The sequence below is a fragment of the Microbulbifer mixtoriginis (SeqCode) genome, assembly GCF_052467705.1.
In genome coordinates this window covers 4,742,914-4,800,584 of record NZ_CP174322.1, presented here as the reverse complement: position 1 = coordinate 4,800,584, position 57,671 = coordinate 4,742,914, and the positions used below count along the sequence as shown (strand labels likewise).

At 47.9% G+C, this 57,671-nt stretch carries 49 protein-coding genes and 1 pseudogene (2 of these 50 only partly in view); 18 read left to right on the top strand and 32 right to left on the bottom strand.

Annotated features, from left to right (window positions below):
- Together ACJJIB_RS20795 and ACJJIB_RS20790 are read right to left on the bottom strand one after the other, a co-directional pair.
- A protein-coding gene (locus ACJJIB_RS20795; protein WP_444887437.1) for a transglutaminase domain-containing protein crosses the window boundary here: on the bottom strand, positions 1 to 311 show its 5' portion. The gene continues 514 nt to the left of window position 1, outside the view; the window shows 311 of its 825 coding nt (coding positions 1-311); it begins with the start codon at positions 309 to 311; the stop codon falls past the left edge of the window.
- 4 nt (positions 312 to 315) lie between these two features.
- Positions 316 to 546 carry a DUF350 domain-containing protein gene (locus ACJJIB_RS20790; RefSeq protein WP_252083660.1) on the bottom strand — a complete coding sequence of 77 codons (231 nt, stop codon included), beginning with the start codon at positions 544 to 546 and terminating at the stop codon, positions 316 to 318.
- A 124-nt stretch (positions 547 to 670) separates the two neighbouring features.
- Between ACJJIB_RS20790 and ACJJIB_RS20785 the strand changes: the two genes are divergently transcribed.
- Positions 671 to 1,558, top strand: a complete 888-nt coding sequence (locus ACJJIB_RS20785) for an SPFH domain-containing protein (protein WP_252083659.1) — start codon at positions 671 to 673, stop codon at positions 1,556 to 1,558.
- A gap of 272 nt (positions 1,559 to 1,830) precedes the next feature.
- Here ACJJIB_RS20785 and ACJJIB_RS20780 read toward each other — a convergent pair whose 3' ends face one another.
- The 3 genes from ACJJIB_RS20780 to ACJJIB_RS20770 form a co-directional block, all read right to left on the bottom strand.
- Positions 1,831 to 3,333, bottom strand: a complete 1,503-nt coding sequence (locus tag ACJJIB_RS20780; RefSeq protein WP_444887436.1) for a S8 family serine peptidase — start codon at positions 3,331 to 3,333, stop codon at positions 1,831 to 1,833.
- A 320-nt stretch (positions 3,334 to 3,653) separates the two neighbouring features.
- Positions 3,654 to 6,473, bottom strand: a complete 2,820-nt coding sequence (locus ACJJIB_RS20775; protein ID WP_444887435.1) for a M16 family metallopeptidase — start codon at positions 6,471 to 6,473, stop codon at positions 3,654 to 3,656.
- Positions 6,474 to 6,805: 332 nt separating this feature from the next.
- A complete protein-coding gene (locus ACJJIB_RS20770; RefSeq protein ID WP_444887434.1) occupies positions 6,806 to 7,204 on the bottom strand; it encodes a globin domain-containing protein in 399 nt (132 codons plus the stop codon).
- Between the two features lie 464 nt (positions 7,205 to 7,668).
- Between ACJJIB_RS20770 and ACJJIB_RS20765 the strand changes: the two genes are divergently transcribed.
- From ACJJIB_RS20765 to ACJJIB_RS20755, 3 genes are all read left to right on the top strand, one after another.
- On the top strand, positions 7,669 to 8,832 hold the full coding sequence (locus ACJJIB_RS20765) for a phosphoglycerate kinase (RefSeq protein ID WP_444883037.1): 1,164 nt from the start codon (positions 7,669 to 7,671) through the stop codon (positions 8,830 to 8,832).
- Between the two features lie 88 nt (positions 8,833 to 8,920).
- Positions 8,921 to 9,985 (top strand): class II fructose-bisphosphate aldolase, encoded by a 1,065-nt coding sequence (gene fba, locus ACJJIB_RS20760; RefSeq protein WP_252083654.1) that lies wholly within the window; start codon positions 8,921 to 8,923, stop codon positions 9,983 to 9,985.
- 119 nt (positions 9,986 to 10,104) lie between these two features.
- The gene (locus ACJJIB_RS20755) at positions 10,105 to 11,085 is read left to right on the top strand and encodes an alpha/beta hydrolase (protein ID WP_444887433.1); all 981 of its coding nucleotides are present in this window, start codon (positions 10,105 to 10,107) and stop codon (positions 11,083 to 11,085) included.
- A 722-nt stretch (positions 11,086 to 11,807) separates the two neighbouring features.
- Here the strand turns inward: ACJJIB_RS20755 and ACJJIB_RS20750 are convergent.
- Positions 11,808 to 12,248, bottom strand: a complete 441-nt coding sequence (locus ACJJIB_RS20750; RefSeq protein WP_444887432.1) for a DUF6326 family protein — start codon at positions 12,246 to 12,248, stop codon at positions 11,808 to 11,810.
- A gap of 545 nt (positions 12,249 to 12,793) precedes the next feature.
- Between ACJJIB_RS20750 and ACJJIB_RS20745 the strand changes: the two genes are divergently transcribed.
- Positions 12,794 to 13,174 carry a VOC family protein gene (locus tag ACJJIB_RS20745; RefSeq protein WP_252083651.1) on the top strand — a complete coding sequence of 127 codons (381 nt, stop codon included), beginning with the start codon at positions 12,794 to 12,796 and terminating at the stop codon, positions 13,172 to 13,174.
- A gap of 108 nt (positions 13,175 to 13,282) precedes the next feature.
- Here the strand turns inward: ACJJIB_RS20745 and ACJJIB_RS20740 are convergent, their stop codons facing one another.
- The 6 genes from ACJJIB_RS20740 to serA all read right to left on the bottom strand — a co-directional run bounded on the left by ACJJIB_RS20740 (position 13,283) and on the right by serA (position 19,331).
- Positions 13,283 to 13,732: a cupin domain-containing protein gene (locus tag ACJJIB_RS20740; RefSeq protein ID WP_252083650.1), complete on the bottom strand. Its 450-nt coding sequence runs from the start codon at positions 13,730 to 13,732 to the stop codon at positions 13,283 to 13,285.
- A gap of 25 nt (positions 13,733 to 13,757) precedes the next feature.
- Positions 13,758 to 14,909: an MBL fold metallo-hydrolase gene (locus ACJJIB_RS20735; RefSeq protein WP_444887431.1), complete on the bottom strand. Its 1,152-nt coding sequence runs from the start codon at positions 14,907 to 14,909 to the stop codon at positions 13,758 to 13,760.
- A gap of 143 nt (positions 14,910 to 15,052) precedes the next feature.
- Positions 15,053 to 15,835 (bottom strand): LytR/AlgR family response regulator transcription factor, encoded by a 783-nt coding sequence (locus ACJJIB_RS20730; protein WP_444887430.1) that lies wholly within the window; start codon positions 15,833 to 15,835, stop codon positions 15,053 to 15,055.
- The gene (locus ACJJIB_RS20725; protein WP_444887429.1) at positions 15,832 to 16,908 is read right to left on the bottom strand and encodes a sensor histidine kinase; all 1,077 of its coding nucleotides are present in this window, start codon (positions 16,906 to 16,908) and stop codon (positions 15,832 to 15,834) included. The genes ACJJIB_RS20730 and ACJJIB_RS20725 overlap by 4 nt, the downstream gene beginning before the upstream one ends.
- A gap of 62 nt (positions 16,909 to 16,970) precedes the next feature.
- Positions 16,971 to 17,879 (bottom strand): EamA family transporter RarD, encoded by a 909-nt coding sequence (rarD, locus tag ACJJIB_RS20720; protein ID WP_444883034.1) that lies wholly within the window; start codon positions 17,877 to 17,879, stop codon positions 16,971 to 16,973.
- Between the two features lie 204 nt (positions 17,880 to 18,083).
- Positions 18,084 to 19,331: a phosphoglycerate dehydrogenase gene (gene serA / locus ACJJIB_RS20715; protein ID WP_444887428.1), complete on the bottom strand. Its 1,248-nt coding sequence runs from the start codon at positions 19,329 to 19,331 to the stop codon at positions 18,084 to 18,086.
- A gap of 150 nt (positions 19,332 to 19,481) precedes the next feature.
- On the opposite strand from serA, the gene ACJJIB_RS20710 reads away from it, so the two are divergent.
- From ACJJIB_RS20710 to ACJJIB_RS20685, 6 genes are all read left to right on the top strand, one after another.
- The gene (locus ACJJIB_RS20710) at positions 19,482 to 20,144 is read left to right on the top strand and encodes a fumarylacetoacetate hydrolase family protein (protein ID WP_444887427.1); all 663 of its coding nucleotides are present in this window, start codon (positions 19,482 to 19,484) and stop codon (positions 20,142 to 20,144) included.
- 140 nt (positions 20,145 to 20,284) lie between these two features.
- The gene (locus ACJJIB_RS20705; protein ID WP_252083643.1) at positions 20,285 to 21,793 is read left to right on the top strand and encodes an aldehyde dehydrogenase; all 1,509 of its coding nucleotides are present in this window, start codon (positions 20,285 to 20,287) and stop codon (positions 21,791 to 21,793) included.
- 239 nt (positions 21,794 to 22,032) lie between these two features.
- On the top strand, positions 22,033 to 22,431 hold the full coding sequence (locus ACJJIB_RS20700) for a biotin/lipoyl attachment domain-containing protein (protein WP_252083642.1): 399 nt from the start codon (positions 22,033 to 22,035) through the stop codon (positions 22,429 to 22,431).
- Positions 22,432 to 22,500: 69 nt separating this feature from the next.
- Positions 22,501 to 22,815 (top strand): putative signal transducing protein, encoded by a 315-nt coding sequence (locus ACJJIB_RS20695; protein WP_252083641.1) that lies wholly within the window; start codon positions 22,501 to 22,503, stop codon positions 22,813 to 22,815.
- Positions 22,816 to 22,979: 164 nt separating this feature from the next.
- Positions 22,980 to 23,366: a SpoIIAA family protein gene (locus ACJJIB_RS20690; protein ID WP_444883031.1), complete on the top strand. Its 387-nt coding sequence runs from the start codon at positions 22,980 to 22,982 to the stop codon at positions 23,364 to 23,366.
- 163 nt (positions 23,367 to 23,529) lie between these two features.
- Positions 23,530 to 24,291 (top strand): TerC family protein, encoded by a 762-nt coding sequence (locus tag ACJJIB_RS20685; RefSeq protein ID WP_444887426.1) that lies wholly within the window; start codon positions 23,530 to 23,532, stop codon positions 24,289 to 24,291.
- 78 nt (positions 24,292 to 24,369) lie between these two features.
- Here ACJJIB_RS20685 and ACJJIB_RS20680 read toward each other — a convergent pair whose 3' ends face one another.
- Positions 24,370 to 24,825, bottom strand: a complete 456-nt coding sequence (locus ACJJIB_RS20680) for a phosphate-starvation-inducible PsiE family protein (RefSeq protein ID WP_444887425.1) — start codon at positions 24,823 to 24,825, stop codon at positions 24,370 to 24,372.
- A gap of 76 nt (positions 24,826 to 24,901) precedes the next feature.
- Complete coding sequence (locus ACJJIB_RS20675) at positions 24,902 to 25,498, bottom strand: esterase/lipase family protein (RefSeq protein ID WP_252083637.1); 597 nt, start codon at positions 25,496 to 25,498, stop codon at positions 24,902 to 24,904.
- A gap of 268 nt (positions 25,499 to 25,766) precedes the next feature.
- On the opposite strand from ACJJIB_RS20675, the pseudogene ACJJIB_RS20670 reads away from it, so the two are divergent.
- Positions 25,767 to 26,714: pseudogene (locus ACJJIB_RS20670) on the top strand (DUF5996 family protein).
- 251 nt (positions 26,715 to 26,965) lie between these two features.
- Here the strand turns inward: ACJJIB_RS20670 and ACJJIB_RS20665 are convergent.
- The 6 genes from ACJJIB_RS20665 to ACJJIB_RS20640 all read right to left on the bottom strand — a co-directional run bounded on the left by ACJJIB_RS20665 (position 26,966) and on the right by ACJJIB_RS20640 (position 31,390).
- On the bottom strand, positions 26,966 to 27,793 hold the full coding sequence (locus tag ACJJIB_RS20665; protein ID WP_444887424.1) for a DUF5694 domain-containing protein: 828 nt from the start codon (positions 27,791 to 27,793) through the stop codon (positions 26,966 to 26,968).
- A 204-nt stretch (positions 27,794 to 27,997) separates the two neighbouring features.
- Positions 27,998 to 28,459, bottom strand: coding sequence for a YccF domain-containing protein (locus ACJJIB_RS20660; protein ID WP_252083634.1), 462 nt, complete (start codon positions 28,457 to 28,459; stop codon positions 27,998 to 28,000).
- Positions 28,460 to 28,747: 288 nt separating this feature from the next.
- On the bottom strand, positions 28,748 to 29,266 hold the full coding sequence (locus ACJJIB_RS20655; RefSeq protein ID WP_444887423.1) for a nuclear transport factor 2 family protein: 519 nt from the start codon (positions 29,264 to 29,266) through the stop codon (positions 28,748 to 28,750).
- Between the two features lie 333 nt (positions 29,267 to 29,599).
- The gene (locus ACJJIB_RS20650) at positions 29,600 to 29,830 is read right to left on the bottom strand and encodes a hexameric tyrosine-coordinated heme protein (protein WP_152455425.1); all 231 of its coding nucleotides are present in this window, start codon (positions 29,828 to 29,830) and stop codon (positions 29,600 to 29,602) included.
- Positions 29,831 to 29,926: 96 nt separating this feature from the next.
- Entirely contained in the window at positions 29,927 to 30,304 is a 378-nt protein-coding gene (locus ACJJIB_RS20645) for a PH domain-containing protein (protein ID WP_252083632.1), read from the bottom strand.
- Between the two features lie 165 nt (positions 30,305 to 30,469).
- Entirely contained in the window at positions 30,470 to 31,390 is a 921-nt protein-coding gene (locus ACJJIB_RS20640; protein WP_444887422.1) for a LysR family transcriptional regulator, read from the bottom strand.
- Between the two features lie 206 nt (positions 31,391 to 31,596).
- On the opposite strand from ACJJIB_RS20640, the gene ACJJIB_RS20635 reads away from it, so the two are divergent.
- The 3 genes from ACJJIB_RS20635 (at position 31,597) to ACJJIB_RS20625 (ending at position 35,407) form a co-directional block, all read left to right on the top strand.
- The gene (locus ACJJIB_RS20635) at positions 31,597 to 33,042 is read left to right on the top strand and encodes an NAD-dependent succinate-semialdehyde dehydrogenase (RefSeq protein WP_444887421.1); all 1,446 of its coding nucleotides are present in this window, start codon (positions 31,597 to 31,599) and stop codon (positions 33,040 to 33,042) included.
- A 130-nt stretch (positions 33,043 to 33,172) separates the two neighbouring features.
- On the top strand, positions 33,173 to 34,486 hold the full coding sequence (gene aptA / locus ACJJIB_RS20630; protein ID WP_444887420.1) for an omega-aminotransferase AptA: 1,314 nt from the start codon (positions 33,173 to 33,175) through the stop codon (positions 34,484 to 34,486).
- Positions 34,487 to 34,825: 339 nt separating this feature from the next.
- Positions 34,826 to 35,407, top strand: a complete 582-nt coding sequence (locus tag ACJJIB_RS20625; RefSeq protein ID WP_444887419.1) for an HdeD family acid-resistance protein — start codon at positions 34,826 to 34,828, stop codon at positions 35,405 to 35,407.
- Between the two features lie 129 nt (positions 35,408 to 35,536).
- Here ACJJIB_RS20625 and ACJJIB_RS20620 read toward each other — a convergent pair whose 3' ends face one another.
- Together ACJJIB_RS20620 and ACJJIB_RS20615 are read right to left on the bottom strand one after the other, a co-directional pair.
- Positions 35,537 to 38,272, bottom strand: a complete 2,736-nt coding sequence (locus tag ACJJIB_RS20620; protein WP_444887418.1) for a M1 family metallopeptidase — start codon at positions 38,270 to 38,272, stop codon at positions 35,537 to 35,539.
- 143 nt (positions 38,273 to 38,415) lie between these two features.
- Complete coding sequence (locus ACJJIB_RS20615) at positions 38,416 to 39,966, bottom strand: CocE/NonD family hydrolase (RefSeq protein WP_252083618.1); 1,551 nt, start codon at positions 39,964 to 39,966, stop codon at positions 38,416 to 38,418.
- 327 nt (positions 39,967 to 40,293) lie between these two features.
- Between ACJJIB_RS20615 and ACJJIB_RS20610 the strand changes: the two genes are divergently transcribed.
- Both ACJJIB_RS20610 and ACJJIB_RS20605 read left to right on the top strand, forming a co-directional pair.
- Positions 40,294 to 41,796, top strand: a complete 1,503-nt coding sequence (locus ACJJIB_RS20610; RefSeq protein ID WP_444883016.1) for a hypothetical protein — start codon at positions 40,294 to 40,296, stop codon at positions 41,794 to 41,796.
- Positions 41,797 to 42,190: 394 nt separating this feature from the next.
- Positions 42,191 to 44,356 (top strand): MltF family protein, encoded by a 2,166-nt coding sequence (locus ACJJIB_RS20605; protein ID WP_444887417.1) that lies wholly within the window; start codon positions 42,191 to 42,193, stop codon positions 44,354 to 44,356.
- Between the two features lie 17 nt (positions 44,357 to 44,373).
- Here the strand turns inward: ACJJIB_RS20605 and ACJJIB_RS20600 are convergent, their stop codons facing one another.
- From ACJJIB_RS20600 to ACJJIB_RS20565, 8 genes are all read right to left on the bottom strand, one after another.
- Positions 44,374 to 44,748 carry a RidA family protein gene (locus ACJJIB_RS20600; protein ID WP_444887416.1) on the bottom strand — a complete coding sequence of 125 codons (375 nt, stop codon included), beginning with the start codon at positions 44,746 to 44,748 and terminating at the stop codon, positions 44,374 to 44,376.
- Between the two features lie 40 nt (positions 44,749 to 44,788).
- Complete coding sequence (locus ACJJIB_RS20595) at positions 44,789 to 45,841, bottom strand: Kelch repeat-containing protein (RefSeq protein WP_444887415.1); 1,053 nt, start codon at positions 45,839 to 45,841, stop codon at positions 44,789 to 44,791.
- 39 nt (positions 45,842 to 45,880) lie between these two features.
- Positions 45,881 to 46,348, bottom strand: coding sequence for a GNAT family N-acetyltransferase (locus ACJJIB_RS20590; RefSeq protein WP_252083613.1), 468 nt, complete (start codon positions 46,346 to 46,348; stop codon positions 45,881 to 45,883).
- A 222-nt stretch (positions 46,349 to 46,570) separates the two neighbouring features.
- The gene (gene pepN / locus ACJJIB_RS20585) at positions 46,571 to 49,264 is read right to left on the bottom strand and encodes an aminopeptidase N (RefSeq protein WP_444887414.1); all 2,694 of its coding nucleotides are present in this window, start codon (positions 49,262 to 49,264) and stop codon (positions 46,571 to 46,573) included.
- A 264-nt stretch (positions 49,265 to 49,528) separates the two neighbouring features.
- Positions 49,529 to 50,869 carry an omega-aminotransferase AptA gene (gene aptA, locus ACJJIB_RS20580; RefSeq protein WP_444887413.1) on the bottom strand — a complete coding sequence of 447 codons (1,341 nt, stop codon included), beginning with the start codon at positions 50,867 to 50,869 and terminating at the stop codon, positions 49,529 to 49,531.
- 335 nt (positions 50,870 to 51,204) lie between these two features.
- Positions 51,205 to 51,768, bottom strand: coding sequence for a phosphoribosyltransferase (locus tag ACJJIB_RS20575; protein WP_252083610.1), 564 nt, complete (start codon positions 51,766 to 51,768; stop codon positions 51,205 to 51,207).
- Between the two features lie 11 nt (positions 51,769 to 51,779).
- The gene (locus tag ACJJIB_RS20570; RefSeq protein ID WP_252083609.1) at positions 51,780 to 53,141 is read right to left on the bottom strand and encodes an NCS2 family permease; all 1,362 of its coding nucleotides are present in this window, start codon (positions 53,139 to 53,141) and stop codon (positions 51,780 to 51,782) included.
- A 1-nt stretch (position 53,142) separates the two neighbouring features.
- Entirely contained in the window at positions 53,143 to 53,928 is a 786-nt protein-coding gene (locus ACJJIB_RS20565; protein ID WP_444887412.1) for an outer membrane protein OmpK, read from the bottom strand.
- Positions 53,929 to 54,865: 937 nt separating this feature from the next.
- On the opposite strand from ACJJIB_RS20565, the gene ACJJIB_RS20560 reads away from it, so the two are divergent.
- Complete coding sequence (locus tag ACJJIB_RS20560) at positions 54,866 to 55,282, top strand: VOC family protein (RefSeq protein WP_444887411.1); 417 nt, start codon at positions 54,866 to 54,868, stop codon at positions 55,280 to 55,282.
- A gap of 242 nt (positions 55,283 to 55,524) precedes the next feature.
- Here ACJJIB_RS20560 and ACJJIB_RS20555 read toward each other — a convergent pair whose 3' ends face one another.
- Together ACJJIB_RS20555 and ACJJIB_RS20550 are read right to left on the bottom strand one after the other, a co-directional pair.
- Positions 55,525 to 57,060, bottom strand: coding sequence for a cryptochrome/photolyase family protein (locus ACJJIB_RS20555; RefSeq protein WP_444887410.1), 1,536 nt, complete (start codon positions 57,058 to 57,060; stop codon positions 55,525 to 55,527).
- Positions 57,061 to 57,525: 465 nt separating this feature from the next.
- On the bottom strand, positions 57,526 to 57,671 hold the end of the coding sequence (locus tag ACJJIB_RS20550) for a CaiB/BaiF CoA transferase family protein (RefSeq protein WP_444887409.1). It continues 1,048 nt past the right edge of the window; the window shows 146 of its 1,194 coding nt (coding positions 1,049-1,194); the start codon falls outside the window, past its right edge; its stop codon occupies positions 57,526 to 57,528.

Below are 57,671 nucleotides of genomic sequence, written 5' to 3'. Positions count from 1 at the left end.
GCAGTAGCTGTGACTGCCTCCAGCCCTTGCCAGTTCCAGATGGCAACCTGTGCGCTCTCCTCAAGAGAACGCTTGGCCACTACCTGTTGGATTGTTTCTTCCGATAGTGGATAGCTGGTACCCACTACTCTTACCACCCCATTTTGGCGATCTATGGTGTCAGCGTTAGTAGAACCATAGGCCCTACTTGCTGAATTGAGGGGCTGCTTCGACGAAGGTTTTAATTCAGGCTCTTGAATTGTATTGCGTAGAATTTCTGGCAGTATTAACAGCACAGAGAAAATAAGCAAGGGGACAATCCATTTATACACGTTTTTACCCTTTCAATCCGAAAGAAATAATGATGGCAACAAAAATCAGAATTGTGGACGCAAAGATAGAAACTGCGATATTGCCATTTTTCAATTCACCTTCGATGTCTACTGTACGTAGCAGTTTTTTGTCGATTGTTATTAAGGCGATTATTCCAATAAAAAGAGCCAAAACTGTGTAGATTAGGTTGATGCCGAGATTAAATAGTGTTGCGGTTATAAATTCTAATTGCATATTTTTTATTTCGATAAATCAGATTTAAATTTTTATCGATTGTAACATCTTTCACTTAATTTCTCTGTCTTGCTGTATGTGAGTAAATGCAATATCTTATTTTTTTTATTGATTGGTGTTGAAAATGCGTTTTGTTTCAGTTGCGGGCCTGGCGGCTTCCCTTTTTATGTTGTCCGCTTGTGGTGAGCGGGTAGAAGTGCCGCCTGCACATGTTGGCAAGGTGTTAACGGAGAGTGGCTACAAGCCCGAAGTGGTACCGCCTTCCAAATTTCGCTTGGATATGTGTATGTTTTATTGTGACAAGTTGGTCACAATGACAATTGCAGACTTTGGTCATTTGGAAAAATTTAAAGTCTTTATGCCCAAAGATCAGCTTAATATGAGCTTTGATGTACGTATGACCGGTGCCATCAGTAGAGAGGCTATCGATAGTGTTTTCGATCGTATTCCGCCTGACAATGACAATATTTCGGTAAATCGCGTTTATGGTACTTATGCACAGCCGGTAATTAGAGATGTGGTACGCCGTGTTGTAGCCAAGTACTCCATCAATGAGATTGCTTCAAGCCGAGAGTCTCTGAGCCACGAGCTGTTTAATGAGGTATCCAAAGCCCTAAAAGGCACACCCATAGAGATTAAGCGTTTGGGACTGGCGGATATACAATTTCCTAAGGTCATTACTCAGGCTAAAGAGCGTGCGGCCGAACGCCGTGAACTCATAGAGCAGGAAAAAGCTCAATTTCAGATTCAGAAGATACAGATGGAGCGCGATTTGGAGAGGGAAAAAATGAATCGTGCCATTGCCCGTGAAAAAGCGATTGGACAGAAAGAGGTCAATGATCTGCTTGCCAAATCGGTGACGGATAAATATCTGGCTTATAGAACCTTGGAAGTCCTAGATAAAATGGCTGAGTCAAACAACAAGGTATTTTTGCCTGTAGAGGCATTGGGGACCATCGGCATGCAACACGCGGTTCTTAATGATCAAGTAAAGCAGGTGGCTGGTAAATAGTGTTTGTAGATAAAGGCTAGAAGCAACTTCTGGCCTTTTATAACCTGGCGAGCAGATTTTTGTTGGGGAAATTGGATACTTATAAAATATTAAACATTATGTAAGTATTTAGAGCTTCTATTTCTGGAAAGCTATAGCTCAGAGCACACTTGGCTGTTCCTGCAATAACAGGCCATATTATTTCAGCTGCTGACTGCTAATTCTAATCAGAGGATGAATCCTTCCCAAAGGAGGAGCAATAAGCTCCCCCATCTGAGAAGGTTTGATCAGAATTACATGGAGCCGGTGCAACCATTGGCCGCCAGGTAATCAAATGCGGCTTTGGCCTGAACCAAGCCATAACCATAGGCATTGTCACGGCCAGCATCACCCAGGTCCTCTGCGGTAACATGCAGGGCTGTGCGAATTTCGCTATTGCTACAGTTCGGGTAGTGGCTCCAAACTAGAGCAGCTACACCAGCGACATGTGGGGTCGCCATGGAGGTGCCATTAAAGTAGGCGTAATCCTGTGCTTCGGTCTCGATAGTGGCACTGGCACCCAGCTGGGTTAATAAAGCGCTGCCATCCGCATCGGAAATACCTACGGAAGGAATATGAGTCTCCACGCCACCATGGGTACCGTAAAGCATTCCGGGTACGTTGTTGTAGATGATCGCTCCAACACCACCACCGGCTTCACAGTTCAGAACTTTATCAGCAAAGCTGATATTGCCACGTTGAATTAAACAGATTTTACCTGCTGCGCTTACGCAGGCAGATTCAGCGGTACCACAATCTTCCAAGGCTCCGGTAATCGTCCCAATGGGAGTACCAGTCATAGCTGCGGCTTCGACTTCAGCCCCTGCTACTTCCAGGGTGGCTGCTTGGCCGCTGCCAGTGGGGATGGAGGACAATACCTGCACGCCAGGCCCGGCGAGTTCAACCTGGTTGGTTTGCTGGGAGAAACCTGCGATGTTTTTGCCGCTGTCAATCGCTGCTACGGAGACAACGGAGTTGTAAGAGGCCGGGTAACTATGGCGGGTATTGCCATCATTACCAGCGGCGGCAATTGAGAGAATGCCGCGTTTATTGAGATTATCGAAACCGCGTCTCTCAAAGAAGCTAGCTCTGTCACCACCGAGGCTCATATTAATTACATTTGCACCATTCGCTGCACAATCTTCTGCAGCGGCAATCAGGGATGAAGAGTAAGCCCAGCCATCAGCACCAAATACTTTGACGATGTGCAGATTGATATTGCTGTTAGGCATTACCCCCACAACGCCAGCGTTATTATTCATGGCGGCAATAGTGCCGGCTACATGGGTACCATGGCCATTTTGATCTTCATACCAGTTGCCAGTACCCTCTGGATCGTTGCTACCAGTAACGGCATTGCCTGACAGGTCTTCGTGGGCCAGGTCGTAACCGGAATCAATGATACATACGGTACGGTTGCCAGCTTGTAAATCGTTGAGTTGGTCTGCCTGTACCATAGGGATACCGTAAGGTACTTCCTGAGACAGTGGATAACGTTTCAGATCCTCTTCAATAAAGGCGACATTGGGGTTCCTGCGTAGTGCCATTAATGCTTTTGCCGGCAGGTGTGCAGCCATAGCATTATGGTTGCGAACGTCAAGCGCTTTACGGCCGCCGTTTTGCTGAACCAGAGACCTGACGGACTCCCCCTTGCCTTCTTTGAATGTAACGATATAGCGCTTGTCTTCGGCAGTGGCAGATGTCGCTAGGCTTAATGCCAGGGCGCCGCTGGCAAATATCGAAAGGGCCTTTTTCATGAGTTACTCCTTAACAGATATTATTTTATTTTTGGGGAAAGGAAATCCTTACGGGAAGCAAATCCCGCCTTTCCCCGTCATGAAAAATAACAACCTTTTAGTTTTTGAGGAATCAAAAACGTGTTTTTTATTTAAAAAAATATATTTTTAATAGCTGGTTAAAAATTGGCGGTTTTTTCATTGAAAGGTTTTCATTTGAAAACGTTTCTTTACGGCGGGTATAAAAATAAAAAATAATACTTAAGTATTTAAATTTAGTTTTAAAGGTGTGTGAATTAGAAGCCAGGCACACTTTTGTGTGCCTGGTCAGTATTAGGGGGCTAGTTCAGGGTTGTTTTTTCTATCGGATTGCCATTGGTGTCGAGTTCAATAATCTGACCAATGTTAAGTTCAAGAATACCGTTTTCTATTTTGCTTTTATCACCAACAATCACCCAGATAAACTGATCTGGCTTGATAGTGTCCTGGGCCAATTTGTGTATTGCCTGAAGGTTTACATTGCGGATTTTTTCTGCATAGCTATCCATATAATCCAGAGGTCGGTCATAAGTGATTATGCTCGAAACTGCACTGGAAACAGCTTTAATGGTTTCAAAGCTACCTGGTAACTCATTGACACTTTTATTTTTTACTTTTTGCAACTCCTTTTCCTGAGCTGGTTTGTTGCTGATATAACTGCGCAACTCAGTCTGCAGTTCTAGCAGGGATTCTCTGGTTTTATCTGTTTGTACTGGTGCATAGATCATTAATGGCTGCTGGCCTTTCGCTCCCGTTAAAAAGGAATAAGCCCCATAAGCCCAATGCTTATCTTCGCGCAGGTTCATATTTAGGCGAGCGGTGAATGTGCCGCCAAAAATATCATTCATCATATGCATCGCATCGCGCTCAGCAATCTTTTCGGAGGGCGCCAGCAAGCCGCCAATAATAATACTTTGTTCTGCGTCAGGCTTGTTAATTAGATAGACACTGGCTTTTTGAGGATGTGCTACTCGTGTAAGGTTTTTCTGGGGCAGGGGACTTTCTGGTGCGCTCCAATCGGCAAAATGCTGTTCCAATTTTTGTGTTAATACCTCGAGGGTGATATCACCAACAGCAACTAGGGTGGCATTGTCTGGACGCAGCCAAGTTTTATGGTAGTCCACCAAGTCATCACGATTTAATGACTCTATAGAAGTCTCTGTACCGGAACCGGTAAATGGTACGCCGTAGGCATGGCCCTCTCCATAAAGTAATGGCGGTAAGCTGCGTAACGCCATTTGTACTGGACGAGTTTTTTCTTGTTGAATAGCAGCGATCCAGCGCGACCGTTTACGTTCAATTTCCTCTTCTGAGAAAGCCGGGTGCATAACAATGTCGGCGAATAGAGCTAGGGAGTCATCTAAGTTGGTTTTCAAGGCATTGAGGCGCACGGTAGAAGTGTCGATGTCGGCTCCTGCGCCAATATGAGCACCCAGTATTTCCTCTCTCGCACTGATCTGCAGTGCATCCAGTTTGCTGGTGCCCTCTTTCAGCATGGACATCGCATAGCTGGATGTGCCCAATTTGTTGCCTTGATCTGCGGCATATCCGGCATCAAACTGCAGGCGTAGATCCACGACAGGTACAGAGTTTCGTTCAGCCAGGACTACTTTAAGTCCGTTAGAAAGCTCGGCTGTTTGTAACTTGGGGAAGGGTACACTGGGGAAATTGCCCGTCTCAGGTAGTTTGCTGCGGTCAGCCCCGCTTTTGGTTGCTTTGTATTCGGGGAAGGGCAGAACCTCAAGATTGTAATCACCACTGGACAGCCATTTCTGTGCAGCTTCACGAACCTTTTGTGGGGTGATTTTTTGTTTCTCACTCAGTGCATCCAGATAGGCATTGGGGCTGTTTTTATAGAGCTCGCCACGGGCAAGGAGTACCCCTTTACCGCTCCAGCCTCCGACTTGCTCGAGGCTGCGCACCATTGAGGCGTATTCGCTCATATTTACCCTGGCCAGCTCCTCCTCGGTTGGTCCTTCGGCAAGGAATTTCTCCAGCTCTTCCTCAATGGCGGCCTCCACCTTAGCAGGCGCTACACCGGGCTTGACGTCTGCGGTAATAGGGAAGATGGAGGAGAGTTCGAATTCATGCAGGCCCACGCTGATATTGGTGGCGATTTGGTCCTTGTAAACCAGACGCTTATACAGGCGTGAATTCTTGCCGTCACCGAGCACTGCTGCGGCCAGAGCAATAGCATTGGCGTCTTCGTGGGTGAGGTTGGGGGTATTCCAGACTTTATACAGGCGGGGCTGGGCTACGCGGTCGAACATTTGCTCGCGGCTGGATTGATCCCGTTTTGCAATCCAGGCCTTTTTCTTTATTAGGGGAGGGCCGGCGGGGATATCGCCAAAGTAGTGGCTCACTTTAGCCTTGGCCGTTTCCACGTCGATATCGCCAGCTAGGACCAATACGGTATTAGCTGCACCATAGTATTGTTTGAACCATTCATGCACATCCTCAAGGGTTGCGGCATTGAGGTCTTCCATCGAGCCGATGGTGGTCCAGGAATAGGGATGATTGGCGGGAAAGATCGCTTTTTGCATACGCTCCCAAACTTTGCCGTAGGGTTGGTTTTGCCCTTGGCGCTTTTCATTCTGTACCACCCCGCGTTGCTCATCGAGCTTTTCCTGGGTAATCACTCCCAGTAAGTGGCCCATTCGATCGGATTCCATCCAAAGGGCCATGTCCAGTGCGTTGGTCGGTACAGTTTCAAAGTAATTGGTACGGTCTAGCCATGTAGTGCCGTTCATTCCTGTGGCACCGGCCTGCTCAAAAGGTTTGAAATACTCGTCGTTGTAATTTTCTGAGCCGCTGAACATCAAGTGCTCAAATAAATGGGCAAAACCTGTGCGTCCAGGTTTTTCATCCTTGGAACCAACGTGATACCAGACTCCCACGGAAACAATGGGAGCTTTGCGATCTTCATGAACGATAACGCGCAGGCCATTCGGCAGGGTAAATTTCTCGAAATTGATGGAAAGCGGAGCTGTGGCACTTGCTGTGGAGGTTAATGCTGAGCTGAGAGAGTTTTGTTCGTGATTATTATTTTCTGGTGCTTTTCCGCAGGCAGATATAGCCAGAATCAGTGTCAGGGGTACACTGTACTTTCGTACAATTTTCATAGTATTTCCTTGTCGAATAATCCTAATAATCGGTATTGGGGGCGCTTTTGAGTAGCAGGCAATTAACGCTGAGTCTCTTATGAGTTTCTTATTATAAAATTTTTTCTGAAAACAAATTGGCTAATAGTTTGCTGCTTTCTCCATAAATACGACACTCGTTCATGGAGCAGTTACCTGTGCAATACGATCTAAAGAGTTAGTGGGTCTGCTGTAGACCTATATTGATGCACGATGAATTGAGCTTTATTACTGAGTTCTTATAGCGGGCGAGGGAGCACCTGGCAAATACGCTGCTTTACGCGTAGGTGGCTCCCAATAAAAAGCCTAATGACTTAGTAGGCTTGGCGAATGATATCGATTCCTGGTGTGATGGCACGGTTCCATGCCGCTTCGATCTCAGGGGAGAACGCCTTGTCATGTTGGCGTAGGGTGGCTATCAGGGCATCAAGCCATAGGCGGTACCATTCTGGGCGAATATTATAGCCAGTGCGGTCGTGGCTTTTACCTAGGGCGCGCAGTTTGGTATCAGACATACCACGGGAGTAAAGCACTAATTGCATAATGCCGTTACGCAACAAATGCCGCTGGGCTTTCATATCTGTATTGGCAAACAGGTTACGAATGTCCGCGGAGCTGCCCATAAAGCGATCGTAAAAGTCCTTAAAGAATTCCTCATTGTTGCAGCAGCGTCCGTAACTTTGAAAGACTATATCGCTGTCGGATTGTTCCATAGGTAAGAAATCTCCATATGTGCCCCGCCGCTACCGTGGTATACGCCGGGTCTTGTGTAGTAGTGCTTATTCGATGGGGTCGGCGATTCTAGCGGTGTGGCTTTTCAGCGAAAAGAACTTTTGCATCAATGGGTTACAGAGCAGAGAGGCAAGAGAACGCGAGTCGTAAGGGTGAGGCTGAATCTCTCAAGCCATAGATTCTAGTTGAGTCTTTCGTGCAGCTTCTCTGCCAAATACCTAGCTCGCGTATGGAGTTAGGAGTTTATATGAGCGCGGCTATAAGTTTGGCATTAGGTGCCTACAGGTGCTTCTGCCAAACAGGCTTAGAGTGAATTTCGATCTTTTCTGGCTCTGACATTAAAACTGCCATGTTTTTCCTTGTTTAACTGTCGGCAGTGGTGCGGCGCAGTTGATATACTCCGCGCCCACATTTTCAGTTAATCGAAGTAAAAGAGGATTGGCGAATGGCGGTCAAATTGATGACAGATCTGGAGCTTGCGGGTAAGCGCCTACTAATTCGCGAGGACTTGAATGTACCGGTGAAAGATGGTCGGGTAACTTCTGACGCCCGTATTCGCGCGGCGCTTCCCACTATCCAGGCCGCCATTGATGCTGGTGCCAAAGTACTGCTGATGTCCCACTTGGGCCGTCCTACAGAGGGGGAGTATGCGGATGAATTCTCCCTGGCTCCGGTAGCTGCGCATTTAAGTGAACTACTCGGTCGCGAAGTGGCCCTGATCAAAGAGTGGCGCGATGGCGTCGAGCTGGCTGAGGGCGATGTGGCGTTGCTGGAGAACGTGCGTTTCAATGCCGGCGAGAAAAAAGACAGCGAAGAGCTGGCTAAAGCTTACGCGTCACTCTGCGATATTTTTGTAATGGATGCCTTTGGCACTGCGCACCGCGCTCAGGCTTCCACACACGGTGTGGCCAAGTTTGCTCCAGTCGCTTGCGCCGGTCCATTACTGGCAGCCGAACTTGATGCTCTGGAGAAGGCACTGGCCGAGCCAGCCCGCCCATTGGTAGCGATAGTGGGTGGTTCTAAAGTGTCTACCAAGCTCACCGTATTGGAGAGTCTGGCGGATAAAGTAGACCAGCTGATTGTGGGTGGTGGTATCGCCAATACTTTCCTTGCCGCTAGCGGCAAGCCGGTGGGCAAGTCTCTCTGTGAGCACGACTTGGTGGATACCGCCAAGAGTTTGATGCAGAAGTGCGATATTCCTGTGCCCGTTGATGTTGTGACCGGTAAGGAATTCAGCGAAGCAGCTGTAGCGGAAACCAAGGCCGCCGATGCCGTGGCTGAAGACGATATGATTTTTGATATTGGTCCACAATCTTCTGCAATGCTGGCGGAGATTCTTAAGGGCGCGAAAACCATTATCTGGAATGGTCCTGTAGGCGTATTCGAATTCGATCAGTTTGGCGCTGGCACTGAACATCTGTCTAAGGCCATTGCCGATAGTGATGCCTTTTCTATTGCCGGCGGCGGCGACACCCTTGCGGCTGTGGATAAATATGGTATTGCCGATAAGGTATCTTATATTTCCACGGGCGGTGGTGCCTTCTTGGAATATGTTGAAGGCAAGAAGCTGCCCGCGGTAGCCATCCTGGAGTCCCGCGGCGAAGGCTGAGTACCCAATAATGCCCTCCTCTTAAATGTGGAAGGCAATAAAAGCAAAAAATTACAAATACGACGAGTAGACGAGAAAGGAATTTAATATGGCTCTTATCAGCCTACGCCAATTGCTGGACCACGCTGCCGAGCATGGTTACGGCGTACCGGCCTTCAACGTAAACAATTTGGAACAGATGCGCGCGATTATGGAGGCGGCAAAGGAAACCGACTCTCCAGTAATCGTGCAGGCCTCCGCCGGTGCGCGTAAATACGCCGGTGCGCCCTTCCTGCGTCATCTGATCCTGGCCGCCATTGAGGAATTCCCGGAAATTCCAGTGGTAATGCACCAGGACCACGGCACCAGTCCGGCAGTGTGCCAGCGTTCTATCCAACTGGGTTTCAGCTCCGTGATGATGGATGGCTCCCTGCGTGAGGACGGCAAAACCCCGGCTTCCTACGAATACAACGTTGATGTTACTCAGCGCGCAGTAGATATGGCACACGCCTGTGGTGTTTCTGTTGAGGGTGAACTGGGTTGCCTGGGTTCCCTGGAAACCGGTATGGCCGGTGAAGAGGACGGTGTTGGTGCTGAGGGCAAGCTATCCCATGATCAGCTGCTGACTGACCCGGAAGAGGCTGCGGACTTTGTACAAAAAACTAAGGTGGATGCCCTGGCAATCGCCTGTGGTACCAGCCACGGCGCCTATAAATTTACCCGCCCGCCTACTGGTGACATCCTTGCTATTGACCGTATCAAGGAAATCCACGCGCGTATCCCAGGCACCCACTTGGTGATGCACGGTTCTTCCTCTGTGCCTCAGGAGTGGCTGGCGGTAATCAATGAGTTCGGTGGTGAAATCCCCGAAACTTACGGTGTGCCGGTAGAGCAGATTTGCGAGGGCATCAAGCACGGTGTGCGTAAGGTCAATATTGATACTGACCTGCGTCTCGCCTCCACCGGCGCCACCCGTCGTTTCCTGGCCGAGAACCCGTCAGAATTTGATCCACGCAAATTCTACAAGGCTGCTATGCAAGCTATGAAGGAAATTTGTGTTGCGCGTTACGAAGCCTTCGGTACTGCCGGTCAGGCCAGCAAGATTCGTCCGCTCAGCCTCGATGCCATGAGTGAGCGTTATGCCGCTGGCGATTTGGAACCGCAAATCAAGTAAGCGCTTACTTATTTTGCAGTGAAGAAAGGCGGACATTGTGTCCGCCTTTTTCATATTTAAGTCACTATTCACTCAGCCTGTCTCTTCCCACCCAGTGAAAATGCAGTACCATTGGTTCAATGGAAACCTTGCAAGACATCAACACCTACGAAAGTAGCCCGGTAATTCAGCGCCCGGACTACTCGGCTTTGCGGCAAAAGCTGCCGCAGCTGGACTTTGCCAATGATACGGCACCGTTGCTGACTGAGATGCAAGATTACCGAAATTTTTACGACTTACATTTTCCTCTCTCCTATAAAACCGGTGTCGGCACTTTTACTGCGGCGGGCTTTGAGCTGGTGTCCCAATATTGGCTGGTTGAAAAACCACGCGGTACCTTGTTTATCTGCCATGGTTATTTCGATCATACCGGTATTTATGGACCAGCGATTCGTTTTGGCCTCGAGCGCAATCTCAATGTGGTGATTTTCGATTTTCCTGGTCACGGACTCTCCAGCGGCGAGCGGGTGGCTATTCAGACTTTCCTGCAATACCGCCAGGTATTTGATCGTCTTTTATCGGTTGCCGAAGGGAAACTACCCAAGCCTTGGCACGCCCTGGGGCAAAGTACTGGTGGTGCTGCCTTATTAGCGCACTTGCAATACAGTCGTAGACAGCCACTAGATAAGGTTTTTCTGTTGGCTCCTCTGGTGCGCCCGGCCAATTGGCTTCTGGTGAAATGGAAGTACTATCTTGGACGCTTGTTTATTAGTGAACCCAGTCGAGAGTTCACGATTAATACCCACGATGCCGAATTCTCCCGGCGCCAGGCCCTGCGCGACCCCCTGCAATCCAGGGTAATTTCCATGTGTTGGCTCGGCGCCATGGTGGATTGGATCAAGACTTTCCCCAAAAGCGCACGCAATCCACGCAAGATCTTGGTGGTACAGGGCACCGGTGATGGCACGGTGGATTGGCGCTATGATATGCGCGCAATTCGCGATCGTTTTCCGCATTGCCACCGAGTATTAATTCGCGGTGCCCGCCACCAAATGATCAATGAAACCCAGCCCTATAGGCATCAGATACTGGCTGCTATGGATGACTGGTTAAATAGATAGGCTAAAAGGCCTCTCATTCCCCAATTTTATCTATGCTAATTTTCCTCTGATCTTCTCATATTATTAATTTGAGAGGCTTTATTGGGCTCGGTAATTCTATTGATTGAGCCTTTCATTACATGACTTATCTTTTTTCAAAGAGAGATGGAGGTTCTTATCAAAGGATTTCTCCGGTAATTGGGGAGGTGAACAGGGGTAAGAAAATAATTGAGGGGGAGTGCCGAGAGAGATGATTTGCCTTCCCTTTCCAAGTATTATGTACTTCATTTCGGCACCCAAGGAAAGATCATAAGTATTTACAATCCTGTGCGGTGTCTGCAGTCTACTGACACTATTCCATGGCTGAAAAATTATGATGGATTGTTGTTGGGAACTTATGGCTTAAACAAAAAGGCCCGTTGTAGGTGTATTTTAATTCTGAAAAAATTGAATGGGTTGTCAATTTTCAAAAAGTAAGTTTTTTGGAGTTACACTGAAAATTTTGTAAACCCTAAAATATCTGAAGTGAAATATAAGGTTGAAGAGATTTCCTTTTTTGAGAAAAAACAACTATGTTAGTGATAGTTAAAGTGCTTGTTGATGGTGGTTGTATGAAGGTTCTGCCTGCTTGACCTGGATCGATATTTTTGGTCCAGGTCAAGCATGTTGAAATCAAGGTATGAAAAGTTTGAGGTGGAATTATATTTTCTATCTTGCGTTCTTATTGATTATTCTGCTTATTATCATGTTTCTTCTTTAGGCCACTGCCAAGCCAGCCAAATAATTACTAACTTAAGAGTGAATTCAATAAAGCCTAGATAAAAATAGAAGTACCATGATGACATGAACATTGTGGCACCCAAGAATATAATAAATATTGTGGCAACAATTATATTAAGCCATTGGCAAATCTTCGGCTTTAGCATTAAGGTTAGTGCAACCATAATGCATGGTATTGATACTATTATCGCCACTGAAAGCAGTGAACCTTGAGTAACTGCACCGAATGGGCCAAATCCCTCTATAATTCTCTCAATTTTTCCTATCTTGAACAGTCCAAAGAAATCTCCATATATATAACAAAATACTATTGAGGCCCACAAAGCAGATATTTTAATTTTCACATTTACATAAGGTTCAGATAAACTGACTGTGGTTTTTCGTGTTTCTTTTTTGTTACTCATGATGTCCTCTAGACTTTATGTACGGCTGCTTCTTTACTTGAGTTGGTTTCAATTCTTGGCATACTTTCTTTGAGTCATTTTGTTTTCCTAAAAAACGTTATTTGAGTCCTATACATAGAGCATTATCATGCAATAAGGAAATTATTAGATGGTGCCATTAACATTGTGTTTTCAGATTAGCCCACATATTCTTCGTCTTCGCTTGCTCTATATGATTTCATTTTGCCTATAACAGCTGATATCGACTTTTCCCCTCTTGCATTTAATCTAAACTTCATCTTCTGATAGTTGATTAATATTTATCCTCTATGCCTCCTTTTGTTCGAGAGTTTATGTTTAGGCTATTAGTGTTGCTATCTGGAGATTGACGGAATGCTGAATGAGAGCGTTGAATGGCAGTATGCAGCGATAAAGTGTTGACCAATTTTTAGTCGGGGTAGATGATAGTCATACTGGAGAAGACGTGGAGTAAGAGGAACTCAGTTATTACTACCTAGATAACCTTACAGGTTGTCTTGTCATTTACTATTGAACAGGAGGGTGTAATGTTTAGTCATATCATGGTTGGTGCTAATGATGTTCAGCGGTCTAAAGCATTTTATGATGCTGTCTTAGGTGCTCTGGGGTATGAGCCAGGTGTTATTGATGAAAAAGGTCGCTGCTTTTACTTCACTAAAACCGGTGTCTTTGCTATTTCCAAGCCTATTGATGGGGAAGTAGCTTCTCATGCCAATGGCGGTACTATAGGTTTTAGTGCAAAGAGTACTGAAGAAGCTGATGCTTGGCATCAAGCAGGTCTTGCTAATGGCGGGGTTGCTTGTGAAGATCCTCCTGGAATACGTGAGGGTGTAGCTGGCAAATTGTATATTGCCTATTTGCGTGATCCTGCAGGAAATAAAATTTGTGCCTTACATCGGGTGGGGTAAAGTTTCTGATTTGATAGAATCGCCAGCCTTAAGTGTGCTGGCGATTCTTGGTGCGCTAACGAGACAGGCTAATGTGAGTAGCCATTAAATTTTATTTTTTATGTTGCCTTAATTTATTTTTTCTTCTGGATTTTTGAAAATGGTTGTTGGTTCCCCTTCAGGGCCAGAGTAGAAAAGAATGATAGTTACTGGTTCACTACCATCGTTGCGACCATAATGCCATTTATTGGTGACCTCAATAAAAGCTTTTCCCTCTCCGAGAGTTAGTGTTTCTTTTTGTCCAGGAAGAACAATAGTCAACGTGCCTTTCTCAATATACACACCGTTTAAAACAGGATGTTTGTGTACTGGCATTTGCTTTCCTGGGGGGATTTTTACGCGAACAATAGTTAGCTCTTGTTGACCCGGTTTCATTTCAGGGAGTTTATGCCCCTCCCAGTCTTTGCTTGAAGCCACTAATTTTTCGAACGTTACACCACCAATATCTGCCTCTCCCTTAGCACTTAAGGGAAGTGTTAGGCAAGCAGATACAAGAATCATAGTTTGAAGAGACTTCATAAGGAGTTTCCATATGATTTTCAGGTTAGAGTTGAGAGCCGCTATTTTCTGTTGATTGCTTATGTTGTATGTCTTGCTTATTTGTGGGTTTTTTACTTGCTTTATTGTTCTTGCTGTCTGATGGATACTCCACCCTACATTGTCCGCGTCCACTATCTGCAAGTGTTATTTTATCTAAGTCATCCATTACTCTGATAGGGCCCGTGTAATAGTTGCTCATGCCGGCAATAAATTCCTTTTTATCGGCTTCCGTTACCGGGGGTGGAATAAGATGAGTCAAAGCTACAGATTTTACTCCAGCTTTAGTTGCCATTTTGGCAATATCCAGGGTGTTAGAGTGATAATGAATGATTTGATCCGCTTTTTCATAGCGAAGTCGTGCCCTGCGATTGTTCCCAGTTTGCTTGAGTTTACTAATGTATTGAGCATAGCTGAGGGCTTCAGAAATTAATAAATCCGCGTCACGTTCAATATTTTCCAGGCCATCGAATACATGGGTATCTCCGGTGATAATGACTTTACAAGGACCGAAACGTATCTCATAGCCAAATGCTGGAAATACGGGTTCATGATGTACGGCAAAGACAGAAACCGTAGTGTTTCCATGGTGCCAGACTTCCTGAATAACTTCCGATTGATCTCCGGCAATATTTATTAGGTGTGGAGTGGCAACAGCTAAAACGGGATCGAGTATCCCTTGTCTATTTGCTGATCTAAAGAGAATATCGGGTCCAAAACTCTTCCTGATCCCCTCCATAATGTTGAAAATACCATAGGGCCCATAAACGTTGATCGGTTTGCTGGCGCCTACAAACCAGGATTCATTAATCACCATTGCCAGCCCCCCAAAATGATCGGAGTGCCAGTGAGTAATAAATATAGGGTCCACTTGAGCCAAGTTAAGATCCAGCTGGCCGATACGCGCTGTCGTACCTTCACCCGCATCAACTAGGAATAATTTTCCACTACTGCGTATTGCTACACAGGCAGGATGGCGCAGCCATTGATAGGCCGGGTCCGGGGTTCCGGTGCCACAGAAGTAAATATGCATCTTGCCATCGTCTTCCACATAGGGAGGATAGTGACGAAGGGATTCAGGTTGTTTGGCTGTCGAATGAGAAGACAGAATTGAGAAGAGTAGAATGGCCAGGAAAAGTTTGGCGAAAACTTTCAGCATTTTTTTGCCAATCGTTGATCTTGGAGATAAACCAAGAGTAAGCCCGGATCTATAAAACTTCCATTTTGTTCATCCCTAGACTTCAGATCTTATCTTTTTAAGTTCTTTTAATTACCGAGGTATAAAACCAGTCTTTGCTTTGGTTACATTTGCTTAAATAAGTGCATAAAGCGTCTGCTGACAGGCAAAACTTCCTGGCAATATTTTAAATGTATTTGAGCTGTATCTCCGTCTCGGATGACATGTTGAATGGCTTTAAAGTTAACGACTACTGAGCGATGTACTTGTACGAAATGTTGTGGGTCCAGCTGGGCAGAAAGGTCTTTTAGAGGTGTTTTAATCAGTGCTTCAGATGTCTTCCCATGTGATTCACTCCAGGCTATTAGCGTATATTTTTCATCGGAACGTAAATAGTGGATATCCTCTACCGCGATTAAACGCAGGGTGTTTCCAATAGAGGCTTTAATCCAGCGCAAATAATTGCTTGGTTGCGTCTTTTGAAACTGCTCGGTAATTTGTTCCAACGACTGAAGGCTGTTTCTTACTGAGCTTGTCATTTGCAGGCGTTCTTGCAGACGAGACACGGTGTTGGCTAGTCGGTCGTTTTCCACAGGCTTAACCAGATAATCCAGGGCTTCTTGCTGGAAGGCCTTCACGGCATATTGATCGTAGGCGGTAATAAAGACCAAATGGGCGCGGCGGCCAATTTCCTGTGCTGCCTCAACGCCGGAAATACCCGGCATTTGGATATCGAGAAAGCAAATATCCGGCTGGTGGAGTTCAAATAACTCTATGGCTTCTCGGCCATTGCGCGCCTCCGCCACAACTTCCAATTCGGGCCATTGGGCGGCAAGTTTGCGAATAAGGGCTTGACGCAGTAGGGGCTCATCATCGGCGACCAGGGCGGTAGCAGTGCACAGTGTCATAGGTGTTGTTTCCTGGCGATAGGGTAGTGGATTTCTGCGAGCATTCCCCGAGGTTGTAGGGCCGATAATTCCAGCGAAGCCGTTTCCCCAAAAGTAAGGCGTAAACGTTCTCGCAATGTTGAAAGTCCTGTCCCCATTCCGCTGGTTTTACCTTGCATGCCCACCCCGGTATCTTGAACTTTTACCCTGCACATACCTTTATGTCGGAGTACACGTATTTTTATTTCACCGCCGCTTTCGCTGGGATCTATGCCATGGCGAACGGCATTTTCAACAAGGGTCAATAAGGCCAAAGAAGGGCAGGGTAGTGAGTGAACCTCTTCATCGGCATTGATAGAAAAATGCAGGCGATCGGGCATGCGCATTTTCATCAGGGACAGGTAAGCTTTGACCAGGGACAGTTCTTGGCCAAGAGTGCTCTGGCTTGAATCCAACTGTGGAATGGTTGCACGCAGATAGGTGACCAGGCTGTCCAGTAGTGCTGGTGCCTGTGGAGAGGCGGAATCCACCAACTCGCGCACATTGGCGAGCGTATTAAAAAGGAAGTGTGGCGTTACCTGGGACTGTAACAATCGTAAGCGACTATCCAGTGCCTGCCGCTCCAGTGCGCCCCGCGCACGTTCAAATTGTCTGGCCTGCTCGCGTACTATTTCATCTCGCTGGCGCAATAGGGCGGACATGGCGATCCAGGGGGCAAACAATACACCGGTTACCATAATGGCAAGAAAGCCCAGGTGCTGGTCGTGGTTTTGCCAAAATGAGGGTCCACCTTCTTCTGCTGTGCCCATGTAGACGGTCAGTAAGGCCAAGGGTATGGATAGAGCTACCCCAACAACTTGAAGGGCCCAGCGCGGTAATGATTGCGGTAACTTTTGGGGCCAATGTTCCAACAGTCTGTAAGACAGCAGCGCGGCCAGTGCGGAACTGCTGGTGCGCACCAGCAGTTCTGGATAAGTACCTTTCCAGTAAAGTCCTAGGAGCAGGGTCCAAGCCAGTATGGCGATTAGCACCGTAAGTAACTGCTGCCGGCCAAGCGGCAACTTATCGATTGAAAGTCGAGGGGGTTGGTGCATGGCGGTACTTAATCCTTATCCGTAGCCGCCATTTTCACACACTGGGCTGGCGAAGCTTATCCTTAAAGTGAGGCCTTGCCCTGCAAATGGAGTTTGCGTCTTTGCGCCAGGGCATCCATTGAGTAGAGCGCTAGACCCATCCATACAAACATAAAGGTAGTGAGTTTGCCCTCGCTAAATGGCTCACCAAGCATTTGGGTGGCGACCACCAGCATTAGTGAGGGCCCGATGTACTGCAGGAATCCCACCGTGGATAAGTTCAGCCTGCGCGCAGCAATAGTGAATAACAGCAGTGGCACTAGGGTGACGGGGCCGGCCAGTACCAACAGACTGTTTAGTTCCCAGCCGTTGTTCAATAAGTTACTGGTGGGGCTGGCGCTCCAAAGCAGGTAGATCAAGGCTACCGGCAACATATACAGAGTCTCTATGGCCAGCCCGGTAAGGCTTTCCACCGGCGCACGTTTGCGCGCAAGCCCATAGAGGGCGAAAGACCCAGCCAGGAATAGGGCGATGACCGGCACACGGCCGAACTGCCAGAGTTCGTGGACAATACCCATGGCGGCAAGCGCCACCGCCAACCATTGTAGGCGCCGCAATTTTTCCCCTAGGAATAAAACCCCCAGGACAATATTGATTAATGGGTTGATGTAGTAGCCGAGACTACTTTCCAGCAGGTGGCCATTGTTAATAGCCCAAATAAATACCAGCCAGTTACCGCCAATCAGTGCGGTAGTAAGGGCCAACACCCGCATTTTCTTGTGGTCGCGCAGAGTGCGGATAAGATCGGGCAATTTCCCCAGCAGTAACATAATCAGCAGCGCCAGCGCGAAGGACCAGATACTGCGGTGGGCGAGGATCTCAGCTGCGGGAATGCCTTGTAGCTGATTAAAGTAAATTGGGGCCAGCCCCCAAATAAGGAAGGCGGCAACGCCGGCGAGAAAGCCGGTAGTGGCGGTATCGTTGTTGCGCAAGGGAACACCTGCTATGGAAAATGCGATGTTGGCTTGGGCCCGGTCACGCGAGAGGGTGCGTGTGGGACTGAACCAACAGAATAGGAGCTGCTATTGTAGAAGTGAGCGCCATGGTGGATCAATCCTTTTATCGATCAGCTGAGGGCGCAGAAAGACGGGTGGCAGAGGAGTCGCACACCCGTCCATAGAGGGCTTTCTAGGGAGCTAGAACAACACGCGGCAGCGCAGGGTGCCGGGGATATTCTTCAGTTTTTCCAGCGCTAGGTCCGAGTAAGCCGCATCCACATCAATCACCACATAACCCACTGTCTCGTTAGTCTGCAGGTACTGGGCAGAGATGTTGATGGCATTATCTGAGAACACCTGGTTAATGGCACTCAATACACCGGGGACATTTTTGTGGATATGCAGCAGGCGATGGGTACCGGCGTGTCCTGGCAGTGCCACCTCGGGGAAATTCACAGAGCTGGTGGTGGTACCGTTATCGGAGTAGTGCGCCAGTTTTTCCGCCACCTCGGTGCCGATATTTTCCTGGGCTTCCATGGTGGAGCCGCCCACGTGGGGAGTCAACAGGGCGTTGTCGATGCCGCGCAGTGGGGAGAGAAATTCATCGTCATTGCCGCGTGGCTCTACCGGGAATACATCGATAGCGGCACCGGCCAGGTGCTTACTATTGAGGGCTTCTGCCAGGGCTTCAATATTCACCACGGTGCCACGGGAGGCGTTTAGCAGTATGGCGCCGGGCTTCATTTGTGCGATTTCTTCGGCACCCATCATCATTTTGGTAGAGGGCAGCTCGGGTACATGCAAGGAAACGACATCGGACTCGCGCAGTAACTCCTGCAAGGAGCCTACCTGGCTGGCGTTGCCCAACGGTAGCTTGGTGATGACATCATAAAATTTCACCCGCATACCGATGGCCTCAGCCATGACTGATACCTGCGAGCCAATAGCGCCGTAACCGATAATCCCCAGGGTTTTACCGCGGGCTTCGAAGGAGCCCACTGCGGATTTGAGCCAGCCACCGCGATGGCACACGGCATTTTTCTCTGGGATACCGCGCAGCATGAAGATGGTCTCGGCGATAATCAGCTCCGCCACGCTGCGGGTATTGGAATAAGGCGCGTTAAATACGGCAACACCGAGCTCAGTGGCCGCTTGCAGGTCCACTTGGTTGGTTCCGATACAGAAACAGCCAACGGCAACCAGTTTCGGGGCATTTTCTAGCACCTTGCGGGTCAGCTGGGTGCGGGAGCGAATACCGATAAAATGGGCATCCGCGATCTTCTCGATCAACTGATCTTCGGGCAGGGAAGTTTTTAGAAACTCTACGTTGGTGTAGCCACGGGAGGCCAACAGATCAATAGCCGACTGGTGTACACCTTCCAGCAGCAGGATGCGAATCTTGTCTTTTTGCAGGGACTTTCTTTGATCGGAATTGTGCGGAGCCATAAACTATCTCTTCACTGAGTGCGGGTAACGCGATGTAAAAAGTGCTTTGCCACTTCTAAGAGGTGCCGAAGTCAGGCGAAGGCGCGATCATAGCACATGCTGGTTATATCGCTTTATTCGAAATTCCTATCCTAACTATCTTATTTATTTATGTACCAACACCAATTTACCTGTGGCAGTGAAGTTCCTTACAAGCTAGGCAAGATTATCTGTGTGGGGCGCAACTATGCCGACCACGCCGCCGAGTTGAATAATCCGGTACCTGAGGAGCCGTTGCTGTTTATCAAACCGGCTACTGCGGCAGTAGAAATGGCCAAACCTATTCACCTGCCCACGGGACGTGGCAGCTGTCACTTCGAGGGTGAGTTGGCACTGCTGATCGGTAAGAAATTGACCGATGCCAATGCGACAGAAGTTCCCCCGGCAATTGCTGGGCTGGGTCTCTCGCTGGATCTCACTTTGCGTGATTTACAGGCACAACTGAAGCAAGCCGGGCACCCCTGGGAAAAGGCTAAGGGCTTTGATAATTCCTGCCCCCTTTCTTCTTTCGTCAAATTGGACTGGTTGCCGGATTGGGACAAGCTCAGTTATTCGCTGTGGCTAAACGGCGAGCAACGCCAGTGTGGTAAAACTGAATATATGCTCACCCCGATACTCGATTTGGTGGCCTATATCAGCAGTTACTTTACTCTTGAACCCGGCGACGTGGTGTTGACTGGCACCCCAGCGGGCGTCGGTGAGCTGCATCACGGCGACAAGCTGATGATGCAGTTACAGGATGATTGGTTACAGGTGGAGACTGAGGTCGTGTAATTCTACTTAGGGGCCTGCCTCTTGGGGCCCCTTAATGTACTTGCCAAGCCACAATAAGCCGGATGCCAGCAACCCCTTTGATTTGTGATCACATTTTCGATATAACCTGAAAAAACTAATAGTCTCAGACGAGGTGTGCCATGAAAGAAGAAAATAATATCCCGCAAAACCTGCAGGAGTGGCAGGCTCTGGCGGCCTCACTCAAGATTGAAGGCCGAGCCTTTATCAATGGCGAGTATGTAGATGCTCTATCTGGGGAAACTCGTGCCACCTATAACCCCGCCAATGGTGAAGAGTTGGCGCAGATCGCCAGCTGCGGTCCACAGGATGCCGATCTGGCAGTCAATGTGGCACGCGAGACTTTTGAGTCCGGTGTCTGGTCGAAAATGCCGCCGATGCAGCGCAAAAAAATTCTGGTGCGATTTGCCGAACTGATCGAAGAACACTTAGTGGAAATTGCCCTGTTGGAGAGCCTGGATGCGGGTAAGCCCATCGGCGATACCATGGCCGTGGATGTTCCCGGGGCAGCCACCACTATTCGTTGGAGTGGTGAGGCCATCGACAAGATCTACGATGAAGTTGCTCCTACAGGCCCAGGTGAGCTTGGTCTGGTAACCCGCATGCCGCTGGGGGTGGTGGCGGCAATCGTGCCCTGGAATTTCCCATTGTCCACCACCGCCTGGAAGTTGGGGCCGGCGTTGGCCACTGGCAATAGTGTGATTCTGAAGCCGGCCTCCAATACCCCGCTGACAGCGATTAAATTGGCTGGTTTGGCCAAGAAAGCAGGCCTGCCCGATGGCGTACTGAATGTATTACCGGGACCAGGTAGTAGCTTGGGTAAGGCGCTGGGCCTGCATATGGATATCGACTGCCTCACCTTCACCGGTTCCACCGAAGTGGGCAAGACCCTCACTGAGTATTCCGGTCAGTCAAACTTGAAGCGTACTTTCCTGGAGTTGGGTGGAAAGAGCCCGAATATTGTCTTTGCTGATGCCGACTTGGATAAGGCCGCTGATGCAGCAGCACTGGCCATTTTCTATAACCAGGGGGAAACTTGTACTGCGGGTTCACGCCTGCTGGTAGAAAAGAGCATCGCCGATGAGTTTATTCAAAAGGTAAGCAAGGCTGCTGAGCGCTTTAAGCCCGGCCACCCACAAGATCCCAATACCGCAATGGGTGCGCTGATCGATCGCAGTCAGTTCGATACGGTTGAATTCTACGTGGCCAAGGGCCTGGAGCAGGGCGCGCAGCTGGTATGTGGTGGTCAGCCGGTGGATGAGGTGGCCGGTGGCTACTATTACGAGCCGACCGTATTTCGCAATGTGACTGGCGAAATGACCATCGCCCGCGAAGAGATTTTCGGCCCGGTACTGTCGGTGATCGAGTTTGAAACAGAGGAGGAGGCGCTCGCCATAGCCAATGATTCCATCTACGGGCTGGCGGCAGGTATCTGGACCAACAACTTGGGCCGCGCCCATCGTATGGCCCGCGATATCTATGCGGGCTCTGTGTGGGTCAATAACTACTTTGGCGGGGATATCACTGTCCCATTTGGTGGCTTTAAACAGTCGGGCAACGGCCGGGATAAGTCCCTGCACGCCTTGGATAAGTACTGTGAATTAAAATCCACTTGGATAGATCTCAGCTAGATTCACTCTTCCTGCATCCTAGTAGCATAAATTTACAAAAGGGCCACAAATAGTGGCCCTTTCTTTGCCTCGCTAGCTTATTTATCACCCCTTTTATTTTCCTGTCACCTAGCTATTCAATCTGGCGTGAATTATCTAGTCAGCTATACCTAAGTTATCGCCTTTTAAAAATGCCTTCGGCGACATGGCCCATAAACTGGGCTGGAGTCCGTGAAAAAACCAGCTTGAGGAGAATTGGCTTGAGAAAAATCTGCCTGTTTGTCGTTATCCTGGCTGTCAGCGGAATAACACCTCTACGGGCAGCGGAGGCCCCCAGGTTTGGAGAAATTGCGGGGCTAGTCAGTGTGGAGCGAATATATGCCCAGGCAATGCGCACCACACAGGTCCACAGTTTGATTGGCAATTGGATGGAAGTATTTGTCCGGCATGGCGATGCGGTGGAAAAGGGGCAACTTTTGGCGGTTTACAAAAGTACTAGGGGGAGGGCTGTGTTGGAATATATTGCCAGTCGTTCCGGGCGGGTACTTATTAATAGCCGGGCAGCACTGAATACCGTAGAAAGTGTTCTGGAAATCATCACGGTCCCCCATGAAGAATATTGTCGACATGTAGATTGCACAGCTGCGACAGAGGAATAGAGCTGATCTATTGGGTTCATCTACTGGTTGTGGGTATTCTGGGGGTTCTGGAGCAGGGCCTCTTACCTCATGAAACTCATTTATACCCATGAAAACCGCCTCCTGGTGGAGCTGGTTAAAAGTCGCCTGGAAGTTGCCGGTATAGCGGTCAAACTGAAAAATGAATTTGCCCAGGGTGCATCTGGAGAGCTGGCCCCGAACCAAGCTTGGGCGGAACTTTGGTTGGAGCGAGACCGAGATTATGAGCGGGCCTGTCAGCTATTACAGGATGCCGAAGCTGAACAGAGAGGCTGGACCTGCCCCAGCTGTGGTGAAGAGAACGGGGCGGCCTTTGACTATTGTTGGCAATGCGGAAAATCACGGCCGGTAGCCTGTGAAGAATAGCTATTTTCATGTGTCCAAATTGTATTCCTTCAAGCAGAAGTAATGTTCTTAGCCTGATAAAAATAAAGCATTAATTTTTGGCGCAACGACTTCTAAGTGTTTATTTAGAGTGTGTATTGAAAGCTAACTTATCCTGTGTAGAAAACGTCAGTTAAGGGTGACCTATGAGTGATCAACCTCACGGTGTTTCTATCGGTTTGGAGCAACAAGGCAACCACTTCTTTTTGACTCTGCGAGCTCGCGGAAAACTGACGCATGAGGATTACCAGACCATGGTACCCATGCTCAACTCCGCTATTGCCGGTGTAGAAAACCCCAAGATTGATTGTTTAATGGATGCCAAGGAGTTACAGGGTTGGGAGCCGCGCGCTGCTTGGGACGATTTAAAGTTAGGGTTATCTCATGGCCGTGAGTTTAATCGGATTGCGGTAATCTCTGATAAGCGCTGGATGAAAATAGCTAGTAAAGTGGGGAGCTGGTTTATCAGCGGTGAGTATAAGGTATTTGATTCTGAAGATAAGGCCATGATCTGGTTGCGTCAAGGCGAATAGAGTAGCTTAATATGGCTTACTCCCTGACACTCTCTTCTGAACACTGAGTTAGTAGAGAAGTCAGGTGACTACAAAAGATAAAGTTTGGCGCTGACTGTGCCATATTGGCCTCCCCTAGTTACGGGAAGAGCATTTCAGAATAATTAATGGATAAGGAATTTTTATGTTCGAGTGGATAGCCAGCCCGGAAGCCTGGGTTGCTCTGGCTACATTGGCAGCGCTGGAAATAGTTCTGGGTATCGATAATATTATTTTTATTTCTATTCTCGTTGGGCGCCTTCCGCCCCATCAGCGCGAACCGGCTCGTTTTATTGGCCTGACCCTTGCTATGGTAATGCGCTTAGCATTATTGTTTTCCATCGTCTGGATTATGGGGCTGGTAGAGCCGCTGTTTAGTATTTTTTCAATGGAGATATCTGGTCGCGATATCATTTTAGTGGGAGGCGGCTTGTTCCTGATCGCTAAAGCCACACATGAAATACACAACAGCTTGGAGGGTGCTGAGACTGATTCGGCCTCACTGGGGACCGCCGGCTTTGGCATGGTGCTTCTGCAAATTGCCATTCTCGACATCGTATTTTCACTCGATTCTGTGATTACTGCCGTAGGTCTGGTGGATGAAATCTCCATTATGGCTGTCGCCATTGTTCTTGCGGTAATGGTTATGCTGGTAGCAGCCAAACCAATAGGTGACTTTGTCGATCGTCATCCCACGGTTAAAATTCTCGCGCTGGCGTTTTTGATTATGGTTGGACTTACCCTGGTGGTAGAGGGTTTTGATGTGCATGTACCCAAGGGGTATATCTATTTTGCCATGGCATTCTCGATGGCGGTGGAGATGCTTAATTTGCGCCTACGTAGTAAGAAAGAGCGCAAAACAAAGCCGGTGCGGTTACATCATGCATTACGTGAGAGTGATAACTAGTATATAAATCCAGTCTTAATTGGGCGAATGGTGAATCAGCACTTCGCCCAATTTAAAGTGACTAATATACTGTAAAAATTAGTAATTACTTCTTTTGTTTTTCAGTATTAGGTAGGTTAATCCTAGTGCTAGAGTTGCAGCTGCCAGCCCGATTAATTCTCCCGCACTGACTTTATCCAGATCCAGAATTATAAACTTACGTGCAAGCGCCAGTATAGCAATTAAGACTACAACGGTAGTTTGAATAATACTCTGCTGCTTGGTTACCACATATTGTAGGGTGTGGCTGAACTCCAGTGCAATCAGTAAGGTAATAATCTCACCGAAAATAGTCTGGAACACTTTGTGATCAAGAGGATCTTTCATGCCGATCAATAGCATGGAGTATACAGAATAGGCAAGACGACTAATGGCGATAATAACAATTACAATAATGATAAAGGTGAGAAGTAGTGCAATAAAGCTTTCGAATTTACGGTAATAATTCTGGATGGCACTTTCTTGCTTGGCGGTCTCTTTATCTGAATTACTCATAGTTAATTGCCTGTGAAAGTAGGCTAGGCATATTAAGCATTTAGAATTTCTTAATGAGGCTATTCATAAAATATATTTACTCCATACCTGTTATGACTTCATTTTTCATCAATGAAATAACTTTAGTACTCATTGGCATTAATCTGTGTAAGATAACCGGAACCTCATAAGATACACCAATTCCCAGCTGGGCACTGCTGTGTGGCATTATGGTGATGTCGTATTTAGTCCAAATTGAGACAGGTTGGGTTTGTTCCAAGAGGTGTATTGACTTGTTTAAAGATTTTAAGAAGTCACTACCCACGCGTAGCTGTTTCCCTCCTTTATATGGCAGAAAATTTGCCCAATAGCTACCATGGTGTGGAGAGGCAATAGAGATAAATTTATGCACCTTATCAATACCGCTCATGGCTTGTAGGTAATAGCGCGCGACAATTCCCCCCATGCTAAATCCTATCAACGTACAAGTCTCCTCTCCCTTAAGTATATTCTCCATCTTTGCCATTAATTGAGCGGATAAATGCTCCATACCGTGCCAACCTGAGTTGTAACGCAAGTGAATGTAATGTGTGTTATAGCCTGCTTCAGAAAGTATACGTTGCATTTTTAACAGAGAGGTACCCCGGTCAAAAATTCCGGGGACTAATAGAACAGTATGGCTTTTGCGGCTCATGCGTGACAGGTATTCAGTTGTTTAGAGTTGGTATGTTTGGGGTAACGCGATTAACTTATTAGTTTCTCGACTGAAGAGTGTAGTTTGCAAGTCAAAGGCGTGGGAATTTGCTTGGTGACACTAATAATGTATTTGTAAGTTATGTTGGCATGTAGAGAATCATTTGGTGTCGATAATGTTACTGTTGTGGATTTTTCCGAATGCTGCTTATTTTTTTGCTGAGGCAGTAGCCTTTTATTTTATTTGTTGTGAGTGATCGGAGTGAAATATGAAGATGCCGTTAAATCGTTCTAAGAATTCAGATTGGCCTGAACTTCACTTTCAAGATTGGTCAGACACAGTGGCCACATTACATCTGTGGACACAGATCATTGGTAAGATTCGCTTGGTTTAGACACCTTGGACAAATCACTCCTGGCATGTGCCTTTTTATATATCAGCAAGGGGATTGAATACCTCTCTGATCCCCTATGATGGAAGAGCTTTTTCTATTGAATTTGATCTTCTTGAGCATCAACTTTCAATATTGGTCAGTGATGGTGGCAGGCGTATCATACCGTTAACGCCAATGTGCGTTGCCGATTTCTATATGGCGGTTATAAATGTAATGAGGGATCTTGGTCTTTCAGTTGAAATCTATACCACACCTAGTGAGATTGCCAATGGTATCCCCTTTGAAGAGGATAGGAATCATTGTCATTATGACTCTAGGTTTGCAACCCGTTTTTGGCAGGCGCTAGTGCAAATAGATAGAGTTTTTAATGAGTTTCGTTCCCGTTTTATAGGGAAATGCAGTCCTGTACATTTTTTCTGGGGAAGTTTTGATTTAGCGGTTACACGTTTCTCTGGCAGAGAAGCACCTCTGCATCCTGGAGGCGTTCCAAATTTCCCTGACTGGGCTGCTCAAGAGGCATACTCTCATGAAGTCAGTAGTGTTGGGTTTTGGCCCGGCGGAGGAGGTTATAAAGATGCTGCATTTTATTCTTATACGTATCCTGTATCTGATAAATTTTCGGATCAAGAGGTTAGTCCGGATTCTGCGTTTTATTCAAAGGAGCTGTCTGAATTTATCCTTCCTTATGATGAGGTGAGGAAGTCTACTGCACCAGATGAAACATTATTGGCTTTTCTGCAGAGTACCTATGAGGCTGCAGCGAGCACTGGAGGGTGGGACAGGAGTGCTCTAGAGAAAGAATTTATTCCAAAAGCTAGATAGAAATATTGATAGCAAGATCGTAGATATGATTATCAAGGTGGATGTAATCTTGTTTTTGTATGGTAATTCCTGATCTGAAAATAAACTATCTTACACGTAGTTAGGGAGGGAAAACTAAAGTTAAAATTTCGGGTGTGTTTATTTTTTTGCTAAGCTTGAATATCACACTTTATATAGTGTGATATTCAAGGGTATGGATTGGAGTGAGTAATACTCTCAATTGTTAGTGATAAATAAGCCGGGTAGGAATTCTAGAGGTAATTATTGATATCCCAAGCCCGGCGACTTTTATCAATCTCTAGAAGGGTCTTAAGGATAGCAGTATGACCTGAGCCACCGATAGCAATTACTTTAGTTCCTGGCTGGGCTTTGGCCTGTATATTAGCGTACATACGAAAATTACGGTGCCACCAGCTTGCTGCTGCATCGGCCCCAATAAAACCTTTACCTGCACCTATATCATTTTCCATAATATAGAGATTCATATTATCTTGATCTTCCTTTGAGCTATTATGGAATTGCAGTAATTGACCTAAAGATAAAGTGCTGTGCCTGAGAGATGTATCCTTGCCGATTTTCTCTATGAGTTTGTCATGAGTCCTTTTTCTCTCCGGTGTTTCTTTGGTCATATAATCTCTTAGTTCAGCACCTTTCCAATGAACATTTCTTTCGTCATAACAAAGTACCTTGTCCAGTCCCGCTTTTTCCGCTATACGAAATCCCAGTTGCTGATTCTCATTTACGCTGAGGTCGTGGTTGCCATTTTTATAAGAATTGAACTTAAGATTTATTGTTTTTTGATATGTCGGCGGGCATTCAATTAATACGTGGGTGGGCCCCTCATCTGCAAGCTTGCTAGTAAGTTGCTCCAAATAGCGCTGGTTATTGGGGGTCAGTACGTTGATTACCTCTGACTTTACTGAATCCAGTCCAGGATTATGAAAATGAAAAACACCAAATAGCATTACTTGGGCTGCTGGTGTGTCCTGCTCTGGCATTATGGGTTTTTCAGTGGCGTAGCCAATAGAGTTGACAGCTAAAGCAAATGTACCAGCTAAAATTAAGGTAAGTTTTCTCATTGTTATACTCCCTGTGTTCATTAAAATGAGTGACGGTTGTTATGTCACTCACGGTAAGACGCTGTAGAATCACAGGGAGATGCAGTATCAATAAATTTATTGTCTGCTATTTAAATAAAGCTATCTGGTACTAATGGCTTAAAGGTTCATTGATCACCCTGTCTCATTGAAACCATTTAACAGAAAGGCCTTATTCTTAAATGGCTAGATGTTTCCTCTCATTCTTGAAACTATCGTCTCAGCATTTTTCATCCTTGCAGCTTGGGCTACTTCTGTTACTACAATCGTTTTTCCAATTGGTGATAAGGATATGCCTGCAAGCTTTAAGTGTTGAATGGCGAAAGGGATACCAATGATGGTTACAAAGCAGGCAATAGCATGTACCAAATGGCCAATCGCCAGCCAAATTCCGGCAAATAGGAACCATATGATATTGCCGATCAAGCCAAGTCCACTGGTCCCAATATCTTCGTTTAGGGTCAGCTCCTTGCGTGAAATAGCCTCACGTCCAAAGGGAAAGAATGAGAACTTGCCCATTACAAAGCAGGCCCTACCCCAGGGAATACCGATAATGCTGACAAAGGCGATTAGTGCAAAAAACCACCAGCAAAGGCCCATAAAGACTCCGCCAAGAATAAACCATAAGAAATTGCCCAGGGTTCGCACACTTACTTCCTCGAGAGTTATTGTGGGGGCTTAATGCAGTTGCTGTTCAGGTACCAGGGCTAAAACCTTGCCAGGCGGCACCTAGAAAGGCGATATCTTCCCCCTTTTGATATGCCCATACCACTCTGACGCGGTAGAGAGCTTCTATAGATGCATTAGGGCAAAAATTTGAATGAAGCACAATGGCTGGCATAGAGTGGTCAATCTCACCGGCTAGCGAAAGAAAGGTGAGCGCACTAGAAGAAAGCCCAATACTGCTAAGGATTACCGTTTATTAGCTTTTATACTTTATGGGATGAGTTCGTTGGCTGGGGCATTGGCATTCAGTAGCCGCTCGCATTGACTCTTGCCAATAATTGGCAGTTGGTTATCCAAAAATCCCATTTGTTTAAGTACAGTGGCTTGATCCCAATAGATATGTTCTGAGCTGATCCTATCGCCGTCAAAGTCAATTACTGCAACATGGGGAACAGACAGTTTCCTTCCCGTGGCTTCGATACCTGGAGCGAACCAATCCATACGCAGGGAGTGTGTCAAATGCAGGATAAACTCATCGATAACTCTGTGTTTTCCTACTGTGCGAGTCAGTAGCTCCAGGCTAACATCGGCCGGCATCTGCGGTATAAAAATATCCCGATAGAAGTTCCTCAGGGGTTCCTTTCCGGTTGCACCTGTGTTTACCGGGACGTGAATTAAAACAGGGTTGTCGGTCATAGTGGCGATAGCAGCATCAGCATCCTTTAGCTCAAACTCGGCTGCTGTATGGGTTTCCCAGACCGTAACAAGTCGTTCTTCTTGCTCACTCATGTCTATTACCACTCCATATTCCAAAAGGAGATAGGTACCAATGGCAATGTGATCCGCTCAATTGAGCCTTACCTTTATCGATATCTATACCAATGTCTAGATCAAGGTTTCTCTGCCACGGGCATCCAAAAGAAAGAATAGTTGCAATATAGATTGAAAAATTGGGGATGCTGGTGTTTCTTGATGTTTATAGTGAATTCTGTTGAATATCAGCCAGGGAGACTGGTTTTATTTAGGTAAAGCTTGACTGGATATTTATGGTGAGGAAGGGGGAGAGGCGCTTTACAGAACTTTTAGCTAATTTTCAAATTCAATGTAAAGCGCTGAAATCTCTTAACCGCGCCAGTAGTTATTGGCGGCAGCTACTGTCTGAAAGTTGATGGCAACTACCTGGGATGAGGCGATCAAGCTATCTGCGTTTTCCTCGTAGGAAGCTCTCAACTTGCCTCTGACCTCATCCGAAGGTTGGGTGTATTTCACTCCCATTCTGGATAGTTTCATGGCCAATTCAAACCCTTGCTGTGCATTCTCGGTAATCAAACTTTCTAACCACATGTGTGACATGAACTTCCCTCTCTTGTGTATAAAATCTGTGGTGGCTTAAATATACCGACTTAACATTAAAATTGAAGGCCTAAATTGTGACGTCCTTCAATATTGTTAAGCCAGTACATACTTACTGATATATTGATTAAATTGGATAAGATCAAAAGATCCTTTGATTTCAAATTTGACCTTTCCCACCTCGCTGAGATACACCACGATTTCACAGTCCAGGTCAAAGGTGCCAGAGCTTTCTACAGAAAACGCCTGTATTTTACTGTAGGGCAGTGATGTGTAGTCGACCTTGGAGCCGGTGATTCCCTGGACGTTGGCTGCGATAATTCTTTTGTTGGTAAAAACCACCTGATCGCGAATGGTTTTGAACCCTGCGAAGATAGATTCACCTTCAATTAAAAATTTATTGAAATCATCTCTAGCCTCGGAGATATCAATAGGCTTCAGTTTGAATATGGGTGAACTTTCAAAGTCGATCATAAAGCTTCCATGTGATTCATTTTGGCACGCAGTTATTGTATATATGCTGCATTTTTATAACAGTGCAAACCATAGGGTTTATTGCCAGTCATTAATGGCTTATAGGTCTTTCGTCTGGGAAGCAGTAACCTAGACCAATTCAGGCTACTGTGGCTTTGCCGATAGTTAGTTTTTAATTACTAAAGCCCGCAAAAATAGCTGCACGGCCGGGTGGTCTGCTGCATTCTTTTTAAAAGTTGCAGCATTCTGAATGCGGTAGTGAAAACGCTCGGCCAGTAGCGGCTTCAGTTTGCCGCACGCCACATATTTTTGTGCGAGATAATTCGGTAGAAAGCCCACAAAACAGCCGGATAGAATCATCGCTAGCCTCGCGGCCATATGGTTAGCGGTGGAACGGTTGGGAAATAATCGGTAAAGGTGAGCCGCGCCAGAGAGCACGGCATGACTTGGGGCTGCCAGTTCCTGCTGGGTAAGTAATTCCTCGCTGACCTGGTCCGCTTGGGCACATGGGTGTTGGGCGCCACAGTAGAGTGTAGATTGGTGGTGGAATAGCGGCTGGTATTCCAAGCCTGGTCGACGTGTGTGCAGGGGGTTAATCCCCACATCGGCGCGGCCGGCGAGTATCTCCAGCTCCAGTTCCTGGGGTGCGGCAAGTTGTACCTCCAGGTGTAGCTGGGGGGCCTGTTGGCGAAGGTGGGCAATGGTTGCCGGTAGATCCAGTTGTGGTATCTCCAGCACATCGTCTGGCATCACCAGACGCAGATTTCCGGTGAGGTGAGACTGAATGGCATTCACCTGGCTTTTAAAGGCTTCCAGGTGGCCATCCAATTCGAGGATGGCCTCGAAGAGTGACTCCCCCTCAGGTGTCAGTTTGAAGTCGGCACGGCCGCGGGAGCGCAGGCACAATTGCATACCCAGGCGGGCTTCCAGGTCGGAAATATGTACGCTAATGGTGGAGCGGCCGATATTGAGCGCTACCTCTGCAGGCGCCAGGCCACCGGCGCGCACCACTTCACGGAAAACTCGTAACAGGCGAAGGTCTATATCGCTGAGGCGCCCGCCCAAGGCGCTTTTTGTCTTGCCCATCTGCCGATTTATCCCGTGTTATTTGAGTTAGTTTGCCGTAGCTTAGGCACTGCCAGCGGAGTGGGGATTGGAGTGGACAAGCCACTTCACCCTTAAGTTTGATAAATATAAACTTTAGTTCGAAAAATACTACTATTCTCCCTGGGCTGCTGCGGCCAGAATCGCCGCAATACCATTAATAACAGTAAATTATCAGGAGTTTTCCGGTGGAACTGGCGAATCCAAACCTGTTGAAGTCTCAGAACTATATCGATGGAGAGTGGCGGGATGCTGCGGGCACCGCAGAGGTGCGCGATCCGGCCAATGGCGAAGTACTGGGCTTAGTGGCCGATGGTTCAGCGGAGGATGCAGAGGCGGCGGTAGCCGCAGCCAGCGCCGCATTCCTGGAGTGGAGCCGCCGCACCGCCGGCGAACGTGCCGCCATCCTCAAGCGCTGGTACCAGTTGATTATGGATAACAGCGATGATTTAGCGCGTCTCCTCACTTTCGAGCAGGGCAAGCCGCTGGCGGAGGCCAAGGGGGAAATTATTTATGGCGCCTCTTTTATCGAGTGGTTTGCTGAAGAGTGTCGCCGAGCCTACGGCCAGACGATCCCTACCCACAATCCGGCGATGCGCCTGAGCACCATCCGCCAGCCGGTGGGTGTGGTGACCTGCATCACCCCCTGGAACTTCCCCAACGCCATGATTACCCGTAAGGCGGCACCGGCGCTGGCAGCCGGCTGTACTGTGGTGATCAAGCCGGCACTAGAGACTCCACTGTCCGCATTGGCGTTGTGCCAGCTGGCAGAGGAAGCGGGTCTTCCCAAGGGCACCATCAATGTGGTGACCGGCAGTGACTCACCGGGCATCGGCAAGGTACTGACCCAGGACCCGCGCGTGGCCAAATTTACCTTCACCGGCTCCACCGCCGTGGGCAAGCTGCTGATGGCGCAGTGCGCCAGCACCGTGAAGAAGATGTCCATGGAACTAGGTGGCAATGCGCCTTTTATCGTATTCGACGATGCAGATATGGAGACGGCGGTGCAGGCCTGCGTGGCGACCAAATTCCGCAACGCTGGCCAGGTGTGTGTGGCCACCAATCGCATTTATGTGCACGAGTCGGTACACGATGAGTTTGTGGAAAAGCTGCGTGCCGAAGTGGCCGCACTGAAAATCGGCCATGGCTCCGAAGAAGGTGTCAGCATGGGGCCGATGATTTATCGTCGCGCGGTGGATCGGGTACAGGACCTAGTACAGGATGCGGTAGAAGCCGGGGCGAAAATCGAGATTGGCGGTGAGCAGCTGCCCAATGGAGAAAACTATTTCGCTCCCACCCTGCTGACCGATGTCACGGATGCTATGCGGGTGGCTCAGGAGGAGAACTTTGGTCCCATCGCCGCAGTACAGAAGTTTACCGATGAAGCCGATGTGATCCGCCGTGCTAACGATACCCCTTACGGTTTGGCTGCCTATGTGATGAGCGAGAACATTCGCCGCGCGAACCGTGTGGTGGAAGCGCTGGAATACGGCATGATTGCCTGTAACACCGGGGTATTCTCCACCACCGTAGCGCCTTTTGGCGGCAACAAAGAATCCGGTATTGGCCGCGAGGGCGGTGTCGAAGGCATGGCCGAATTCTACGAAACCAAATACTGCTGCTTCGGCGCCTGATTTTTAGTTTCGAACGGCAGTGCCGTGCGCTTGTCTGAGATTGCACAAGCGCCTGAAAAAATTCGTGGGAGTCGCTGGCTCCCCAACGTAAATATTTTGAAGTTTCAGGGAACTTGCGGAGATACAGTTTATGTCTGAAATGCCAACCAACGCTTTCTGGATGCCCTTTACCCCCAACCGCACCTTTAAATCTGCCCCGCGGATTGTTGAGCGCGCCGAGGGTATCTACCTCACCGAAAAAGGTGGTCGCCAGATTATTGATGCCACCGCCGGTCTCTGGTGCAGCAATGCCGGTCACGGCCGCACAGAAATTGCCGAAGCTATTTATCACCAGGCGAAAACCCTGGACTACAGTTCCATCTTCAATTTTGGTCACGAGTTGGGCTTTGAATACTCCGAGCGCTTGGTGAAGCACACTCCCGATGGCCTGGACCATGTATTTTTCGGTAACTCCGGTTCAGAGGCCGTAGAGACCGCGCTGAAAATTGCTCTGCAATACCAGCGTGCGCGCGGCAAGGGCACTCGCACCATGTTTATCGGTCGCGAAAAGGGCTACCACGGGGTGAATTTCGGCGGTATTTCCGTGGGTGGTATCGCTCCCAATTACCAGGGCTTTGGCCAGCCGGTGAAAGCGAACCATATGCGTCACACTCTGGATATTGAGCGCAACGCCTTTAGTCGCGGTTTGCCGGAGCATGGTATAGAGCTGGCGGAAGACCTGGAGCGCCTAGTGGCTTTCCACGGTGCGGATCAAATTGCTGCGGTCATTGTCGAGCCGTTTGCTGGTGCCGGTGGTGTAGTACTGCCACCCAAAGGTTACCTGAAGCGCCTGCGCGAGATCTGTGACAAGCACGATCTGCTGCTGATTTTCGATGAGGTGATTTCCGGTTGGGGCCGCACCGGTTCCGCTTTTGCTTCTATCGAGTTCGATGTGACTCCGGATATGATCACCTCCGCAAAAGGTATTACCAATGCGGCGGTGCCTTTGAGTGCGGTGTTTGTAAAAGACGAAATTCATAACACTGTTATGAATGCAGCCGCCGAAGGTATGGTGGAATTTTTCCACGGTTACACCTATTCCGCACATCCAGTGGCCTGCGCTGCGGGTATGGCGACTCTGGATATTTACGAGCGTGAAGGTCTGCTCACGCGCGCGTCTGGTGAAATCGGGCAGCACTGGGAAAATGCCCTGCACAGCTTGGCGGATATGGACAATGTGATCGATGTGCGTAACTACGGTCTGGTTGGTGCTATCGAGCTACGTGCCCCTGAAAACCTTAAAGGTAAGTTCGGAGGCAAGGCTTCCCTTAAGGCCTGGGAATCTGGGGTAATGGCGCGTGGTATCGGCGATGCCCTGTGTATGTCCCCACCGCTGATTATCGAAAAACACGAGATCGATGCGATTGTGGATAAACTGCGCGGTGTGATCGGCGAGTTGGCCTGACCCATACCCTCCGCTGGCAGCCTTAGGGCTGCCGGTTGTCTCCTTTTCCGCTCCTTTTTTCTCCCGCTAAAACCCATCCATGCTAAGCACCCGCTCTCTAACTATTCGCTTGCCTGATTTTTCCGTTCACAAGATTTCTGCGCCTATTTGTCGTTAAGGGCTACACTGAAATTAGCGGCCTGCGGCGCGATCATAGTCTTTGCAGAGTCGACTATTTGGTCGCGGCCGTGGGCCGCCGCTCTCTTATTTTTGCTGGTTCCAGGGAAAATATGTTCGGCTCTGCAAGGCTTCACAGCCTGGCGCTTCACTCAATGCTGATCTGTAACCCGGGGACTGCTTATGTCCACTGATACTTCTCCTATCCCCGCCGGCCCCATATTGAAGGTGCTCTCCGCCAACTGGTGGTTACTGCTGTTGCGCGGTGTTATCGCGGTAATCTTCGGTGTGCTGACATTTATCTGGCCGGGGTTGTCACTACTCACTCTGGTTTTTCTCTTTGGTATCTATGCCCTGCTCGATGGTATTTTTTCTTTGGTGGCGGCAGTTATGGGGCGGCATGCGAGCACTCCTCTTTGGTGGCTGATTGTGTCCGGCCTGATCAGCCTGGCTGCGGGTATTGTGACTTTTATGTTTCCCCAGGTAACCGCTTTGGTACTGGTGATTTTTATCGGTGCCTGGGCATTGGTGCGGGGAATATTTGAAATTGTTGGAGCGATCCGACTGCGCAAGGAAATCGACAACGAGTGGTTGTTGATTGCGATCGGTGTGCTCTCAGTAATTTTTGGCCTGGCAATTTTGGTCAGCCCTGGAGCCGGAGCCCTGGCACTGGTATGGGTAATCGGGGCCTATGCCATTATCTTTGGCCTGCCCATGATCTGGCTGGCATTCCGCCTGCGCAAGCACAGCAAAAGCGAGAACTAAAAAAAAGCTATCGAAGGGTATCGGTGCAATATTCGGGTGTCTGCACCGGTTATTGGTTGGAAGGCTTAGCGTGTACAGGGTGGGGAAATCTCCTCACCCTGTACGGGATAAATAACAAAAAATAGCGGTTTATTTATTTGCCAGCTCTACCGATTTTGGTAGAGCCTCCATCAGCGACTGGCCTTTTTCCTGCAATGCCATACACAACTGAATACGCTCTTCAGTCTGCGCCAGGCTGCGCTGGTAGCCGGGCGTCAGCTTGCCGTGCTGGGCGAATAGCTGCTGCAATTCATCCAATTGTTTTTTATCGCAGAAGGCATTGGCAAATGCGGGTGTATGGCGGCGGATCTGCGCGGGGATTTTATCCACAACCTGAACAAAGTTATTGCGCAGCCAAGCCCAGTGTTGCTCCTGCACCAGCGGCTGCGCCAGGGCGTAGCGAATCAGTGCAAAAGACTCCCGCGGACCCATCTGTTCGCTGAGTGCTAACTTCTGGATAGTCTCTATTTGCTTGGGGCTATTACTGCTGCCGATGGCGTTGGCACTTGCGTTTTCAAAGCGCGGATCATCCAGCTCGGTGCGCACTTGAATCAGGTGTGTGAGGAAGTCCTCTCCGGCATCCTGGATAGCCACGGTCAGGGCGGCTTCGTACAGGTCGGAGTTCAATGCCTGGGGATCGCGCTCGGTGTTAAAGCCGGTAAAGGCTGTAGCCTTTTCCATTAACTGTTTGCGGGTATCCGGGTCTTCTGCTACCAGTGCCATAAAACCGAGCAGGGCGCTGTGCAGCATTTGCTGGTCGGCATCTTCGCTGCTCGCGCTGTTGCTCAATAGTGGCAGATACAGGTTCTGGGCAAAGTTTAGGAAAGCCAAGCGCTCGGCATCGTCGAGATAATTATCGCGGTACTTACGCAGGTAGCGCAGAGGCATGGTAATTACCTGGCGCTTGTCTGCTTTCGCTGACTGGCGCACAACGTCGAGCAAGCGGGGAGCAGGTAGCTTACCGGCTTCGAAGGCAGCGAAGGCGCTGTCGATAATTGAAAGTTGCTCCGTAGGGGCGAACTGGGTGAAGTGCTCGGTAAGGGCCTGCCACTGGGGCTCGGGCAGGTTCCAGCGGTAGTAGCCGCTGCCCTGTGCGTTGGGCATTACCCAGCTGGGGCAGCTGCCTGCAGCGAGTTCCAGGGTCTCTTCTTTACCGGTCAGTATCTGACACTGCTGGGTGCCGCTGTCGCTGCTAAAGCAGAAGGGGATACTCCACTGTTGTGCGGTTGTAGCAATAGGTGAGCCAAGGGGTTTGTAGCGGCTCTGGGTGACATGCAGTTTGGCTTGGGCCGGATTGCTGCAGTCCAGGGCCAGCTCCAGTTGCGGTACACCTTTTTGTTCGACAAAACTACGGAAAGTCTCTGTCAGTTCCGGGGTATTGGTTTCCTTCCCGATCACTTTGTAGAAAGAAGGGGAGTCTGCCTCACCACCGTTAAAAGCTTCCAGATAGCGGCCCAGGGCCGGACGGAATTTCTCCGCGCCGAAGTAGTTATCCACCATATTGATAACGCCCAGGCTCTTGGAATAGGTGATGGAGTCGTAGGCGTTGCGGATATTGTTGTTGTCGCTAACAGGCTCGCGAATGGCGCGGGTGCTGGCGAGGGAGTCCAACTGCATAGCGCCGATTGCGTAGGTGGCGGCGTTTAGGTCGTGGCCGCCCTCGGGTTCCATAATACGCAGGGCCAGTGGTTCGCCCCAGGTGGCGAAGCCCTCTTTTAGCCATAGGTCGTCCCACCAGGGGGGAGTCACCTGATTGCCAAACCACATATGCGCGATTTCATGGGCGTGTACCTCTACCAGAGCCAGGCGTGCGCCGGGAGCGGGGTTATCGCCCACCAGAATGCGTTGCTCGCGATAAGTGATGGCTGCAGACAACTCGGTGGCGCCACTGGGCCACTGGGGCGCGGCGATAATATCGAGCTTTTTAAAGGGGTAGGGGCGCTGCAGTTGATTCTCGAAGGTCTCCACCATTTTGGGGGTGATATCGAGGATGTAATTCATATCGCCACCGCGGCCCTGACGCGCAAAACCGCGCAGGGGGATCGGGTCCTTGCGGTACTTACTCGGTGGAATAGCTGCGCGCTCAACCACATCGAAGGGACCTACCGAGAGGGACAGCAGATAAGTGGACATGGGGGGAGTGGTGGCAAAAGTCACTTTCTCCATGCCGCCCGGCACAGTCTCGCGTTTTAATTCCGGCCCATTACTGATAGCGGCGTAGCCCTCGGGCACAGTGAGGCTGATGGAAAAGGGCGCCTTTAGGCCGGGTTCGTCGAAACCGGGCAGATATTTGCGCGCCTGGATGGACTCAGACTTGGCCAGGGCATAGGCATTGCCCTGCTCTTCCACTTTAAACAGGCCGGCCAGGTTGCGATCAAAGTCCGCGGCGTAATCCATCTGCAGAGTAAAACTGCCCGCCGGCAGTTGCTCGGAGAATTCAACCGTGGCGACGCCGCTGTCGAGGACCTCGCGGTAGCTGGCTTGCACCTCACGCCCGTCTGCCAGTTGCGCAGTGGCTTTGGTTACCGACAGGTTCTTGCCGTGCAACCAGATATGGTTGCCGGCCTGGTCCAACTGAATGTCGATAGCGACACGGCCACTGAAAGTATCTTTGCGAGGATCGAGAGTCAGGTCCAGGTGGTAGGCGCTGGGCTTTACTCCTTGGGGAAGCTTGCCCTCAGGCGCTTCTCTGATGTCCAGGGCTGTCATTTGAGCGCTGGATTCCTGGTCGATTTTCTGCGGGGCCTTTTCCGCCGGGTTACACCCGGCGACTGTTACTGATAACAGCGCCGCGCTCAGCAGGGCGAGCGGTATCTTCTTGTTCATAGAGCGATGGGGTACTTGGCCAAAAAAAAGGCCATTGTACCGCTTTGGCGGAAAATTACGTGGGGCTGTGGGCGTTGAGATAGATCCAGGGGGAATGCCATGCCCGGCGATCAAGCGCTGGGCATGGTGATGGCTGTGAAAGTTTACAGGTGTGGGACAGTTAAACTGGAAACCTTGCTGCTGCTATAGGGCACAGTGATGGTGTAGTTGGTATCTTGTGGCTTCTTGTAAATAGGGCCTTGAGTATCAATAGCCATAACTACTCGGTGACCAGCAGGCACATCGTAGCTGGTGGTGAACAGTTCAACCTCCACTTTTTGCTTCTTACCTGGCTGTTCAGTGCGCACAGTAATTGGTGCGTGGGTGATCAGGCGGCCAAGGCCAAAGAAATTGACATCGTAGAGATGTACATTCATCTGAACCTCGCTCTTACTGGGCTCGATCCACATCTCTAGCTTTGGTGCGCCGCGGACTTTCAGGGTCTCAGACTGCCTTGGTGACTTGTATTCGATGGCATAGTAACCGTTGATTGCCATCATAGGAGCGTATACCGGAATGCCGAAACCTTCTAAGGCATCGGAAACCAATGGGATACCGGTACCAGCAAAGGTATCCCAGCCCCCGTGGAATTCATTACTCCAGCTCCAGCCATCATATTTACCGCTCTCCATACTGCCGCTATTGAACATGGTAAAGCGTGGTTGTAGATACCAGGTGGTGCTCTCTTGGGTTACTGGGTAGTCCTCATAGTGCTCCAGCTTGTTGCTGATACGCACGGTCATGTCCACTTTAGGTTCGCGGTTGATTCCGTTGTCTTTGCCCTTCAGGTGGTGATCGAACCAGCGGAAGCTGGTAGACCAAATGTGTCCATCGTTGCCAGAGAGTGTCTCGGTAATGGCGTGGGTACCAGGGTTTAGCATTAGCTTCTTGGGCCCCTCAAGTAGGGAGAAAAAGTCTGTCATGCTGTTGGGCTTGAAAAGATAATCGGCAAAGTTATTCGATACTAGTACTGCAGTGCCATTTTCATTTAGTTGATCGACATAGCTTATTGCCGAGCGTTTGGCGCCGAACTCTATAACTTGCTCCATGTTTTGGCCGCTGCGCAGGTCATCCCAGACTTGCTCAAGTTCAGCTTCTTTATCGAAGGCGGTAGTGACAAGTAAGCTACCCCAGACCAAGTTAACGGTTTCATTGGGGTAAAGCGCTTCAACTACATCGGCCCAGCCGGACAGCGCAGCAACCGCATCAATACGGGAGTCTTGCGCGGCGCTTAGTAGGGAAATACCGCCACCATAAGAAATACCAGCCATTCCCAGTTTGCCCACGGAGTAATTGGATTCGAGCCAATCAATCAGCACACCGACATCGGCAATGCTGTTCTCTCCGGCCACGTCCACCAGTCCACCTGAGTGGCCAAAGCCGCGGGTGGAGTAGCTCAAAACCAGGTATCCATTTTCAGCCAGCTCCTTGGCCTGGAAGTGGTATTGGCGTTTTTCCAAGCCCCAGCTGTTGGTGAAGATCACGGTAGGGTAGCCCTCCGCTGGTGCCGGGGTTTCCGGCACAAACAGGTTGGCATCGAGTACCGTTCCGTCGAAAGAGGTAATATCCAGGTCGGAAATATATTCAGGGGCCGACCAGGCATGCGCTGACATCATAGCGCCGCCAAGCAGCGCCAGTAGTGGTGTAGTTTTCATTTTTTTCTCTCATCAAAGTAAATTATTTTTATTTTTTGACCATGATTAATACATTGGTCAGGAGCGCAATATATAGAACCCGGCCGCGTATTTGTATGCTGTTTGATTAAAAAATGAGACGCTTGTCTCGTAGTTTGTCGCTGCCCCCATTAGGTTTTTATATCGACTTTTTTAAATTCACTTTGTCCAGATGGTCACATAAAAATCGCCTAAAAAGTTCATTTCTTATTCATGTTGATCTTTTTTTGATCAGTAAAAACCGGTAATGTGTGCTTCTACGATTTGGCCACGGAGGGCTTCGGCAACAATGACTCGGTGGCCTGAACTATGGTTTCTCGCTCAGCTGTTTTCTTAGTACTTTTTTTCGTTTTCTCACTGTCTGCTAATGCTGCATCCCGCTACCTCGGCGAGGAGATCTGGTATCAGGTAGACAGTAAAAACTTTCGGGTTATTACCGATGGCGACCCCAAAGCGGTAAAAACCCTGGTGGCCGATCTGGAGCGCTATCGCGCCGTGGCCATAGAGCTGTTGGAGGTAGACCCCAGCGTCCCTAAGCTCACAATTTATGCGGCCGGGGACCGCAAAACCTATGCGGGTCTGGTTGGGGCTGAGTTGGCGGAGATGACCAACGGCCTGTTTGATACCTCCGCCGAGGGCAGTTATGCCCTGGTGAACCTGGATGGCCGCAGTGTAAAAAAACAGCTTAAGGCCCGTGAATTTCTCTTTCACGAATATACCCATTTCCTTAGCTATAACGGCAATACCACGCATTTCCCCTACTGGTATAGCGAGGGCTTTGCCGAATTTATGGCGACTATGTCCTTCCCTAAAAAGGGGCGTTATGAACTGGGCGAAATTCCCCAGGAGCGCGCTCAGACTCTGATGTATGCCGGCTTGATGCCGCTCGACCGGCTGCTGCGTGCAACGGTGTACGATACCGACCCCGAGGAAAAAGCCGATATCTATGCCAGCGGTTGGTTGCTGTCCCACTGGTTGATGATGGAGGGCGATAAGGCGGAAGAATTTAAGCAGTTTGTCAAAGATTACAACGATGGTGCAGATCCGGTGAAATCACTGGAGAAAGCCCTGGGAATGTCGGTAAAAGAGCTTGAAAAAGTGTATGTAGCCGCATTTGACTCAGGGGAATATGAAGTGGTCAGTGGTGATATCCCTGCTGATTTTAAAGAGGTGACCCCCCGAGTGAAGCGCCTGCAAAAGCGGGAAGCAGTAAATGTACTGGCGAACTTTATTGCCCAGTCTGGTTACAACCTACAAGCCCTCGACGATCTGATTACCTATTCCTACCACACAGGCATCTACAGCACTGAGCTGGCTGCCATTAAGGCAAGCGCGGATCTGCGTATAGGGGATTTTCCGCAGGCCAGTCATTTGCTTGCCAGTGTGCCAAAAAAGGATCGCCGGCAACCCTGGTACCTGAGTGCCCACGCCTGGCTGACGGTGAATCAACAGGCCACGGTGCCTAACGATGCCCGCGATTTACGCAGCCTGAAAAAGGCCCGTGAAGAGTTCGACTACCTGGTGAATAAAGAGCCTCAGAATGCTTCTCACTGGTTTGGTCTGGCCATGGCTATGGAAATGTTGAGCTACCCCCGTGAGGAATATCTATCCAAGCTTGAAGAAGCTTATAAGCGCGCACCGCGGGAGCTCCATATTGCTCAGTGGCTGGCAGAAGAACTCTATCAACAGAAAAATGCGGAATACTTTGCCCGGGTGGCAAAGCCGCTGATGTTCGAACTCCCGGATGAGGAGGAGAACCGACAAATAAAAATGAGATTGGCGGAGCTACAGGGCAAGCCTAAATCCAGCTAATAACAATAAGATGCTCACAGAATAATAGAGGGGCTGTCACTTGATGTAAGAGACAACCCATAGTCGCCAACGTATATTTGCCCGGCAATTTGGTTTGCCGGGCTTTTTTTATTGAGGCTGCGGAAAACTGGTACGATATGGCTTATTGTTACTGATGGTGGGTTTCTTCCTGATAAAGGGGAGTACTACTTAACTACTAACATTATAACGATGACGCCTTACCCGGTGCTTTTTAACTATTGAAAGACATCGAACAGAAGTCAGAATTTGTTTTTAAATACCTATAGACGCCGATGCCTTGCGGCGACAGTAATACTCTACGCCGCACTAATTCGCTAGTTAGTCCAAAAGTGGATGGATAACAATAACAATTTCGCTGAAATAAGGTTGAACTGTGCATAAAAAAATAGTCGCGATAACTTTTCTGATCGTCGCTCTTATGTGTTCAGTAAGCTGTGAAAAGCGCTCTTCTCAACAAGTAGAATCACAGCAGGTTGAACCCCAACAGGTCGTCGCTGAACCCACTAAAGAACCTGAAATTGTTTTTGCGAACTACCCGGAACTCGGAGACCTACCCGCCTTACAGGAGCGAGGCATCTTGCGCTTACTTGCCACCCGAGGCCCTGAGGAGGATGCCCTGCCGCGTTCTGGCTTGCCGCAGGGAGAGTGGCGGGAGCTTGCAGAGAAATTTGCCTACAGCCGCAATCTAAGGCCCCAGTGGGTTTATGTGGATAACTTTTCCGGTTTGGTCCCCGCTTTGGCAGAAGGCCGAGGTGATGTGATCGCCACTAATTTTTCCCGCACGGCCAAAAGACGCTCGCAGGTGGCGTTCACACGGCCGCTACAAACGGTGAATGAACTAGTAATTACACTTCGCGATTTGAATAGCCCGCTACAGGAGGTAGCCGTACGCCGTGGCAGTGCCTATGCCGAAACCTTGAGTGAAGATACAGATCAGGCCTATAAGGTCACGCTCCTGGATGGTGCGGTGGCAAACAGCGCATTGTTAGATGCTGTTGTCGCAGGTAAGTATCAGGCAACCGTGATGGACAGTAATTTGGCCGATGCGCTTTTGCCCGATTATCCGCAGCTCGCTGCCAGTGATCAGCTGGAATCCAGCAGAGATATTGCCTGGGCAGTGCGTCTCAATGCCATAGAGCTACGACGTGAGCTCAATGAATTCCTGACTGCAGAACTGGTATTGGCCGGGCAAAACTCCAATAAAATGATGCGGGATTGGGAGGGTATTTTAGCGGATGGCACTCTGCGAGTACTGACCCGTAATCATCCAGCTTCTTACTTTATTTGGCGTGGGGAATTGATGGGGTTCGACTATGACCTGCTGAAAAAATTTGCTCGTGACCATAAGCTTCGCCTCAGTATGGTTGTGCCCGATGCGGATATGGATTTAGCAGATGCCCTGCAGGCAGGTATGGGCGATATGATCGCCTCGTCACTGACGATTACCGAGATGCGCCGTAAGCAGGGGCTCGTTTTTACGCGCCCCTACCTTGAGGTGACTGAACAGCTGATTGCTCCAAGCAAAGATATCTCCCTGCAAGGAGATGTGCCTTTAGAGCAAATGCTGTCGGGAAAGATGGTGGCTGTAAACCCGCAAACCAGCTACCGTGAGAGTCTCTCAGAGATGGTGGTATTGCAGCAGGAGCAGGGAATCGCCCCACTTCAGATATCTGAGCAGCTAGGTGCAACAACCGAATATTTAATCGATGCCGTTGCTCAGGGGTTATTTCCCTATACGATTGCAGATTCTCATCTGGTTGCGATCGAGAGCACTTATCGCGATGATTTTAGGGTGGTGGCTGAATTGCCCAGTGTCAGAGAAATAGCCTGGGCTGTGCGTGCAGATCAAAGCCAACTGCTGGGAAAATTAAATAACTTTTTAAATAAACACGATCGCGATTTGTTTTTTAATGTTACTTACAATAAGTACTTTAAAGAGAAAAAGCGTATTCTTCGCCATCAGGAAAATCGCCTGCGCAGTAGTAGTGGTTCACTTTCACCCTACGATCCTATAGTCCATAAATATACGGATAAAACGGATCGTGACTGGCGCATGGTGGTTGCTCAGATGTACCAAGAAAGCCAGTTCAATCCCCGCGCCCGTTCCTTTGCCGGGGCTCAAGGTCTGATGCAGGTGCTCCCGCGTACTGCTCGCCAATTAGGGGTTGATAATCTTTATGAGCCTGAGAATGGCATCCGTGCGGGAGTCTCCTATCTAGATTGGCTGGATCAACGCTTCCCACAGATGCTTTCGCAGGAGCAAAAAATATACTTTACTTTGGCTGCTTATAATGCCGGCCATGGCCATGTACGTGATGCTATAGCCCTTGCCCAGCGCATGGAATTAGATCCCAATCAATGGTTTGGCCATGTAGAACAGGCCATGCTGTTGTTATCCAAGCCTGAATACTATCGTCAGAGTCGCTTTGGCTATGTACGGGGTCGGGAGCCGGTTAAGTATGTGCGGGAGATACGGGATAGATATATAGGCTATCTCGGTGTAGAGCGTAATGGGCCTCCTCGGGGAGGCGAATGGTGATTCTAGCCTTGATGGCCTTATACCATAGCCGCTATTGCCTCAATCTCTAGTTTTAGGTCAGGGTGAATCAGATTAGAAACTTCTACTAGTGAACAGGCTGGCAAGTTTCCGTCATAAAACTGAAATAACGCTTTGCGCAGGTTACTGGTCTGTTCGATGTCCTTTATGAAGATTGTTAACTTAATGAGATCAGACTTGTTCCGCCCCTCGTATTCCAGGATATTATCTATCTGAGAGAGTACCTCTTGGGCTTGATCTAAAAATTCTTTTTTCTGAGAAGTGGTTCCCTGTGCGGTCAAGCCCGAAATGTAGAGCGTATTTTCATGGATAACAGAATGTACATAAGGGCCTTTTTGTGACGGTAGAAAGGGATATTCTCTTTTTTTAAGCATAATTAATCCAAGCTTATACGGAAAATTACAAATCTAGGGGTTATGGTTTCCAGTTCATTTTTATAGTCGACGCTAAGGTCTCTTGTGGACCAACTTTAGCGGCTCCGCCAATAATATAAATGGCATCGTTAATTGTAACAGCACCGTGTCCATGGCGAGCCATAGGGAGAGAGATTTCTTTTCTCCACTGATCACTAATTGGGTTGTATGACCAGATCGAGTTAAATGCAGAGCCTGTTTTCCAGTAACCGTTGGGGCCAAAGGCTTCTCCACCGGTAACTATTATCTTTCCCTTTAATGGTGTGGCAGTTAGCCCGGCAAGTGATTGGGGTAGCGGTCGTATTTTATTCCACTTGTCCAAGCTGGGATCATAGACTTCCGCGTAGGAGAGATTCCTAGCCTTATTATTTCCATTGCTAGCTTGGCGCCCACCAATAGCATAGATTCTATTGTTTAATGCCGCACCTGCTGCGGAATTTCGGCTGATAGTCGCCGGAGCTGCAGTTTCCCAGTTGGCATTGTCTATCAATATATAATGATTTTTCGTATCGCTATTTTTAAGTTGGTCGTTAGGTGTTTTTCCACCGATAACATGGATGCCTTTTGATGTGTTGGCATAGATGCTTTCGGCCATGGGAGCGGGCAAGCGGGGCCCAGAGGTCCAGATATCTTCACTGTTGGACAGCTTATAAACAGTAGCCTTGGCCTGCCAAGCATTGTTTTTTACTCCATTGAAACCTCCAATGCCATAAAGATATTTGGAGTTTGCAGCCATACCTAGATGGTGTATAGCTTCTGGAAGTGGTGGACCATCTCGCCAAGTTTTGGTTTGGGGTGAGAATATATAGGTGCGATCTGTAGGTGCTAGACCATAAAACATGGAATTAGATGATGGAATAAAACCACCTGAAATATAGATTTCTTCAAAGAATACAGAGGGGTATATTTCCTGAACGGCTGTTTTTAAGTCTGGTAGTTTAATGAATCGTAGTTTATGGGAAGATTGCCCTGTTCCAGCTTTCCCCTCCATTCCACCTAGTATAAATGGTGCCGCTCCGATAATTTTTAAAAAATCTCTTCTAAAGTAAGGCATATGTTTGTATCTTCCCTTAAATTAAATGGTAAAGCTTGCTTACAGCCTAAGTTTTTTTGTAAAAAATAGACTGTGTGGATCCTCTCTATAGTTGGAAAATGGCCCGCAGGATTTAAAGCCATTTTGATAGTAAAGTGCTATTGCTGGAGCAAAATTTAACCTGTTACCAGTTTCAAGCTTTACCTCACTGTAACCTCGTCTTCTGGCTTCATTTATTATCTCCTGTAATACAGCTTTAGCGACACCTTTGCGTAGGAAAGATTGGCTGGTTTTCATTGACTTGATTTCTCCCAGAGTAGAGGAGACTTCCTTGAGGGCGCCACAGCCTGCTAGAACGCCATTGATCTTTGCGCTCCAGAAGGTGATTTTGGGATCAACTAACTCTTCTGGTTTGAGGGCGTGCACACTTTCAGGGGGGGAGTGCTGTTGCATTTCTTTTAGGTGCTGCGCCAATAACTCTACGACGGTACCATCTGATAGATCGTCTTTTTGAACCGCTATATACATAGAGATGCCTTTGTTATTTTAAGTATAGATACCATTGATGTTTAATTTATGCAGGGCTAAATTATGTTGGGTAGTAATTGTTTTCATTGTTTTATAGGCATTTATCCATTGGAAGGCGAGTTCAATAAATAAGGGCCCAGAGGCCCTTAAATATTCTTATAGTATTGATTCTTTTATTTTTTTGTGCGCTCTACAGGGCATCTATAAAAATAGAATCCAATGTTATCCTTTATTCTTGATGAGTAAAGCTTGCCCCATTTTGATGCATCGTTCACTGGTGTAGAGATGATTTTTTAATGCTTTAACCAGTGTGGGCTTAAATTGAGGGTTTTCTTCAAGAGTGGTGCTTATTTTTTGAGCACCCTTATCTGAGCACATTAGGGGAAAAATATTGGTATAGCTACTGATTAGCTCTGAGGAATCCTCATTATTAATTTGCTCCAGTGCGTAAAGGATTTTTTCGCTGTTATTATTAAATAGGGAGATTTGTTCATCTTTAAATAGAGAATAAGAGGCCTTGCGCAGTTCACTCAACTTGAAGTTATCCCTGTGCTGAATTAAGTTTTCTAACCATTTTTGTTTGATTTCTGGTAAAGGTCTTACCGCTTCGGCAGCAATGGCATTCAGTTTTGATCTGTCTGAGCTATCTTTGCTTAGTTCACGGGCAATAGCTTGTTCATAATCAGAATATAAATAGCGATTTTGCAGGTGAATTAAATCCCAGCGCATATCCGGATCTAAGATCAGTCCTTTAACTGAGAGTTCACCCATCAGTAATAGTTTGGCATTGTTGAGCGCACTGTTCGAATGAGCTATTTCGGTAAATAGCTCAAACCAAGTCTTTTGTTGATCGCTGCCTGCAGGTGCCTGCTGTAGCCGCTCCCACACAAAATCCTCCATAGTTTTTAGAATTTTACTACGGCGCTGTTGATCAATAGGAACTTGGTTTAGATAACTATGGACATAATTTAAATAGCGCGCATTGAGTCGAATAGCACTGATATCTTGTTCGACGACACCATTATTAATAACAAAACTGATGTATTCATCAAGGGGGAGCTTTGCATCATAGGCGCTGTCGAATAGGCTTTGCCACAGCATAAGACGGGTGAAAGGATTTTCAATGGCATGGAGGTATTGAGCCATATTTTTCAGTGTGATTGAGTCAAGAGTTACCTTGGCAAAAGCCCAATCTTCCTCGTTAGGATAGAGAATTTGAGGGCAGGATAACCCTTTAGCACTCTCTACTTTGGTTAATGCGTCGCTGTACCTTACCGACAGGGTGGCATAGCGTTTCATAATCCCCTCATCCATACGATAGAAACCGAGCTGAGTGCGTTGTTCGCGTAGCGTCGGGTAATCATCTGGAGCTGTCTGTGTCAGACTAAGGTCGGTAATCCGATCATTTTCACATTCGAAACTTGCTTCAATAGTGTTAAGACCGGCTTGATAAAGCCATTGTTGTTGCCATTCCTCCAGATTGATGCTGGCGGCCTTGCCCAGATGATTAATAAAATCATCAAGTGTAGAATTTTTGTAAGAAAACTCTTTCAGGTAACTGCTAACGCCTTGACGAAATTTTTCTTTACCGAGGAAATAGGGTAATTGTTTGAGTATAGAGCCCCCTTTACCGTAGGTAATACCATCAAAATTGCTAAAAGCTTCTTCGGTATTTTTTACTGGTAGCTGGATGGCATGAGTAGTGGGCCTTTGATCGGAGTAATAAGCCCACTGTTTAGTACCAAGATAAAAATTTTCCCAGGCATTGGAAAATTCACTGTTCTCTGCTAAAGATAGGTTGGCCATATAAGTGGCAAAACTTTCATTTAGCCAAAGATCGTCCCACCAGTTCATGGTCACTAGATTGCCAAACCACTGATGTGCCAATTCGTGCGCAATAACATTGGCCAAGCGCATACGCTGGGCCTGGGTTTTTTCTCCACGAGATACGTAGGCATCATTAAAAGTGACTGCTCCCACATTTTCCATGGCACCCGCATTGAAGTCGGGTACCAGGATCTGATCATACTTATTAAAGGGGTAATCTATTCCAAAATAGGGTTGGAAAAATGCAAAGGACTGCTTAGTGAAGGTAAACCAGTCTTCGGTTTTAACATATTGTGCCAGGCTCTGACGGGCCATCAGGCGTAGAGGGATACCTTTGGCGTTATCCTCCCAAATATGGTAGGGCCCAGCGTGTAATGAGAATATGTAGGATGAGAACTTTGGAGTTTGTGGAAAAAACCAATGCTTTATTTCACCCTCGTGCTCTACTCTATGTTCCCGCTCCGCACTGATTACTATCCACTCTTTTGGCGCTGTGACATCTAGTGTATATCGAGCTTTAAGGTTCGGTTGGTCAAAATGTGGGAAAAGGCGATTGGCGTCATAGGGTTGAAAATCAGTGTATAAATAGACTCTACCATCTATAGCGTCTTTAAATCGGTATAGACCCGACCCATTATTTGAATAAGGATGTCGATAATTTATTGTAATTGTATGCTTCTTATTGGGCAGCTGTGTATTATCAATACGAATAAAATGTCCATTGTAACTGAAAGGAGTCTTTTGGTTATCCACCTGTACAGTTTCAACAGTACCTCCAGAGAAATCGACAGTTAGAGGCTGTTGTAAGGGTTTGTTGAATTCAATTTCAGTTACAACTGTGCCGGAAAAACTTTCTCCGTTGCGATCAAGATGAATACTCAGTTGGTAATCTACCTCTGCAATTTGCTGTTTTCTCAGCTTTGCATATTTCTCAGATAGCCCCGCGATCTCCGCTCTTGTTACAGGTTTTGTTGTAGAAGTTTGTGCGGCTTCTGTACTACCTGGCTTTTGCTCACAGGCAGCGAACATGATACTGCACAAGAGAGTGGTAATAAGTCTTAATCTTTTAATCTTGGTTTGATTGATCATGGTGGTCTCACCGATCGGTTAGTTGTTATTGCTATGATTCTATATTGGTCCGCAATTTATGCACCGAGAATCTTACTATTGGTGCTATACAATAAATAGATGAAATGGCCCAAATAAAAAGCGGTTAAAGTGGGTTAGTCTTCAAAATTATATCCCATGTAGATTCGGGATTATTTTATTAGCAGGGCTTGAGCGTTAAGGGGTTGTTCTTATGGGGTGAATTGCTGTTTAGCAAGGGGGGAAGCCGCTAACAGAATAAAAACGCTATTGACCGTTAGCAACTTCAAGAACAGACTCAGCGAGGGCGTTTACCAGTCCATCAATCTCTTCACGGCGTGTAATAAATGGCATGCCCAATTGAATGGTGTCTCCGCTATAGCGAACATAAAAGCCTTTCTCCCACATCTTTAAGGCAATGCGGAATGGGTGTAATAAGGGCTCCCCTGGGGCTCTCTCAATCGTTAGCGCGGCGGCTAGGCCACAGTTGCGGATATCGTAAACCAGAGGCAAGTTGCTCAGCTGATGTATATATTCTTCCAGAAGATAGGCAAGCTCTGCTGAGTGCTTGAAAAGGTTATCTCTCTCTAGAAGATCCAAGGTCGCAAGTGCTGCTGCACAGGCTACTGGGTGCGCTGAATAAGTGTATCCATGGGGCAGCTCCAACTGGTAGTCGGCTCCTCCTTGCTGCATAAACGTCTCATAGATCGTTTGCTGCACCACCGTGGCTCCCATGGGGATGACTCCGTTGGTGAGTTGCTTGGCGATATTGATAATATCTGGAACTATGCCAAAAAGCTCTGCACCTGTAGCAGTGCCCAGTCTGCCAAATGCGGTGATTACTTCGTCGAAAATCAGTAGGATTTGGTGTTGCTCGCAAATATCTCTAAGTCGCTGTAGGTAGCCTTCTGGTGGGGGTAAAATACCGGCAGAGCCAGCCATTGGCTCAACGATGACAGCGGCAATATTGCTAGCATCGTGTAGCTCAATAATTTCTAATAGTGATTCGGCAAGGTGTGCCCCATTTTCAGGCTGTCCGCGACTAAAGCGATTTTCCGGCAGTAGTGTATGGGGAAGGTGAGCGGTGGAGAGCGCCGGACCATAGATGGCTCGGTTGGCTCCGATGCCGCCGACACTAACTCCACCAAAATTCACTCCGTGATATCCCTTACTTCGACCAATCAGTTTGGTCTTGCTGGCCAGTCCTCTTTTGCGCCAATAGGCACGGGCAATCTTCAGCGAGGTCTCCACTGCTTCAGAGCCGGAATTGGTGAAAAATACCCGATTGAGGCCCTCCGGCATTAAGCGAGTGATTCGTTCCGCCAACTTGAAGGAGCCGGGGTGGCCAAACTGAAAGGAGGGGGCGAAGTCTAGAGTCTCCAACTGCTGGTTAATGGCTTTGGCGATTTCTTTTCGATTATGACCCGCGCCACAGGTCCACAGGCCTGAAAGGCCATCGAATATCTGGCGACCATCAGCACTGGTGAAATAGCACCCATCAGCGGCTGTAATCATTCGTGGGTCTCGTTTGAACTGCCGGTTACCGGTGTAGGGCATCCAGTGTGCATCGAGTTGTGTTTGGCTGAGCCCTGCAAGTTTGTCGTTCATTTTTATTTTCCGACAATTGGGACAGTTATCTTAGACAATCTTTAAATAGTTCGTTGTTACCACTTGAAGCCCTAAAGATACATTGTGAATTTATTCAAGGCCCTCTTAATTCTGGACCAACTTTTCTATTTAATAAATTGCCTAAAACTAACTTTAGTTGCATAAGTGGGGGCTTTTGAGAAAGGTTTGAAGTATGGGGCTTGATTGTAGCTTGTCGGTTCTAGCGTAGTTTTTAGACCGGAAGAGGTGGAGCGAGAGGAGTCGTAAGGGTACTGACAACTCAACGATAAAGAAGGGGAAGTGCCGGGGACTTGAGTCCCCGGTAACAAAGAAGATCAGACTGCGGTAGCAATCCGGTCAACGTAAGGGGCGAGTTCAGGCTTGTTCTCCAGGATTTCTTCCCGGGTGAGGCCGTCGATCTCATGAGGGAATACCAGCCACTCTTCAGTCTTGTGGATAAAGTAATCCGGCTCGCGCTTCGCTTTGTTGTTTTTCGGCTTGTAGTAAGGCGTTGCGATACGAATCTCTGGCGTGTTCTTTTTACAGGCTGCGCGCAGGTCTTCAATTGTTTGTTCAATACTCAGGCCGGAATCGTGCACATCGTCAACGATCAGCAGGGAGTCGTGGGACTCAAGGCGCTTAATCAGGTAGTTCAGACCATGCACTCGGACTTTCTTGTCGCGCTCGCCGATACCGAGGTAGGAGGAAGTTCGGATTGCGATATGGTCCGCATCCACACCCATCACATGAAGCAATTCTTGTACCGCGATACCTACCGGAGCGCCGCCACGCCATACACCAACGATGTAATTAGGGCGGAAGCCGCTCTGATAGATTTGTTCGGCAAGCGCGTAGGAATCAATCAGCAGTTGCTGTGCGCTGATAAAATGCTTTTTCATCTGTGTACCCCTCAGAAAAAGGCGAACTTGGCAATAAAGAGAGCCGCTAACACGTAGACACTGATGCTGACGTCTTTACTGCGCCCGCTCAGTGTTTTGATGACTGCGTAGGCAATAAAGCCCAGAGCAATACCGTGAGCGATAGAGAATGATAACGGCATCATTACTGCCGCAATCACCGCCGGAGCGGCTTCGGTGATGTCATCCCAGTCGATGGAAGACAGACCGGAGGTCATCAGGACGCCGACATACAGCAGAGCTCCGGCGGTCGCATAAGCGGGAATCATCCCGATCAGCGGGGAAAAGAAGGTTGCCAGCAAGAACAGACCAGCGCAGACCACTGCAGTCAGACCGGTGCGTCCGCCTGCGGTAATGCCCGCGGTGCTCTCAACGTAACAAGTAGTAGTGGACGAACCCAGAACAGAACCGACTACAGAAGCGGAGCTGTCTGCCATCAGGGCTTTGCCCATGCCCGGCAACTTACCGTTTTCATCGAGAAGCTTGGCGCGGTCGGAGACACTCAGCAGAGTGCCGGCAGTATCGAACAGGTCTACGAACAGGAAGGCGAAGATTACACTGATCATACCCACTTCAAATGCCCCGGCGATATCCAGTTCGAGGTAGGTGGGCGCCAGGCTCGGTGGTGCGGAGACCAGGCCGGTGAACTCTACTTTACCAATAGCCAGTGCAATAACGGTAACTGCGAGAATGCCAATCATTACCGAGCCGAGCATACGGCGGTAGGACAAAGCCACAATAATAAAGAAGCCCAGAGCAGCCAGCATAGCTTCAACAGACTTAAGGTCCCCCAGAGTCACCAGGGTGGCGGGGCTGGCAACCACGATCCCTGAGCTCTTCAGGGCGATAATCGCCAGGAACAGTCCAATACCGGCTGCCAGGGACTGCCTCAGGGAGGTGGGAATACTGTCGATTATCCATTCCCGCAACTTAAAGATACTAAGCAGTAGGAACACTACCCCTGATATAAACACTGCACCCAGGGCAACCTGCCAGCTATAGCCCATTTCGCCCACCACTACATAGGCGAAGAAGGCGTTGAGGCCCATTCCCGGCGCCAGTGCGATGGGGTAGTTGGCGTACAGCCCCATAATTAGACAGCCGATCGCAGCAGCAAGACAGGTTGCCATAAACACGGCGCCCTTATCCATACCAGCCGCCGCCAGGATGTTGGGGTTTACAAAAATGATGTAAGCCATGGTCAGGAAAGTGGTTACACCGGCAATCACTTCCCGGCGAACATTTGTCTGACGCTCAGACAGCTTGAACAGCTTTTCCAATAAAGAGGCGTCGCCGCCCGCCTGGGGAATACCAGACCCTGGGGTCGCTGATGTTTGGATATCAGAGGGTTTCATATCAGAAGTGGTACTTTACTAGCAGGTTAACATTGCGCTCGTTGGAGTCGGTATTAAAGGTTCCATCTTTGAACCCAAATTTGTCATTCCAATGCACGTATTCAATACCGGCATACAGGGCTTTCGGCTCACCCCAATTGGCGCCCACATCCCACTTGAGCTGGGAGGTAAAGTTCATACTTGGGTGTGTATTTTCTGCGGCGCTGGTCCAATCGATAAAACCGTCGTATACGAAGCTGGAGTCTCCCAGGGTAAATGGCATGGCCCAAACCAGGGTCAGCTGCTCGTTGCTGGCCTTGTCATCGTTATCGCGGCGGTAGGCGTTTACTTGGACAAAAGAAAAACCCGGAACTGCAAGGTCGAAACCGAGACCTGTCAGAACGTTGGTGAAATGCGGGCCTGTTGCTGTGAGGTGATCGGGGTCATCCATATTGCCCAGCTCTACAGTGGTTGCCACTAATACGTCGGTTACCGGCCCCCAAGCCAGTTCACGATCGCTGAGCTTCCCCAGGCTCAGACGAGGAGAAATTTCTGAATAGAGCTCCTTTGAACCATCTTCTGAATGCAGATAGTCGGCAAAGATAAACAGGTCTCCCCAGCTGTGGCCACTGGCGTGTTCAAAGGTCACTACAGAGCGCTCGGAATCATCGGTGGTCAGGCTGTAGTTCATTTCATAGTCGCGGCCATACAACAGGCTGAGGCTGTTATCGCTCCAAGTCATTTCTGCTTGGGCAGCTACAGACAACAGGCCGGAGGCCAGTAGTAGCAGGGGCTTGGTTGGTTTCATTGTATTACCTCTGTTACAGCGACAGGCGGAAACCGCACTGGCGGCCGACACTTGGGTCGGCAGTTGGTTAAAAAATAGTCGCGGAATATACCCGAGTTTACCGAGTGTTTTCCAGTATTTTTTTTCAGCAATAGCCTCTAGGTGAGTAGCCTTAAAGCAATGAAGTACTAATAAATTTTTAAAAATAAAAACTAAATACCTTTTAGCGGTTGGGTAAGCCTACAACCGGGAAAAAGGCCTATTGAAGGGCTGGCCTGATTTTTGGTTACCTTGAATCGGTACTTTAAATAAGGAAAGGTTGTGGACCAATACTTGCTGCCTGCAAATAGGGCGCCAGGTGGTACAGGGAGCACTAATAAGGTGCAAGAGTTTGTAAGGCAAAGCGTTGTGGAAAGACCTGAAGGGAACTGTATTAAGCGGAGCTGAGTACACCTTGTGCACGGGTCATCCTACTAGCATGCACCATTGAGGTGCATCGTGAAGATTCTATGTAAGGCTTTCTTTTAATAGTGGGCCCTGATGTAGGAGTGACTTACGAGTGACTTGTGAGTAACTTCGTTATTAATCAGAGTCAGTTCTTCCCAGCAACACATGTGTTAAAGTACTGCACTCAATTAGGAGGATATTTCAAGGCTTGCCGGTTAGTAGTGACCTGATTACGCCTTCTGTTGTTTTTTTGAGCACTTGGTGGGAGAGACTCACGAACCGCCCTATAAATAGGTGCAATATGTGTCTCTCGGGGCTCTGGCAGCTGCCTTGTTATCCGGATGTCATCTGGGAAGCCCTTGATCGGCCCTGGTGGCGTAAATAATAAATTGGGGTCGCTATACCCCGTATGTACCAATTGGTTGCTTGAGAAATCTATCCCCCAGGGTGTTGGCTTGTGATTTATGTCAATCAGCGGGATGAAGAAGAGCGGCCGGGAGTGGGAGGTTTTATGAAATCCAATTGCTTGCACCTTGCAATCCCCGCAGGGGACCTTGAGGTAGCCAAGAAATTTTACTGTGACGTTTTTGGCTGTAAAACTGGAAACAGCGAAGAAGGGCGTTGGGTAGATATCGATTTCTGGGGCAATGAACTTACTTTGCATCAGAGTGAAGAGAAGCTGCCGAACGTACGCCATAAGGTTGATATGGGAGCGGTAGCTGTTCCCCATTTCGGTATTCACCTGCCGGATGATGAATTCCAAGCCCTGAAAGCTCGTATCGAAGCTGCTGGCCTGGAGTACTTGGATAAGCCATATCGTCGCTTCGTTGGCAGTGAGTACGAACAGGAAACCTTCTTTATCGAAGATCCGAACGGTAATGTGCTGGAAATGAAAACTATGGTGAATCCAGAGCTGATGTTTAAATAGCGTTATGGATCACAGCTAGCACACATTGAGTTAGCCCGAGGTACCATACGTATGGTCTTTTGTATTGTATCTTGGGTTAATTTAAATTTTTTACCTCCTATTATTTTTTTCCTTTCTTTCCCTGCTTTTATTGTTTAGTTGTTTTTGAAAACCATCTCATAAGTGAAAGTACTGCCTGAAGCGTTGATGGTTGCGAGGTTATTTTATTTTAGCTTTTTGGCTGGAGCAGAAGAGAGGATTTTCTAATTGCAGCTTAAAGAATTTATGAAGCTATTGGCTTGAGCTTGGATATCTTTTTTTTCCTTCGTTGTCAATTTATCTAAGAGGCTGAGCATCATAGACATTCTTGGGTTTTTCTTAAAATAGTTGCGCTTTTCTAAGAGAAAATTCCAATAAAGACTATTGAAGGGACATGCATCTTCACCAACTCTCTTCTTTACATCGTATCGGCAGTTATCACAATAGTTGCTCATTTTATTGATATACGAGCCACTGCTTATATAAGGCTTTGTTGCGACCAGTCCGCCATCGGCATATTGACTCATACCGCGAGTGTTCGGTAACTCTACCCACTGAATAGCATCGATATATATCCCTAAATACCATGCATCTACTTGGTCTGGGTCGGTTTGTGTTAAAAGAGCAAAGTTACCAGTTATCATTAAACGCTGAATGTGGTGGGCATAGGCATGCTCAAGGCTGTTTTTGATAGCGCTTTTAAGGCAGTACATATCCGTTTGCGCTGTCCAATAGAAATTGGGCAGCGAATTATGATTTTGTAGTTTGTTGATCTTCGTATAGTTTGGCATCTCTTGCCAATAAATACCGCGCATATACTCCCGCCAGCCAAGAATTTGCCGGACAAACCCTTCTATTTGATTCATATGAATTTCCTTCTTGTTGGAATTCCAATGATCAATAGTGCGATTGATAACTTCACTGGGGGATAGTAATTTGCAGTTAAGAGAAAAACTCAGGCGGCTATGAAAAAGGTAGGCCTCGTTGGGGTCCATCGCATCCTGGTAATCGCCGAAGTGTGGTAAAAGATATTTACAAAAATGGTTAAGGACTTTGAGGCTATCTTCTCTACTTGTTGGCCAGGTAAAATGCTTGGCGTTAATAGAACCAATGGTTTTTATTTTTGCGGCTTGGATACGTTTAAGTGTTTTTTCCACATTCTTTCGAAATAGGTATTGTCGGGGAATTTGAGGGTCTTCACTCCATTTTTTTCGATTCCCTTTATCAAAATTCCACTGGTTTCCTTCAGGATCCCCCTTTTCATCGACAAGTATATTGTTTTCCCTGCGCATATGGCGATAGAAGCTTTCCATTAAGAGAGTTTTCTTTCCCTTAAAGAAATCCTTCAAGTAGTTTCTGGTGGTTAGAAAATGTTCTGTGTCATAGGCTTTATACTCTATCTGCAATTCTTGAACTATTGTATTTAGTTGCTCTTCAAGACGATACTCATCAGGTAGTTGATATTCAAATCTCTGAATATCTAGCTGAGCAACTATTTGTCGAATATTTTCTTTAAGATTTTGTCGATTTTCTTTGCAGTCAATCTGATAGTAAATGACTTGATGACCATGTGATTTCAGCCACTCGGCAAACGTTTGCATGGATTCAAAAAAGGCAACCACTTTTTGAATATGATGAATGGCGTAATCTGTCTCCTGTCGTATCTCGGCAATATGGTAGAAAATATCTGGACTGCTTGATTTATACCAAGAGTGCTTATGGTTGAGCTGGTCGCCGAGTATTAATCGTAGCGTTTTCAAAAGGAAAGCCTTTTTGGAATACAGTTTTTGTCAAAAGGTTATATTTGGTTAAGAGTAAAGCTACTTGTATGCTTTTCAGGTCTCATAACTTCTAAAGTTTAGTAGTTCATCGCAGATTGAAGTTACGCTTTTACGCCAAAGTCATTGATTTTATGATTATAGTGTACAGTGTGTGTTCACTGTTTAGGGTTGTTATAGTTGCTTTATTTTGCCTATTGATTGACGCTATTTAAGTGAGAAGTAGCATGGGGGGCATAAACCCTAAGAGTCCTTAAAATTGACTGCTACCATTTACAGTTGATCAAAACCTCAAGATCTCCGAAGGATGTAAATACGACTTGAATTGTAGGCTTAGCGGTTCTTCAGCGAATACCTTTCACTGCTTTACTTCAAATATTTCTTATGCATCTGAATGTTTGGGCGATTCTGGATCATGTTATTCCTCTGGCAGTTTTTTGAGTTGGTCTAAACGATAACTTTTTGAGCAATTAGTCGGTCAATGTCCTTAGTGTTAAACCCTAGTGAGCTCAGTAGGGATCGGCTATCGGCACCCAGTTTGGAGCCTGCTTGGTGTTGTATATTTTTCTTTCCATTAAACTTGAAGGGCGTGT

Bases quoted from the DNA above. Each gene is read 5' to 3' on its own strand.
- ACJJIB_RS20790 (WP_252083660.1), bottom strand. From the start codon at position 546: ATGCAATTAGAATTTATAACCGCAACACTATTTAATCTCGGCATCAAC.
- ACJJIB_RS20785 (WP_252083659.1), top strand. From the start codon at position 671: ATGCGTTTTGTTTCAGTTGCGGGCCTGGCGGCTTCCCTTTTTATGTTG.
- ACJJIB_RS20780 (WP_444887436.1), bottom strand. From the start codon at position 3,333: ATGAAAAAGGCCCTTTCGATATTTGCCAGCGGCGCCCTGGCATTAAGC.
- ACJJIB_RS20775 (WP_444887435.1), bottom strand. From the start codon at position 6,473: ATGAAAATTGTACGAAAGTACAGTGTACCCCTGACACTGATTCTGGCT.
- ACJJIB_RS20770 (WP_444887434.1), bottom strand. From the start codon at position 7,204: ATGGAACAATCCGACAGCGATATAGTCTTTCAAAGTTACGGACGCTGC.
- ACJJIB_RS20765 (WP_444883037.1), top strand. From the start codon at position 7,669: ATGGCGGTCAAATTGATGACAGATCTGGAGCTTGCGGGTAAGCGCCTA.
- fba (WP_252083654.1), top strand. From the start codon at position 8,921: ATGGCTCTTATCAGCCTACGCCAATTGCTGGACCACGCTGCCGAGCAT.
- ACJJIB_RS20755 (WP_444887433.1), top strand. From the start codon at position 10,105: ATGGAAACCTTGCAAGACATCAACACCTACGAAAGTAGCCCGGTAATT.
- ACJJIB_RS20750 (WP_444887432.1), bottom strand. From the start codon at position 12,248: ATGAGTAACAAAAAAGAAACACGAAAAACCACAGTCAGTTTATCTGAA.
- ACJJIB_RS20745 (WP_252083651.1), top strand. From the start codon at position 12,794: ATGTTTAGTCATATCATGGTTGGTGCTAATGATGTTCAGCGGTCTAAA.
- ACJJIB_RS20740 (WP_252083650.1), bottom strand. From the start codon at position 13,732: ATGAAGTCTCTTCAAACTATGATTCTTGTATCTGCTTGCCTAACACTT.
- ACJJIB_RS20735 (WP_444887431.1), bottom strand. From the start codon at position 14,909: ATGCTGAAAGTTTTCGCCAAACTTTTCCTGGCCATTCTACTCTTCTCA.
- ACJJIB_RS20730 (WP_444887430.1), bottom strand. From the start codon at position 15,835: ATGACACTGTGCACTGCTACCGCCCTGGTCGCCGATGATGAGCCCCTA.
- ACJJIB_RS20725 (WP_444887429.1), bottom strand. From the start codon at position 16,908: ATGCACCAACCCCCTCGACTTTCAATCGATAAGTTGCCGCTTGGCCGG.
- serA (WP_444887428.1), bottom strand. From the start codon at position 19,331: ATGGCTCCGCACAATTCCGATCAAAGAAAGTCCCTGCAAAAAGACAAG.
- ACJJIB_RS20710 (WP_444887427.1), top strand. From the start codon at position 19,482: ATGTACCAACACCAATTTACCTGTGGCAGTGAAGTTCCTTACAAGCTA.
- ACJJIB_RS20705 (WP_252083643.1), top strand. From the start codon at position 20,285: ATGAAAGAAGAAAATAATATCCCGCAAAACCTGCAGGAGTGGCAGGCT.
- ACJJIB_RS20695 (WP_252083641.1), top strand. From the start codon at position 22,501: ATGAAACTCATTTATACCCATGAAAACCGCCTCCTGGTGGAGCTGGTT.
- ACJJIB_RS20690 (WP_444883031.1), top strand. From the start codon at position 22,980: ATGAGTGATCAACCTCACGGTGTTTCTATCGGTTTGGAGCAACAAGGC.
- ACJJIB_RS20685 (WP_444887426.1), top strand. From the start codon at position 23,530: ATGTTCGAGTGGATAGCCAGCCCGGAAGCCTGGGTTGCTCTGGCTACA.
- ACJJIB_RS20680 (WP_444887425.1), bottom strand. From the start codon at position 24,825: ATGAGTAATTCAGATAAAGAGACCGCCAAGCAAGAAAGTGCCATCCAG.
- ACJJIB_RS20675 (WP_252083637.1), bottom strand. From the start codon at position 25,498: ATGAGCCGCAAAAGCCATACTGTTCTATTAGTCCCCGGAATTTTTGAC.
- ACJJIB_RS20665 (WP_444887424.1), bottom strand. From the start codon at position 27,793: ATGAGAAAACTTACCTTAATTTTAGCTGGTACATTTGCTTTAGCTGTC.
- ACJJIB_RS20655 (WP_444887423.1), bottom strand. From the start codon at position 29,266: ATGAGTGAGCAAGAAGAACGACTTGTTACGGTCTGGGAAACCCATACA.
- ACJJIB_RS20650 (WP_152455425.1), bottom strand. From the start codon at position 29,830: ATGTCACACATGTGGTTAGAAAGTTTGATTACCGAGAATGCACAGCAA.
- ACJJIB_RS20645 (WP_252083632.1), bottom strand. From the start codon at position 30,304: ATGATCGACTTTGAAAGTTCACCCATATTCAAACTGAAGCCTATTGAT.
- ACJJIB_RS20640 (WP_444887422.1), bottom strand. From the start codon at position 31,390: ATGGGCAAGACAAAAAGCGCCTTGGGCGGGCGCCTCAGCGATATAGAC.
- aptA (WP_444887420.1), top strand. From the start codon at position 33,173: ATGTCTGAAATGCCAACCAACGCTTTCTGGATGCCCTTTACCCCCAAC.
- ACJJIB_RS20625 (WP_444887419.1), top strand. From the start codon at position 34,826: ATGTCCACTGATACTTCTCCTATCCCCGCCGGCCCCATATTGAAGGTG.
- ACJJIB_RS20620 (WP_444887418.1), bottom strand. From the start codon at position 38,272: ATGAACAAGAAGATACCGCTCGCCCTGCTGAGCGCGGCGCTGTTATCA.
- ACJJIB_RS20615 (WP_252083618.1), bottom strand. From the start codon at position 39,966: ATGAAAACTACACCACTACTGGCGCTGCTTGGCGGCGCTATGATGTCA.
- ACJJIB_RS20610 (WP_444883016.1), top strand. From the start codon at position 40,294: ATGGTTTCTCGCTCAGCTGTTTTCTTAGTACTTTTTTTCGTTTTCTCA.
- ACJJIB_RS20600 (WP_444887416.1), bottom strand. From the start codon at position 44,748: ATGCTTAAAAAAAGAGAATATCCCTTTCTACCGTCACAAAAAGGCCCT.
- ACJJIB_RS20595 (WP_444887415.1), bottom strand. From the start codon at position 45,841: ATGCCTTACTTTAGAAGAGATTTTTTAAAAATTATCGGAGCGGCACCA.
- ACJJIB_RS20590 (WP_252083613.1), bottom strand. From the start codon at position 46,348: ATGTATATAGCGGTTCAAAAAGACGATCTATCAGATGGTACCGTCGTA.
- pepN (WP_444887414.1), bottom strand. From the start codon at position 49,264: ATGATCAATCAAACCAAGATTAAAAGATTAAGACTTATTACCACTCTC.
- aptA (WP_444887413.1), bottom strand. From the start codon at position 50,869: ATGAACGACAAACTTGCAGGGCTCAGCCAAACACAACTCGATGCACAC.
- ACJJIB_RS20575 (WP_252083610.1), bottom strand. From the start codon at position 51,768: ATGAAAAAGCATTTTATCAGCGCACAGCAACTGCTGATTGATTCCTAC.
- ACJJIB_RS20570 (WP_252083609.1), bottom strand. From the start codon at position 53,141: ATGAAACCCTCTGATATCCAAACATCAGCGACCCCAGGGTCTGGTATT.
- ACJJIB_RS20565 (WP_444887412.1), bottom strand. From the start codon at position 53,928: ATGAAACCAACCAAGCCCCTGCTACTACTGGCCTCCGGCCTGTTGTCT.
- ACJJIB_RS20560 (WP_444887411.1), top strand. From the start codon at position 54,866: ATGAAATCCAATTGCTTGCACCTTGCAATCCCCGCAGGGGACCTTGAG.